Annotated in this window: 48 protein-coding genes, 6 pseudogenes and 1 other annotated feature (1 of these 55 running past the window's edge); of the genes and pseudogenes, 39 read left to right on the top strand and 15 right to left on the bottom strand. The window is 60.5% G+C overall.

What is annotated here, in order from left to right; translation table 11 throughout:
* The 3 genes in view from GGQ64_RS25245 to GGQ64_RS25235 are tightly spaced (at most 44 nt apart) and all read left to right on the top strand, a layout consistent with a single transcriptional unit that may run on beyond the window.
* Positions 1–385: the 3' portion of an SDR family NAD(P)-dependent oxidoreductase gene (locus GGQ64_RS25245; protein ID WP_183808080.1), read on the top strand. Its footprint begins 380 nt before the window's first position; the window shows 385 of its 765 coding nt (coding positions 381–765); its start codon lies off the left edge, out of view; its stop codon occupies positions 383–385.
* Between the two features lie 38 nt (positions 386–423).
* Complete coding sequence (locus GGQ64_RS25240; RefSeq protein WP_210300439.1) at positions 424–1,089, top strand: helix-turn-helix domain-containing protein; 666 nt, start codon at positions 424–426, stop codon at positions 1,087–1,089.
* 44 nt (positions 1,090–1,133) lie between these two features.
* Positions 1,134–1,874, top strand: coding sequence for an SDR family NAD(P)-dependent oxidoreductase (locus GGQ64_RS25235; protein WP_210300438.1), 741 nt, complete (start codon positions 1,134–1,136; stop codon positions 1,872–1,874).
* Positions 1,875–1,964: 90 nt separating this feature from the next.
* Here the strand turns inward: GGQ64_RS25235 and GGQ64_RS25230 are convergent, their stop codons facing one another.
* Together GGQ64_RS25230 and GGQ64_RS25225 are read right to left on the bottom strand one after the other, a co-directional pair.
* Positions 1,965–2,936 carry a ribokinase gene (locus tag GGQ64_RS25230; protein WP_183808077.1) on the bottom strand — a complete coding sequence of 324 codons (972 nt, stop codon included), beginning with the start codon at positions 2,934–2,936 and terminating at the stop codon, positions 1,965–1,967.
* A gap of 59 nt (positions 2,937–2,995) precedes the next feature.
* Positions 2,996–3,826, bottom strand: coding sequence for a DeoR family transcriptional regulator (locus GGQ64_RS25225; protein ID WP_183808076.1), 831 nt, complete (start codon positions 3,824–3,826; stop codon positions 2,996–2,998).
* A gap of 42 nt (positions 3,827–3,868) precedes the next feature.
* Here GGQ64_RS25225 and GGQ64_RS25220 point away from each other — a divergent pair, with 42 nt between their 5' ends.
* The 5 genes from GGQ64_RS25220 to GGQ64_RS25200 are packed head-to-tail and all read left to right on the top strand — an operon-like array spanning position 3,869 to position 9,553.
* Complete coding sequence (locus GGQ64_RS25220) at positions 3,869–4,756, top strand: sugar phosphate isomerase family (protein WP_183808075.1); 888 nt, start codon at positions 3,869–3,871, stop codon at positions 4,754–4,756.
* Positions 4,757–4,763: 7 nt separating this feature from the next.
* Positions 4,764–6,263, top strand: coding sequence for a sugar ABC transporter ATP-binding protein (locus tag GGQ64_RS25215; protein WP_183808074.1), 1,500 nt, complete (start codon positions 4,764–4,766; stop codon positions 6,261–6,263).
* Positions 6,263–7,237 carry an ABC transporter permease gene (locus GGQ64_RS25210; protein ID WP_183808073.1) on the top strand — a complete coding sequence of 325 codons (975 nt, stop codon included), beginning with the start codon at positions 6,263–6,265 and terminating at the stop codon, positions 7,235–7,237. Before GGQ64_RS25215 ends, GGQ64_RS25210 begins: the two co-directional genes overlap by 1 nt.
* 29 nt (positions 7,238–7,266) lie before the next feature.
* A complete protein-coding gene (locus GGQ64_RS25205) occupies positions 7,267–8,238 on the top strand; it encodes a sugar ABC transporter substrate-binding protein (RefSeq protein ID WP_183808072.1) in 972 nt (323 codons plus the stop codon).
* Entirely contained in the window at positions 8,189–9,553 is a 1,365-nt protein-coding gene (locus GGQ64_RS25200; protein ID WP_183808071.1) for a M20/M25/M40 family metallo-hydrolase, read from the top strand. Before GGQ64_RS25205 ends, GGQ64_RS25200 begins: the two co-directional genes overlap by 50 nt.
* Before the next feature lie 1,021 nt (positions 9,554–10,574).
* Here the strand turns inward: GGQ64_RS25200 and GGQ64_RS25195 are convergent.
* Positions 10,575–11,345: an IclR family transcriptional regulator gene (locus GGQ64_RS25195; RefSeq protein ID WP_183808070.1), complete on the bottom strand. Its 771-nt coding sequence runs from the start codon at positions 11,343–11,345 to the stop codon at positions 10,575–10,577.
* Between the two features lie 150 nt (positions 11,346–11,495).
* Between GGQ64_RS25195 and GGQ64_RS25190 the strand changes: the two genes are divergently transcribed.
* From GGQ64_RS25190 to GGQ64_RS25155, 8 genes are all read left to right on the top strand, one after another.
* Positions 11,496–12,521 (top strand): sugar ABC transporter substrate-binding protein, encoded by a 1,026-nt coding sequence (locus GGQ64_RS25190; protein WP_210300437.1) that lies wholly within the window; start codon positions 11,496–11,498, stop codon positions 12,519–12,521.
* A gap of 72 nt (positions 12,522–12,593) precedes the next feature.
* A complete protein-coding gene (locus GGQ64_RS25185; RefSeq protein WP_183808169.1) occupies positions 12,594–15,068 on the top strand; it encodes an ATP-binding cassette domain-containing protein in 2,475 nt (824 codons plus the stop codon).
* Positions 15,065–16,039 (top strand): ABC transporter permease, encoded by a 975-nt coding sequence (locus tag GGQ64_RS25180; RefSeq protein ID WP_183808069.1) that lies wholly within the window; start codon positions 15,065–15,067, stop codon positions 16,037–16,039. The genes GGQ64_RS25185 and GGQ64_RS25180 overlap by 4 nt, the downstream gene beginning before the upstream one ends.
* On the top strand, positions 16,026–17,249 hold the full coding sequence (argE, locus tag GGQ64_RS25175; protein WP_183808068.1) for an acetylornithine deacetylase: 1,224 nt from the start codon (positions 16,026–16,028) through the stop codon (positions 17,247–17,249). Before GGQ64_RS25180 ends, argE begins: the two co-directional genes overlap by 14 nt.
* A 1-nt stretch (position 17,250) precedes the next feature.
* The gene (locus GGQ64_RS25170) at positions 17,251–18,000 is read left to right on the top strand and encodes an MBL fold metallo-hydrolase (RefSeq protein ID WP_183808067.1); all 750 of its coding nucleotides are present in this window, start codon (positions 17,251–17,253) and stop codon (positions 17,998–18,000) included.
* A gap of 43 nt (positions 18,001–18,043) precedes the next feature.
* Complete coding sequence (locus GGQ64_RS25165; RefSeq protein ID WP_183808066.1) at positions 18,044–18,760, top strand: SDR family oxidoreductase; 717 nt, start codon at positions 18,044–18,046, stop codon at positions 18,758–18,760.
* 46 nt (positions 18,761–18,806) lie between these two features.
* Positions 18,807–20,375, top strand: a complete 1,569-nt coding sequence (locus GGQ64_RS25160) for a GMC family oxidoreductase (RefSeq protein WP_246422928.1) — start codon at positions 18,807–18,809, stop codon at positions 20,373–20,375.
* Between the two features lie 9 nt (positions 20,376–20,384).
* Positions 20,385–21,458 (top strand): threonine aldolase family protein, encoded by a 1,074-nt coding sequence (locus GGQ64_RS25155; RefSeq protein WP_183808065.1) that lies wholly within the window; start codon positions 20,385–20,387, stop codon positions 21,456–21,458.
* 6 nt (positions 21,459–21,464) lie between these two features.
* Here the strand turns inward: GGQ64_RS25155 and GGQ64_RS25150 are convergent, their stop codons facing one another.
* Positions 21,465–22,664 (bottom strand): ATP-binding protein, encoded by a 1,200-nt coding sequence (locus GGQ64_RS25150; RefSeq protein WP_183808167.1) that lies wholly within the window; start codon positions 22,662–22,664, stop codon positions 21,465–21,467.
* A gap of 213 nt (positions 22,665–22,877) precedes the next feature.
* On the opposite strand from GGQ64_RS25150, the gene GGQ64_RS28395 reads away from it, so the two are divergent.
* The 7 genes and pseudogenes from GGQ64_RS28395 to GGQ64_RS25115 all read left to right on the top strand — a co-directional run bounded on the left by GGQ64_RS28395 (position 22,878) and on the right by GGQ64_RS25115 (position 28,779).
* Positions 22,878–23,120, top strand: a complete 243-nt coding sequence (locus GGQ64_RS28395) for a WGR domain-containing protein (RefSeq protein ID WP_425488545.1) — start codon at positions 22,878–22,880, stop codon at positions 23,118–23,120.
* A gap of 132 nt (positions 23,121–23,252) precedes the next feature.
* Positions 23,253–23,468, top strand: a pseudogene (locus tag GGQ64_RS25140) (helix-turn-helix domain-containing protein); the annotation flags it as partial.
* Positions 23,469–23,727: 259 nt separating this feature from the next.
* Positions 23,728–24,898, top strand: a pseudogene (locus tag GGQ64_RS25135) (IS3 family transposase).
* Positions 23,952–24,068, top strand: a sequence feature (AL1L pseudoknot). It overlaps the preceding pseudogene by 117 nt.
* A 212-nt stretch (positions 24,899–25,110) precedes the next feature.
* On the top strand, positions 25,111–25,467 hold the full coding sequence (locus GGQ64_RS25130) for a hypothetical protein (protein ID WP_210300455.1): 357 nt from the start codon (positions 25,111–25,113) through the stop codon (positions 25,465–25,467).
* A 189-nt stretch (positions 25,468–25,656) separates the two neighbouring features.
* Entirely contained in the window at positions 25,657–25,899 is a 243-nt protein-coding gene (locus GGQ64_RS25125; protein ID WP_183808063.1) for a type II toxin-antitoxin system ParD family antitoxin, read from the top strand.
* Positions 25,896–26,189 (top strand): type II toxin-antitoxin system RelE/ParE family toxin, encoded by a 294-nt coding sequence (locus tag GGQ64_RS25120; protein ID WP_183808062.1) that lies wholly within the window; start codon positions 25,896–25,898, stop codon positions 26,187–26,189. Before GGQ64_RS25125 ends, GGQ64_RS25120 begins: the two co-directional genes overlap by 4 nt.
* Before the next feature lie 778 nt (positions 26,190–26,967).
* Complete coding sequence (locus tag GGQ64_RS25115; protein ID WP_183808061.1) at positions 26,968–28,779, top strand: hypothetical protein; 1,812 nt, start codon at positions 26,968–26,970, stop codon at positions 28,777–28,779.
* Positions 28,780–29,107: 328 nt separating this feature from the next.
* Here GGQ64_RS25115 and GGQ64_RS25110 read toward each other — a convergent pair whose 3' ends face one another.
* From GGQ64_RS25110 to GGQ64_RS25095, 4 genes are all read right to left on the bottom strand, one after another.
* Complete coding sequence (locus GGQ64_RS25110) at positions 29,108–30,064, bottom strand: DUF2950 family protein (protein ID WP_183808060.1); 957 nt, start codon at positions 30,062–30,064, stop codon at positions 29,108–29,110.
* Between the two features lie 25 nt (positions 30,065–30,089).
* Entirely contained in the window at positions 30,090–31,457 is a 1,368-nt protein-coding gene (locus GGQ64_RS25105; protein WP_183808059.1) for a DUF3300 domain-containing protein, read from the bottom strand.
* A 71-nt stretch (positions 31,458–31,528) separates the two neighbouring features.
* Positions 31,529–32,515 carry an HAD family hydrolase gene (locus GGQ64_RS25100; RefSeq protein WP_183808058.1) on the bottom strand — a complete coding sequence of 329 codons (987 nt, stop codon included), beginning with the start codon at positions 32,513–32,515 and terminating at the stop codon, positions 31,529–31,531.
* A gap of 33 nt (positions 32,516–32,548) precedes the next feature.
* Complete coding sequence (locus GGQ64_RS25095; protein WP_183808057.1) at positions 32,549–32,800, bottom strand: hypothetical protein; 252 nt, start codon at positions 32,798–32,800, stop codon at positions 32,549–32,551.
* 286 nt (positions 32,801–33,086) lie between these two features.
* Here GGQ64_RS25095 and GGQ64_RS25090 point away from each other — a divergent pair, with 286 nt between their 5' ends.
* The 6 genes from GGQ64_RS25090 to GGQ64_RS25065 are packed head-to-tail and all read left to right on the top strand — an operon-like array spanning position 33,087 to position 39,530.
* A complete protein-coding gene (locus GGQ64_RS25090) occupies positions 33,087–34,058 on the top strand; it encodes an AAA family ATPase (protein ID WP_183808056.1) in 972 nt (323 codons plus the stop codon).
* Positions 34,059–34,074: 16 nt separating this feature from the next.
* Positions 34,075–35,070, top strand: coding sequence for a DUF58 domain-containing protein (locus GGQ64_RS25085; protein WP_183808055.1), 996 nt, complete (start codon positions 34,075–34,077; stop codon positions 35,068–35,070).
* Positions 35,071–35,601 carry a DUF4381 domain-containing protein gene (locus GGQ64_RS25080; protein WP_183808054.1) on the top strand — a complete coding sequence of 177 codons (531 nt, stop codon included), beginning with the start codon at positions 35,071–35,073 and terminating at the stop codon, positions 35,599–35,601.
* A complete protein-coding gene (locus GGQ64_RS25075; protein WP_183808053.1) occupies positions 35,588–36,592 on the top strand; it encodes a vWA domain-containing protein in 1,005 nt (334 codons plus the stop codon). Before GGQ64_RS25080 ends, GGQ64_RS25075 begins: the two co-directional genes overlap by 14 nt.
* Positions 36,589–38,157, top strand: coding sequence for a VWA domain-containing protein (locus tag GGQ64_RS25070; protein WP_183808052.1), 1,569 nt, complete (start codon positions 36,589–36,591; stop codon positions 38,155–38,157). The genes GGQ64_RS25075 and GGQ64_RS25070 overlap by 4 nt, the downstream gene beginning before the upstream one ends.
* Positions 38,073–39,530: a BatD family protein gene (locus GGQ64_RS25065; protein WP_343059574.1), complete on the top strand. Its 1,458-nt coding sequence runs from the start codon at positions 38,073–38,075 to the stop codon at positions 39,528–39,530. Before GGQ64_RS25070 ends, GGQ64_RS25065 begins: the two co-directional genes overlap by 85 nt.
* A 180-nt stretch (positions 39,531–39,710) precedes the next feature.
* Here the strand turns inward: GGQ64_RS25065 and GGQ64_RS25060 are convergent, their stop codons facing one another.
* Entirely contained in the window at positions 39,711–41,366 is a 1,656-nt protein-coding gene (locus GGQ64_RS25060) for an arylsulfatase (RefSeq protein WP_183808051.1), read from the bottom strand.
* Positions 41,367–41,812: 446 nt separating this feature from the next.
* Here GGQ64_RS25060 and GGQ64_RS25055 point away from each other — a divergent pair, with 446 nt between their 5' ends.
* From GGQ64_RS25055 to GGQ64_RS25040, 4 genes are all read left to right on the top strand, one after another.
* Positions 41,813–43,060: a hypothetical protein gene (locus GGQ64_RS25055; RefSeq protein ID WP_246422926.1), complete on the top strand. Its 1,248-nt coding sequence runs from the start codon at positions 41,813–41,815 to the stop codon at positions 43,058–43,060.
* Between the two features lie 165 nt (positions 43,061–43,225).
* The gene (locus tag GGQ64_RS25050) at positions 43,226–46,240 is read left to right on the top strand and encodes an autotransporter family protein (RefSeq protein WP_183808050.1); all 3,015 of its coding nucleotides are present in this window, start codon (positions 43,226–43,228) and stop codon (positions 46,238–46,240) included.
* A gap of 77 nt (positions 46,241–46,317) precedes the next feature.
* Entirely contained in the window at positions 46,318–48,021 is a 1,704-nt protein-coding gene (locus tag GGQ64_RS25045; RefSeq protein WP_183808049.1) for a YyaL domain-containing protein, read from the top strand.
* A gap of 96 nt (positions 48,022–48,117) precedes the next feature.
* Positions 48,118–49,806 carry an ATP-binding protein gene (locus GGQ64_RS25040; RefSeq protein WP_484549460.1) on the top strand — a complete coding sequence of 563 codons (1,689 nt, stop codon included), beginning with the start codon at positions 48,118–48,120 and terminating at the stop codon, positions 49,804–49,806.
* Between the two features lie 73 nt (positions 49,807–49,879).
* Here GGQ64_RS25040 and GGQ64_RS25035 read toward each other — a convergent pair whose 3' ends face one another.
* The 4 genes from GGQ64_RS25035 to GGQ64_RS28390 are packed head-to-tail and all read right to left on the bottom strand — an operon-like array spanning position 49,880 to position 52,340.
* Positions 49,880–51,055: a tyrosine-type recombinase/integrase gene (locus GGQ64_RS25035; RefSeq protein ID WP_343059573.1), complete on the bottom strand. Its 1,176-nt coding sequence runs from the start codon at positions 51,053–51,055 to the stop codon at positions 49,880–49,882.
* Between the two features lies 1 nt (position 51,056).
* The gene (locus tag GGQ64_RS25030) at positions 51,057–51,479 is read right to left on the bottom strand and encodes a type II toxin-antitoxin system VapC family toxin (protein WP_183808047.1); all 423 of its coding nucleotides are present in this window, start codon (positions 51,477–51,479) and stop codon (positions 51,057–51,059) included.
* On the bottom strand, positions 51,476–51,727 hold the full coding sequence (locus GGQ64_RS25025) for a FitA-like ribbon-helix-helix domain-containing protein (protein ID WP_183808046.1): 252 nt from the start codon (positions 51,725–51,727) through the stop codon (positions 51,476–51,478). The genes GGQ64_RS25030 and GGQ64_RS25025 overlap by 4 nt, the downstream gene beginning before the upstream one ends.
* Positions 51,618–52,340: a transposase gene (locus tag GGQ64_RS28390; RefSeq protein ID WP_425488541.1), complete on the bottom strand. Its 723-nt coding sequence runs from the start codon at positions 52,338–52,340 to the stop codon at positions 51,618–51,620. Before GGQ64_RS28390 ends, GGQ64_RS25025 begins: the two co-directional genes overlap by 110 nt.
* Between GGQ64_RS28390 and GGQ64_RS25010 the strand changes: the two genes are divergently transcribed.
* The 3 genes from GGQ64_RS25010 (at position 52,263) to GGQ64_RS25000 (ending at position 54,441) form a co-directional block, all read left to right on the top strand.
* Positions 52,263–52,577 carry a DDE-type integrase/transposase/recombinase gene (locus GGQ64_RS25010; protein ID WP_343059572.1) on the top strand — a complete coding sequence of 105 codons (315 nt, stop codon included), beginning with the start codon at positions 52,263–52,265 and terminating at the stop codon, positions 52,575–52,577. The two genes, GGQ64_RS28390 and GGQ64_RS25010, sit on opposite strands and share 78 nt — an antisense overlap.
* 179 nt (positions 52,578–52,756) lie before the next feature.
* Complete coding sequence (locus tag GGQ64_RS25005; protein ID WP_183808045.1) at positions 52,757–53,347, top strand: hypothetical protein; 591 nt, start codon at positions 52,757–52,759, stop codon at positions 53,345–53,347.
* An 89-nt stretch (positions 53,348–53,436) separates the two neighbouring features.
* Positions 53,437–54,441 (top strand): MvdC/MvdD family ATP grasp protein, encoded by a 1,005-nt coding sequence (locus tag GGQ64_RS25000; RefSeq protein ID WP_183808044.1) that lies wholly within the window; start codon positions 53,437–53,439, stop codon positions 54,439–54,441.
* Here the strand turns inward: GGQ64_RS25000 and GGQ64_RS24995 are convergent.
* A complete protein-coding gene (locus GGQ64_RS24995) occupies positions 54,438–54,899 on the bottom strand; it encodes a hypothetical protein (RefSeq protein WP_183808043.1) in 462 nt (153 codons plus the stop codon). The genes GGQ64_RS25000 and GGQ64_RS24995 overlap by 4 nt on opposite strands.
* Positions 54,900–54,997: 98 nt before the next feature.
* Between GGQ64_RS24995 and GGQ64_RS28385 the strand changes: the two are divergent.
* The 3 pseudogenes from GGQ64_RS28385 to GGQ64_RS24975 all read left to right on the top strand — a co-directional run.
* Positions 54,998–55,309, top strand: a pseudogene (locus GGQ64_RS28385) (hypothetical protein); the annotation flags it as partial.
* Positions 55,306–56,591 (top strand): annotated as a pseudogene (tnpC, locus tag GGQ64_RS24980) (IS66 family transposase); the annotation flags it as partial. The pseudogenes GGQ64_RS28385 and tnpC, both read left to right, overlap by 4 nt.
* A 14-nt stretch (positions 56,592–56,605) precedes the next feature.
* Positions 56,606–57,016 (top strand): annotated as a pseudogene (locus tag GGQ64_RS24975) (ATP-binding protein); the annotation flags it as partial.
* A 116-nt stretch (positions 57,017–57,132) separates the two neighbouring features.
* Here GGQ64_RS24975 and GGQ64_RS24970 read toward each other — a convergent pair.
* A pseudogene (locus GGQ64_RS24970) lies at positions 57,133–57,671 on the bottom strand (epoxide hydrolase); the annotation flags it as partial.

Below are 57,671 nucleotides of genomic sequence, written 5' to 3'. Positions count from 1 at the left end.
TCTCCTGCAAAACCCTGCCTCCGGCTTTGTCGCGGTCAGTTCGGACTCCGGCGTGCGTGGTTCACGCGGTTATGCCGCCTACAGCGCATCCAAGCATGGTGTGGTCGGCCTGATCCGTTGCATGGCACTCGATCATGGCCCTGAAGGCCTGCGCAGCAACGTTGTCTGCCCGAGCTTCGTCGACACGCCGATGGCCGACGGTCTCCTGAAGGAAGGCGGCGGCTACGATCGGGCCTTCTACGAGCGCCGCGTACCGCTCGGCCGTTTCGCCCGGCCGGACGAAGTGGCCGATGCCATCGGCCACCTGCTGTCGCCGCAGGCGAGTTATGCCAACGGCATGGTCTATATGCTGGATGGCGGGACGACGGCGGGAACGTTTGGCTGAGATGGCCCAGCAGATGGGGACAAAGGCTCCGGCGGCGATTGCAATCCAAGGCTGACGTTGACTTCGATGAAGTATTTGATCAATTCGATCATTCAAATGAATTTGTCAGGTTGTGCTCGATGTCCAATTCTGTTTTCGAAGTCCCGACGCCCGATCATGTAGGGAAGACGCTGCGTGAGCTTAGGCGTTCTCGGCGCATCACCATCCAACAACTTGCCGAGGGGCTGAACCGTTCAACGGGCTATGTCAGCCAGCTCGAACGCGGTCTCTCGCAGCCGACACTGAAGGACCTGTATGCGGCCTGTACGATCTTCGGCGTGCCGATGAGCTGGTTCGTCGATCTGGAAGAGAAGCAGCCGGAAGCCGAGCGCGAAAAGGATATTGTCGTTCGCAGCGGCCAACGCCGCTTCATGCTGCATCGGGGTGCGCGAACAGAACTCCTGACGCCGCAACTCGATTCCGATGTCGAATTCATGATGTCGACCTTCGAGCCCGGCCTGGAAACGGAACCCAAGAACGTGCCGACGTCAGGCGCCGAATACGGCTACATCCTCAAGGGGCGTCTGGAACTCTGGGTGGATGAAGAAAAGTTCGAGCTCGTCGAGGGTGACAGCTACCGCTTCAATCGCTCGTCGACCTATCGCTCCCACAATCCCTCGAAGACCGAACCGACCATCATCATCTGGGTCGGCGTTTACAAGTAGATCACGACAGACGGGCACGCATGGCATCTTCCCTTATCGATCCCATGGCGTTTTCGGGCAAGGTCGCCTTCGTTTCAGGCGCCGCTTCGGGTATCGGCGCTGCGACCGCCCGCAGACTAGCCGATCTCGGTGCAAAGCTCGTTCTCGCGGATCGGGATAAGAGACGTCTGGACGCCTTCGCCAAGACGTTCGCATCGGAGACCGTACTGGCGGTCGAAGTCGACGTCACGGTGATTGCCAGCGTGGAAGAGGCAATCAGGCGTGGTGTCGACAATTTCGGCGGCCTTGATCTCGCGGTCAATTCCGCCGGCATCGACCTGCCGCGCTGCGAGACGGCGTCTTATCCGTCTGAGCAATGGGACAGAATCATTGCGGTCAACCTGACCGGCGTGTTCAACGCGGTGCGGCATCAGGTTCCGGCCATGCTGGTGAGGGGCGGCGGTTCCATCGTCAATGTCTCTTCCATCATGGGGTTTCGCGGCTTTGCCGGCCAGCCGGCCTATACCGCGGCCAAACACGGTGTCATCGGCCTCACAAAGGCGGCGGCCCTCGACCATGCCAAGCAAGGCATCCGCATCAACGCCGTTGCGCCGGGTTTCATCGACACGCCAATGCTCGGCCATCTGAGCGACGAAAAGCGCAATGCCGCAGCCGCACTACACCCGATGCAGCGGGTTGGTCAGGCGGATGAGATTGCCGATGTCATTCTCTTCCTGCTCTCGGATACCGCGTCCTTCGTCACCGGCGCATGCTTCGATGCCGATGGCGGGTACCTCGCGAAATGATAATCCTGTCCCGAAAGATGGGGTCGGCGGTTCATCTCTCTTCAAGAGCTTCAAGCCTATGCGCATCACTCCTTCACCATGAAGCGCCATTCACAAGTCGGAGATTGGAGGAAGTCTAATCGTCTCTCCGACATGAGCTAGGAAATCGTGCACATTGTTCAACGATGGGTAAGATGCCCACGGTGCGCCGGCGGCGCTTACTGAAATGGCGGCCACGGCGGCGGCGAATCGCAGCGCTTGGCTGATGTCTAGGCCGCGGCAGAGCGCCAGTGCGCAAGACGCCGCGAAGGCGTCGCCCGCACCGATTGTGTTCTTCGCGTTCACCTTGAAAGCAGAAACCTCGATGAGCGCGTTTTCCCACCAGGCGACGGCCCCGCGCGAACCGCAGGTGATGATCGTGTTGGTAACGTCCCAGCGCGCGCAGATTTCGCGTGCGGCTGCCCTGTAGTCCGATATCTCCTCCACCCCGAGCAATTCCGCAGCTTCGGTCTCATTCGGGATGATGATGTCGAGTCCTTCTAGCTCATCCTTATTCAGGGCGACCATCGGCCCTGGCGTGAGCATGCTTCTGGCGCCGTGCTTTCTGGCCAGACGTGCCGCCTCGAGCGCTCCATCCTTAGGACCTTCGAACTGCAGCAGGCAGAACATGTGCCGGCCGAAGGCCGCCTCGTTACTCTTTGCGGCGTCGGCCGTGAGCATTAGGTTGGCGCCGGGGTCGGTTATAATGATGGACATTCCCGTGCGGTCGATGGCGGCAAGGGAAACTCCGGTCGGCAGGTCCGGCGAGCGCAGAACGCGCGAGACGTCACATCCTTCCGCCGAAAGCAGGGCCAAGCCTTCCTCGCCGCCCCGGTCTGTACCGATGGCGCTGACGAGGGAGGTCCTTCCGGTGAGCCTTGCCGCGCACATCGCTTGGTTCGAGCCCTTGCCGCCGTCGTCAAGGACCATGGGATGATATCCCGTTCCGGCGACCGTCTCCCCCGGCCGGGGTATGCGCTCGCAATGGATATAGGAGCCGTAGACGTGGCTACCGAAGACAAGGATTTCGCGTTGGTCAGGCATGGTCGCTCTCCGAAAACCAAAGCGGGATACCCCATTGTTAATGTTGAATCAACACAAGATCAGCATTCCGTGATCTCGATGCCGTCGAAAAGACGCCTGTACTCCGTGCTCAATCTGGCATCCGTCACGATCAGCCCGACTTGGTACGGTTCGGTGATCTGCACCAGGCCCTTGCGGTCGAACTTCGAGCTGTCGATCGCGATGATCGGTGTCTCGGCACGGGATATCACGAGGCGGCTGAAATCGGCTTCCGCCACGGTATTGGCGGTCAGGCCATCCTCAAGGTCGACGCCGACCACCGAGGAGATCGAATATTTCACCCGGAAACGCCGGACGAAGTCGGCGGCCGACTGGTCGAGCGCGGCGCCGTCGTCCGGGGTCAGCCGGCCGCCAGCCATATAGACGGCGTTGTCGGAGCGGAATGCCAGGCTCCGCGCGACATCGAGGGAATTGGTTATTATCGTCAGCCCGCGGCGGGCGGTCAGCGCCTGGGCTACATAGGTCGTAGTGGTGCCTGTCTCGATGATGAGGCTATCGCCGTCGACGACCCGTTCGGCAATCGCCGCGGCGATGCGCCGCTTACCTTCGCTATTGTGCTTCATCCGGTCGCGGAAGCTCGTGTTCAGCACAGTATTGGGAAGCGTCACGGCGCCATGCACTTTGGTAACCAGGCCTTTGGCCTGCAGCTCCTTGATGTCGCGGCGGATCGTCTCGCCGGTAACGCCGAGCGTGGCGGCAAGCGCAGCCACTTCCAGGGAGCCGCCCTTCGATACCGCATCCAGGATAACGGCCTGTCTCTGTGTCTTGTCGTGCATGCTTTTCCCCGATCGTCCCAATCGATAACCAAAAATTTGGGTTGTGGCAACAAACCGGCTTGCGTTGCTTTCCACACTGTGGTTTGTTGAATCAAATAGATTTATATTGGAAACAAAATGAACACTGCAGACCACACCCGCACAGCTCTCACCTGGGAGCAGATGATGCAGATGGCTCCCGCCGATCTGGCGAAGCACGGCCGTATCCCACTAACTATCTACGATCGGCCAGGCGACATGTTCGAGCGGCTGGCGCGTGAAATCGCCGACCTCATAAAGACGAAGAATGCCGTCGGAGAGCCGACCGTGCTCATCCTGCCGGTCGGGCCGAAGAAGCACTATCCGCGGCTGGTCGAGATCTGCAATGCAGAGCGCATTTCCTGGAAGAACGTCACTTGCTTCAACATGGACGAATGGATGGATTGGCAATGCCGGTTGCTGCCGCTCGATCATCCCTGGTCGTTCAAGGGATATATGCACCGCAACCTCTATGAGAAGCTGGATCCGGACCTGAGGCCGCTCGAAAGCAATCTCTTCTTCCCGGACCCGGAGAACATGCGGTTCTATTCCGGCTGGATCGCCGAAAGGGGCGGGGCGGATCTCTGCTATGGCGGTTTCGGGTATTCGGGGCACATCGCCAACAACGAGCCGCCCTTCTCGCGGTGGTGGCACGTCGGCCTCGACGACATGCGCAACTCCACAACGCGCATCCTGCCGCTGAACGACGAGACGCTCATCGCCTTCTCGCACCGTTCGGCCGGCGGCGACACCAAGATGATCCCTCCGATGGCCGTGACGATCGGAATGAAGGATATCCTCTCTTCTAAGCGGCTGCTTCTCATCAGCGACAGCGGCGCTTGGAAGCAGCACACGCTACGAGTGTTGCTGATGCATGAGCCGACGGTCGACTATCCGTGCACGCTCGCGCAGGAACACCCTAATTGTGAGGTCTGGGTCGATCGGGCGACCGCCGAGCCACCTTCGCGCATCATGAACGACTCGTGAGGCGGCGATGGGCGTCGAGAATCTCCTGTTCCCCCTGAAGATTGAGGGCGTCGCCAAGAGCTTCGGCGCCGTGAAGGCCCTTCGCGACGTTTCGTTCGAGATCGCCGCCGGAACATGCGTCGCCCTTCTCGGTGAGAACGGCGCCGGCAAGAGCACGCTGATGCGCGTCCTCGCCGGCGCGATTCAACCCGATCGCGGCAGGCTGCTTGCCAACGGCAAAGCGCTGAACATCCGCAATGCCAAGCAATCGCGGTCGCTCGGCATCCATCTTTGTCACCAGGAACTGCAGGTCGTTCCGCGCATGACGGTGCGCGAGAATCTGGAACTTGGCGGAGAGCGGACGGTCCTGGGCTTCCTCAAACCCGATCCGGCGATGGAGCATATCGTCCGCGAACTCGAATCGATGGGTTTTTCGGCCGGAATGGATATCCCGATCGGCGACCTGTCCATCGCAGAACGCCAGCTCGTGCTGATCGCCAAGGGTCTCTCCACCCACACCAAGCTCATCATCCTTGATGAGCCGACAGCTGCGCTGGCGCCGAACGAGGTGGAGAAGGTCATGCGGCTCGTGCGCCGTCTCGTCTCGACGGGGCGCTCCGTGATCTACATTTCCCATCGCCTCGACGAGGTGAGCCAGGTCGCGGACCGCGTGCTCGTCCTCCGCGACGGCGAAATTATCGGCGAGCTTCCGCCCGACGCCTCGGAGCAGAAGGTCGTCGAGATGATGGTGGGCCGTGAGATCTCGAATCTCTATCCGGAGCACGCGGACGTTCGCGGCGAGGTGCTCCTCAAGGTCGACGGCATCTCGACGAAGTCAGTGGCCGATGTTTCCCTGGAAGTCCATGCGGGCGAGATCGTCGGCGTCGGGGGCCTTGTCGGCGCTGGTCAGCAATCGCTGGCGGCGGCGATCTACGGTCGGCAAGCCATCAACGCCGGTTCAATCTCGATCGGCGACAAGGTGTTCCGCGAACATGGAATCGAGAGCGCCGTGGCGGCCGGAATCGGCTATGTGGGAGAGGACCGGCGCCGCGAAGGGCTCGCGATCAACCAGTCGATCGGCGATAATATCACGCTTGCCGGGCTGCGGACCGGTCACAGTTTCGGGTTCCTCCACAAGCGGGCCCTCGATAGGGCCGCCGCCCGGCTCGTCAGCGAGCTGCGCGTGAAATGCGCATCAATCGATCAATCGGTCGGCGAGCTTTCCGGCGGCAACCAGCAGAAGGTCGTGCTCGCCAGAGCCCTCATCACCAATCCCCGCATCCTCATTCTGCTGGAACCCACAAGGGGCGTCGATGTCGGGGCGCGCGCCGACATCTATGCACTCTTGAAATCCCTCACCAACGCCGGCCTCGGCATCCTCCTCGTCACCAGCGACCTCGCAGAACTGATGGGGCTGAGCGACCGTATCCTGATGCTCTACCGGGGGCGGGTTGCGGGCGATGTCGCAAGATCGGCGGCCACACCAGAAATGCTCGGCGCGATGGCGACCGGCCAAGGACGACACTGATGAGCATGACCCTTTCCAACGCGCAGACGAATCGCATGACCGTATTCCGCTTCCTGAGAAGCTACGGCCAGATTGCCGTTCTGGTTATCCTCGCGCTCATTCTCAGCCTCTTCACCCCGCGCATGTTCACTGAGGTCAATCTCATGAACCTTGCGCGACAGACGAGTATCATCGCACTGGTCGCGGCGGGACAGACGCTCATCATCCTCACCGGCGCCATCGACCTGTCGGTCGGCGCGGTGCTCGCCTTGTGCGCAGTTATCTTCGCCGGCCTTCTGCAGAGTGGATACGATCTGCCGGTGGCGCTCGCAGGCGCGCTTTTCGTCGGTGCGCTTGCGGGTCTCGTCAACGGGGTGATGGTCGCCCGTTTCCGGCTCGCCTCTTTTGTCGTGACGCTTGCCACGCTTTCGGTCGCCAAGGGCCTGACGTTGCTTTACACCGGCGCGAGCCCCATCGCGATCACGTCCGAGATCGCGCTCGTTTTCGGCCAAGCACGCTGGTTCGGCATTCCCGCGCCGATCTGGCTCGCAATCGGCGTCTACGCCCTGCTGTGGTTCGTCATGCGGGCGACGATCTTTGGCCGATATGTCTACGCCATCGGCGGCAACGAGGAGGCGGCGATCCTCGCTGCCGTTCCGGTGACCCGCTACAAGATATACGTTTTCCTTCTTGCGGGTGTCCTAACGGGCTTTGCCGGCGTAGTGCTTGCCTCACGGCTCGGATCGGCCGTGCCCACGGCGGGCGACGGGATGGAACTCGTTGCGATCACCGCGGTGGTGCTCGGGGGCACCAGCCTGCTCGGCGGAGAGGGGCGCATCTGGGCGACCATCGTCGGTGCCGCGCTTTTGAACCTTATCTCGAACGCTCTCAACCTCCTCAACGTCAATTCCTATTACCAGGCGGTCGCGACCGGCTGCATCGTGGCGATCGCAGTCCTGGCTGACCGGTATCTCAGATCATCAACCAGGAAGTAATGTCACTTCAAACAACAAAGGGGAACACAATGACAAAACGTCTCAAGATACTCGCTTTCGGCCTTTTCACGGCTTTGGCCTCCACGGCGCTTGCTGAGGACGGCAAGAAGATCGGCTTCATCTATCCGACGCTGAACAATCCGTTCTTCGTCGACCAGTCCAAGGGAGCCGACAAGGCGGCAGCCGAGTTCGGCGGCACCATGGTTCACCTTAGCGGCGACAACCAGGTCGCCAAGCAAGTCCAGCAGATGGAAGACCTTATCGCCCAGAAGGTCGATGCGATCATCATCCAGGCCGTCGATACCGGAGGCGTCGTCGCCGCCGTCAAGGAGGCGAACGCCGCGGGCATCCCGGTCTTCACGACCGGCGAACGGATCACCGGGGCGGACGTCAAGACGGCCGTCTTCTTCGACAATATCGAATCCGGTGAACTTGGCGGCAAGTGGATCTCCGACAGTGTCGACGGCGGCAACGTGCTCGAACTGATCGGTATCCTGGGAACGGAAACCGCACGGCAGAAGTCGGAAGGCTTCAAGAAGGGTCTGCTGGCCGGCAAAAACGGCGACAAGTTCGAGATCGTCGCCTCCCAGCCTGCCGACTACGACCGCACGAAAGCCCTTCAGGTCACGGAAAATGTTCTCCAGGCCAATGATATCGCGGTGATCTATGCGGCAAATGACGAAATGGCCCTCGGTGCGGCCCGTGCCGTTGAAGAGGCCGGACTGACCGGCAAGGTGAGTATCGTCGGCAATGACGGGACCACGGATGCAATCGAGGCGGTGAAGGCGGGCAGCATGGCTGCGACCATTGCGACGCCCGGATACCTCCAGGGCTTCATTGCTGTGGAGACAGCTCTCAAGCATCTTGCCGGCGTCGCTGTCCCGGCCGTGATCCCGGAAAAGAGCACGCCGATCACCAAGGAGAACGCGGAACAGGCAGATTCCGTTCTGCATGGCACGGCACCCGAGCAGCGTTATTGGGAAAGCCTGTACGGAAAGTAACAACCAGTGCGGGCGGTCACTCTGCCCGCCATCCCCCACGAGGACCGTCATGGACGCGAAACAAGCCAGAGAACTCGTCAAATCCGAATGGGACACGCTCGTCGGTCTCACCGTCGATCTAGTGAGGGCGCCGACGGAAAACCGCATCCCGCATGGCGATGAAGCGAGGGGGCAGAAGGTTCTTGCGGATTTCTTCGCGGGCTGCGCCGTGGAGATCGACACGTTCCGGCCCGACCAGGTTCCCGGGATTACCGACCACCCCGACTGGTGGCAAGGGCGAAACTATACCGACCGGCCAAATCTCGTCGTGACGCGGCGGGCCACGTCGCCGGGCGGTCGTTCCCTGGTCTTCAACGGTCACATGGATACGGTCACTCGCGCGCCGCTTCCCTGGCAGAGCGGCGATCCCTTCTCCGGCACGGTGCGGGACGGAAAGCTTTTCGGCCGGGGCAGCTATGACATGAAGGCCGGCCTTGCCGCATGCGCCATGGTGATCAAGATCATCGCCGAGAAGGGGATCGAGACTGGCGGTGACATTCTCCTGCAAAGCGTCGTCGACGAGGAGAATGCCGGCGCGAACGGAACGCTGGCCGCCATATTGAAGGGCCATGTCGGCGCGCTCGCGATCATACCGGAGCCGACGAACCTTAAGATCTGCCCGCAAACGCGCGGCGGGCAGGTCTTCGAGCTGATCGCCGAAGGGACGGGCGGTGTTGCCTATGGCGGCGAGACTATTCGCAACCCGATTTCGACACTGAGTGAAGCGATCGTCCTTCTCGGGCGGTATGAGGCAGACATCAACACGCGGCCGCATCCGGGATTGTTCGCAACCGAGCGGCACCCCCGGGATCTCGTATTCTCGAAGCTGATGGCCGGTGACACCCCTGGCGGCAACATCGGCATTCCGGTGGAAGCGCGCGGCGAGTTCTTTATCCAGACCCTGCCGGGCATGACCGAAGCTGAGCTCCATGGAGAATTGCGGGCCGCGCTCGCACCGGTGCTGTCGAATGCAACCGCGCCGCTGCGTCTCGAACCGACGAGCCGTTATCTTTCTGGTGCCGACACGTCCTCAGAAAATGCTGGCGTCGTTGCGTTGCTTGAAGCGTTGGAGGCGGTGACTGGTGAAAGGCAACGCGCGGCGGGCGCCACGTTCGGAGGAGACGGCTATCTGTTCAACAAGTGGACCTCGACACCCAGTGTCCATCTCGGCCCCCAGGGCGGCAATGCTCATGGTCCGGACGAATTCGTCGAGCTCGAATCGCTGGAAGCCCTGACGGCGACCCTGCTTCTCCACGCCGCCAATTGGTCTTCCTGACGCCAGCCTGGCGGTGGCGCACGGCAAGTCGGCGCTCGCTTCTCGTCTTGGTAACCAGACCGCGAAAATCGAATTGTCCGGGGTTTCCGCCCAGACCAGAGCTCAGCACGCGGGCCGAACAGACTTAACCGCTAACGGTCCGAAGCAGCCGACGCATTTCCCTCCGGCCGGGCAGATGAAGGGATGGATCATCCAGCAACTTGCCCCCCGTCTTTGCTGTTCCTGTCCTTCGGGATATTCGGCCCGTGGTTCGGGTCTCAGGCGGGGTGCGAAGACTGGCAAGTGATCCGCCCCCCATTGAAGGAAGATGCCAAGCCGCTTAACGCAACGACCGAGCATGGCGATTTCTCGCCGACCCGGCTTCTGCATTCTTATTAGAGCACGATAAATAAAGACGGCTTTCCGGGAGTTTCGAAACTGCCCTCGCGCCGAAAACTGGAGCATCAATGACCGGGGAGCCGAGGCTCCGCAAGAAGATATCTGGTCTACAACCCCCAAGTTCATGGCGGACCATCTTGTGGCGACCGTGGTGATGGAAGCCTGCGGAAGCGCGCACTATTGGGCTCGGGAGATTGCCAGACATGTGAGATAAAGCTGCTCGCACCGCAGTATGTTTGGCCCTTGTGAAGCACCAAAAGAACGATGCTGCGGATGCCGAAGCGATCGTTTTCGCCGCATAGCGACCTGCGATGTGCTGCATCAGCCTGAAGGCAGAGGAACAGCAAGCGCAAGCGCTTCTGTTCCGCGAAAGAGAGCGACTTATGCGCTAGCGTACGGAGCTGGTGAACGCGCTGCGTTCAATCCGCTAGCAGTTCGGGCATCCGACTCCGCAGGGCATCGGACAGCGTGGCTATCGCTGGGTCCGTGCCAGCGGCCGGGCGGTCCGCGATACCGACGACGAACCTGCAAACATCATCGTTGGGCGACATCACAGAAAAATGCACGTTGCTAGTTTCCGAGGGCAGTTGGCCGGGAGCTTCGCTGCGACTTTCTGCCGTTTTAGACGTGTCTCGACCAAGTCTTACGATCTAAACAGGGTTTTGTGTATCTGTCTGCATGTATGCTTCATCAAAGCCAGTATGGCACTGTGATCCTGCGGCTCCGTGACATGGTCGATGACTGTTACGATGATGGAAGCTAAAGCGTTTCCGTTCTGATCAAGGATCGGGCAGCAGACGTCTGTGATGCCTATCCAGTCCGTGCTTTTTCTAAGAAGGTGGCCGTCGGTGCGTATGGCATCGAGTGCCCGCTCGAGATGCTCGCGTTCGATTAGCTGGCCTCTTTCCTTGTCGCAGTCAACTAGAATTTGACGAAGACGACGTTCGGGCTGGAACGCCATGATCACCCGTCCGGTTGTCGCATCGGAGGCAAGCCGACCGTATCCAGTATTGAGATTGAAGGTGATTTCCGGGTTGGATGAACTGTGGCCAAGGGTCACCGTCCTTCCTTTGTATATAGTGACGATGTGGGCGGTCTGCCGGACCTCGGCTGCTAGCTTCTCCATTTCAGGCATGGCTACGGCCATCAGCGACCTGGACTGAGGGGTTCTGAGCCCAAGCCCAAACAGCTTGTTCGTGAGCGCAAGCTCATCGGTGTCGCCGTCCCGCTCTATGTATCCACGCGAAATCAAAACGTGGATCATGCGGAATATCTCGTTTTTGCTGCGGCCAAGACGATCCGCTAGGTCGCGGAGGGAGATCGGCCCCGACATCTCTGCGAGGTCTTCCAGGATATCCAGCCCCTTTTCCAAAGCTGGGGCCGAGTACGTTTTGTCACTCTCAATATCGGTCATGACGAGTTCCTTATCCAATCACAGCTTTAGTTTCATATACGAATTGCGCTTTACATATGAAGCTTAATGTGGTGCTCTTTTGAAAATTCCATCGAAGGCGGCGACGGTGGATAAAAACATAGGAGCCGCTCCGAACCAGAGGGATTGGTCATGAAATTTTTCCAGGCAATGCGTGGTGTCACCTTGGCGGTGGCCGGCTTCTTGGCAACAACGGCACAGGCGCAGGAACATGTCATCGGAATTGTAGCAATCGACCTGCAAAGCTCATTCTTCGTCCGTATGAAGGAAGCGGGCGATGTGGCGGCAAAAGATTATGGAATCACGACTTCGTGGCAGAGCGCGGAGGGAAGCCTCGAAAAGCAGGTTTCGCTCATCGAAAACCTGATCAGCCAGAAGGCAAGCGCAATCCTTGTCGACCCCCTCGACAAGAACGCTCTTATCCCGGTGCTTAAAAAGGCGCAAGAAGCGGGCATAAGCGTCATTACCATGGGCAACAAGGTCGAGGCGGGCGGAAACTACTCGACGCTTTATCCGGACGAGTCCGATGCCGCTCAGACGGCGCGGGCGCTGGCACGCTCGATCGGCGGAGAGGGCGAGGTCGCCGCTTTGATTGGCGCCCGGGGCAACTACGTCTCGGACACCCGCGAAAGAGGTTTCACGGAAACCATCGCCAAGGAATTCCCGAATGTGAAGATCGTGGCCATCCAGCCGGCGGGCTGGGACCCGTCCAAGGGCGCGGACGTCGCGCAGACCTGGGTGTCCACCTATCCGGATCTCAAAGGTATCTGGAGCATGTCCGACACGCAGCTCCTCGGGGCTTCCTCCATCGCCCAGTCCGCAGGGCGCTCGCTCAAGTACGCGGGTTTTGACGGCGACGCCGAAATGGAAGGTCTCTTCGGAGATGGGTCGATGGTCATCGACGTTCTGACGGGCGCATATCGCGTCGGCTACTGGAACATCGCCGTTGCCGCCAGGCTTGCGAAGGGCGAAAAGCTGCCGAACGATCTCTATATGCCGACCTATCTCATTATGACCGACGCGATCGCGCAGACCGTCAATGCGTCGGGCGACAAGATCGAGTATGTCACGCCTGAAAAGGCCCAGGAGCTGGCGCAAGACTATTCGAACGAGTTCGGGCCGTCGAAAGCCGCGTCCGAAATGAGCGTCGGTCAGTAAGCCGGGAGAGCGGCGGTGACCCCTATCGTGTCCGGACAACCTGGCCGTCTCAGGGCGGCCATCTTGGAAGAGATGCGTGACGAGCTTTTGCTCGTCATGCTGATCGCCGTCGCCGTGGCCTGTTTTTCCTTCGCACGCCCGACCTTCTTCAGCGTATCGAACCTTCTGAGCATAGGTCAGCAGAGTTCGATCGTCGCGATCGTGGCGCTAGGGATGACCGGCGTCATCGTTGCGCGGGGTATCGACATCTCGGTTGGCGGGACCATGGCTGCGACGGGGATCATCGCAGCAATCGTGCTGCAGGCAACAGGTTCGGGTGTCCTGGCGATCCTCGCTGCCATCGGCAGCGGGGCGGCTTTCGGCGGGCTGAATGCCCTGCTTGTGGCCGGCCTTGGTATCAGCCCGTTCATCGCAACGCTGGGCACGATGGCATTGACGAAGGGCGCCGCGCTCAGTCTCTCCGGTGCGGCCAGCATTCCGGTATCGGATCCGTTCATGCTGTGGCTGGGGCAGGGAAGTCTCGCCGGAGTACCCGCGGGCTTCCTGTTGGCGGTGGCACTGTGCGGCGTATGGCTCTGCTTCTTGCGCTATACCTCCCATGGACGTTCGTTTTTCGCTGTCGGAGGAAATCCGGTTGCCGCTCGCGCTTCCCTCATCTCCGTTGTCGGCATTCGGTCACTGACCTACGTTTTGGCGGGAATGTCCGCGGGCACGGCAACCGTGATCGCGATCGGCCGTTTGGGGTCGGCACAACCGCTGGCCGGAAACGGACTCGAATTCGCGGCCATCACCGCCGCCGTTGTCGGAGGAGCAAGTCTCTCAGGCGGGAAAGGCTCTCCGTTTGGAACGCTCCTCGGAGCCATCGCTGTCGGCACGATAACCGCAGGGCTTGCATTTCTCCAGTTCTCCCAGCAGATCGTCTACATGGTCTCCGGTGGCCTGATCCTTGTCGCCGTGCTTTTGCGGGGGGATCTTTCGTGGTCGGCGCTCGTCAGGACAGCCTCTCCGGGTGCTGTTTCGCTCACGTCACGCGGCGACGAGACGTGCCTCTTGGACGTGGCCGGCCTCACCAAGCAATTCTCCGGTATAAAAGTCTTGAACGACGTTTCCTTCCGCCTCCGGGGTGGAGAGGTCGTTGCGTTGCTCGGCGAAAACGGTGCCGGAAAATCGACGCTCGTGAAGTGCATATCGGGCGTATACGTTCCGGATGGCGGACGGGTACAATTCGGTGCGCTTCCGAAAGAGGCATTTGCCGAGGATGGCGCCGACATCGCGGTGATCCACCAGCATTTCAGTCTGGTTCCTGACCTGACGATCGCCGAAAGTCTCAGTCTTGGCAACGAACCGCAGAGCTTCGGGCTGTTGAAGCGGTCTAGCATGCGCTCGAAAGCCAAAGCCGCACTGTCGGAGGTCGGCCTCACCCGCGACGTGGACGTGCCGGTAAGGTTGTTGACGGTCGGCGAACGCCAGATGCTTGAAGTCGCCAAGGCTTTGCTGTCTTCCGCCCGGCTTATCGTCATGGATGAACCCACCAGCGCGCTCAGCAACCGGGAGCGCGACCGATTGTACACGATCGTTCGCAAACTGGCCGGCGAAGGGCGCTGCGTCCTCTACATTTCGCATAAGATGGAAGAGGTGCGCGAACTTGCCGGACGAGCCATTGTCCTAAGAGATGGGCGGATGGTCGGCGACGTCCCCATGCAGGAAGCCGATGACCGCGCTCTCGTCCACATGATGGTCGGACGTTCGCTGGAGAACGTGTTTCCATGGGTCGAGGCGCCTCTCGGACCTGTCGCAATCGAAGTCAAAGGTCTGCGTACATCCGGGTTGGTTGCCGACGTGTCGTTTTCCGTTCGGCGGGGCGAGGTGGTCGGCCTGGCGGGATTGATGGGGAGCGGCCGCACCGACATCCTTCGATGCATTGCCGGGCTAGACCCATATGCGAGTGGTGAGATCCGCCTACACGGAGACCGGATGTCGACCGGTGCGCAGGGCTTCGCGTCGAGCAAAGGCGTGGCATTCGTACCGGAAGACCGCAGGCTCGAAGGGCTGGTTGGCGGAATGAATGTGAGGGATAACCTCGCTTTGGTATGGATGCGTCGTGGCAGCAAGTTCGGGCTCGTTTCCCTTGCCACACTTCGACGCAACGCGGCGGCATTGATCCGTCAGCTCGATATTCGTCCCCCCGATCCCGGGAAGCCCGCAGGCACCCTTTCGGGCGGAAACCAACAGAAGGTGGTTATCGGAAAGTGGCTCGCCGTAAATCCGTCCATCATTCTCCTCGACGAGCCGACCAGCGGCGTCGACGTTGGCGCGAAGTCGGAAATCCATTCGGTCATCGGCAAGCTCAAGTCCGAAGGTGCTGCCATCCTGCTGGTGTCGAGCGAACTACCGGAACTGCTGGGCGTGTCCGATCGCGTCGTCGTGGTCAGCGGCGGGCGTAGCGTCGGCGAAATGCCGCGCGGAACGAGCGAAGAGGCGGTGATGGAACTGGCGTTCTCGACAACCCCGAAATCGTCATCAAACCGATCGGAGGTTTGCCGATGAACAGACTTCGAGCGCTCTCTGCGAACATCGCGCCGATCAGCCTGCTGGTGCTGGTCTTCATCGGGTGTGCATTGATCGACGGCCGAATTCTCGCGCCGGCAAATCTCATGATCATCCTGACCCAGAGTGTCCCCATCCTCATTCTGGCGCTCGGGGCGTTCATCGTGCTGCTCACCGGCGGGATCGATCTCTCGGCCGGTGTCTCGGTCACCCTCGGCAGTATCGTGATCGCAAGCATGCTGACCACGGGTGCGAACCTCTTTCCCGCACTTGCCGCGGGACTCGTCTGTGTCGTGGTCATCGGCATCGCCAATGGCACCCTCGTGACGCTCTTTCGCGTTCCCGCCTTCATCACCACCTTGGCGACCATGTCCTGCATTCAGGGTATCAGCCTTCTACTGGCGACACGGGGAGTGTACGTCATCAATGAACCCGCCTTGAAATGGCTCGGTACCGGACGCGTGGAAGGCATTCCGGTTTCCATACTGGTCGCAATTATCGTCATCTGCGCGGCCTATGTACTGATGCATCACACCCGTGTCGGTCTGCGCACTTATGCCACAGGTTCAGATCCGACGGCGACAGCGCTTGCGAACATCTCGACGTCGCGCGTTCTGATGCTGGCCTACGTAATTGCAGCCTGCTTCACGTTTCTGGCGGCTGTCATGCTGATTGCCAGAACGCCCATCGTGACACCGAACCTGGGCGGTCAGTCTCTGCTGCTCGATGCGATCGCCGCATGCGTGCTGGGCGGTGTCAGTATTTTCGGTGGTCGCGGAACGGTCCTCGGCGTCGTCGCAGGAAGCCTGATCGTCAGCCTCTTCGCAAACGCGCTTCGCGTGATCGGTGTCGATCCATCAAGTATCGATCTTATGAAAGGCGCGCTCGTAATCAGCGCTCTGGTCTGCGACGTCGGCATTGCGCGGCTTCGTGGTGGTGTACTCAAGGAAGAATCGCATGACTATCGCTAACGCGACAGCGTCATCGGCAAGCGACATGTCGCCGCTCGTCGAAACCGCTATCGAGATCCTTGCAGACTTGGTGTCGTTCGATACTGTCAGTTCCAAATCCAATGTCGATGCGATCGCTTTCATCGAAGCCTATTTCAAGCGTCTCGGTGCGACGACAGTGAGAATTCCTGCGAAAGGCCAGGAGAAAGAGAATCTCTGGGTCACCATCGGTCCTGGGCGGCAAGGAGGACTTGTCCTGTCCGGACATATCGATGTCGTGCCGGTCGATGGTCAAGAATGGACGCGCCCTCCCTTCAAGTTGACCCGGGAGGGCGAGCGTCTGTACGGCCGTGGAACCACCGACATGAAGGGGTTTCTTGCCTGCGTCATGGCGGTGTGCGGGCACATTCACGCGGCTCAACTGTCTGTTCCCGTTCACGTCGCGGTAACGTTCGACGAAGAGGTCGGCCATATCGGCGCGTTCGAGCTGGCGGCGTTTCTGAAAGGTCAGGGCATAGAGCCTGCTGCCTTTATCGTCGGCGAGCCGACGCGGCACCTGGTGGTCGATCGGCATAAGGGATCAGTCGGCTTCACGACCGAAATAGTCGGGCGGGAGGCGCATTCATCCCAGGTGCATCTCGGCATCAATGCGATCGACATCGCCGCCGAAGTCGTTTCGCTCCTGAATGAGCTCCACATTGTCCAGCGCGATGTCCTGGCGGATGACGCCTATCCATACCCCTATCCTTCTATCAACGTGGGAACCATCCGCGGCGGGCACGTCCGCAACATCGTTGCCCCCGGGTGCACGCTGGAATGGGAAATGCGGCCTATCTTGCCGAAGCAATTGTCCGCGATGCGACGGGAGTTTGACGAGCGTGTAGCAAAGATCATTTCCCGGCGATCGAAGAAAGGTATGGATGCACCCGAAATCAGGACGCGCTGCCTATGGGACGCGCCGCCTCTGCTTTCGGATCCCGCCTCACAAGCAACCTCGATAGCGTTGCAGGCGACGGGACACAACCAGACGTCCGGCGTGTCGTATGGAACAGAAGCGGGTGTCTATCAACAAGCAGGTTTTCCCACCGTCGTTTGCGGCCCCGGTGACATAGCCCAGGCCCACACTGCCGACGAGTGGATTTCCGTCAAGGAACTTGAGACCTGCCTGCTGTTCCTTGAGCGCCTCATCGCCAAGGCGGGCAACCCTCTTTTCGACGTCAATGGAGGATAAGATGCGGATCGCTCCAGCCACCTATCTTGTTGCTTCAGGCGCGCAGGGTTGCTCGCTCACACATGATCTCGACTGTAATTGCTGGCTCTTCGATTCAGGCGAAGGGCTCGTGCTCTTCGACACCGGGGCAGGGCTCGACACCGACGGCATTTTCTCCGTCATGACGGAGAACGGCCTGACGCCCGATGACCTCCAGTTCGTCTTTTTGACCCATGCTCACGGTGACCATTCCGCCGGGGCCCGCGAGCTACAGCGGAGAACCGGATGCAAGGTGCTTTGCAGTCGATTGACGAGTAGCCTGCTGGATGAAGGCGAGCCAGCGTTCAGCCTCGATGTCGCCCGGGCAGCAGGGGTCTATCCCGACGATTTTGTCTACACGCGACCTTCCGTCGACGCGCTGATCGCCGACGGCGAGACACTTGCGATCGGAGACCTGTCGATCGAGGCGATCGCAACTCCCGGGCACAGCCTCGATCACCACTCCTATCTGGTGCGACGGAACGACACGGCCGCACTGGTGACGGGAGACGCGATCTTCCATTCCGGCCGTATCATCTACCAGGGCACGTACGATTTCGACATTCGCGTGTCCGCCGAGAGCATCCGTCGTCTCGGCAACTGCGATTTCGAGATCCTGCTGCCCGGCCACGGTTTCTTCGTCCGTCACGGAGGAAGGCGCCACGTCGACGCGGCGATCCTTCATCTCGAAAAACTGATGACACCAAGGCCCATCGAATTCATTGCAATCTAGGAAAGCCGGCTCAATGACAAGATTTCAAGACAAGATCGTCGTCGTGACAGGCGGCGCAAGCGGCATCGGTGCATCCATCGCCGACGCGTTCCGGCGCGAAGGTGCGAAGGTCGCAGTCTTGGACATTCACCTTCCCGAGGTTTCCGTTCGGGGTGAAGACATCTGGTATCGGGAATGCGACATCGCCAGCGAGGCGGCAGTAGAGGGAAGCTTCGACGCGGTTCAGGCTCAACTGGGGCCTGTGGACGTCCTCGTGCACTGCGCGGCCAAACTTGGCGTCAGCGCGCCATTCCACGAGGTGACGGCGGAAGCCTGGAACAGCTACATCGACATCAACCTCACCGGATCTTTTCTCGCCAGCCGTGCGGCCGCCTCCCGTATGGTGGCGAACGGCACACCGGGCCGCATTGTTCTCATCGGATCGGTGAACTCGTTTGCGTCCGAGAGGAACGCCGCACCCTACGCCAGCAGTAAGGGCGGCGTGCGTCTGCTGACACGCTCGGCCGCGATCGACCTGGCACGCTACGGCATCACCGTAAACATGATTGCGCCCGGACCGATCGTTACCCCGCCCCTCGAAGACAAGTTTGCATCTCCGGAGCTGACGCAGATTTTCGACCGCGTGCTACCGGGCGGCAAGCCCGGCAGGCCGGCCGACATTGCCTCGACGGCGCTGTTTCTTGCCCTGCCCGAGAGCGCCTTTATCACCGGGGCCGACATCGTTGTCGATGGCGGCATGCTCGCGCAAATCCTCAACTAAGCGGAACGAGCCCTCTCTTTTCCGGGATTACAATCAGGAGGTTTCCTTGTCGTATGATGTCATAGTGGTAGGGGCAGGTTCTGCCGGCGCAGTCGTTGCCGCGCGCCTGAGCGAAGACCGAAGCCGTCGGGTCCTGCTTCTTGAGGCGGGTCCCGACTACCGGAGCGGTGATCAGCCCACTGAAATGGCCAGCGCCAACGTCTTCAACCTCATATTGCCGGAGCATTTCCAGAAGCAATACATGTACGCCGATCTCATGGCGCGCCGGACGAAAAAGCAGGATCACCGTATCTACTGGCGGGGGAAGGGTCTTGGCGGGTCTAGTGCGGTCAACGCGCAAATCGCCATACGGGGCGTGCTCCATGCGTTCGATCGATGGGCAGATATCGGGTGCACGGGATGGTCTGGCGAGGATGTCCTTCCCTACTTCAACAAGCTCGAGGATGACCCTATCGAAGCGCCTTATCACGGCAAGGGCGGTCCAATCCCGATCTATCGGGCACCGTTCGACCGATGGGGAAATGTCGATATGGCTATGCGTGATAGTGCAATGGCAGTTGGTCACCCGTGGCACGACGACCTGAATGCGCCCAATGCGGACGGTGTCTGCACCTACGCCATCAACAGCCGGGATGGCCGCCGCGTCTCCGTCAACGACGGATACCTGGAGCCGGCCCGCAGCCGTGACAACCTGACGATCGTAGGCAACGTGACCGTCGATCGGATCTTGTTCGAGGACAAACGGGCCGTGGGCGTCAGCGCGTTCGTGTCCGACGAAGCGCGGGAGTTCCATGCCGCTTCGGTCATCCTCTGCGCCGGGGCGATCCATTCGCCGGCGATCCTGCAGCGATCCGGAGTGGGTCCGCAGGCTCTTCTTCGAGAGCACCAAATTCCTGTCGTCGCCGATCTCCCCGTCGGCGAGGGGTTCTTCGACCACCCATACTGCCGCATCGAGCTTGACCTGAAGCCGGAATTTAAGGTGCTGGATACCGACGGACGGCACACCAACTGCTGCGTCAAGATGAGTTCGGGCGTCGCTGGCGGCGTCCCACACGACATTCTCTACAACGCGATGAACCACGGGGGCGTCGGAGTGAGGCCGGACAGCGCCCAGTTCGGAGAGGCGATGGTGAACCTTATCCTGATGGAGGCGAAAAGCCGCGGCACCGTGCGCATTTCGACGCCCCGGCATTGCGATCAACCGGTCATCGATGAAAACATGCTCGATGATCCCATCGACCTCCAGCGAATGCGGCTGGCTTACCGACATCTCGGCAAGATTGCCTCGCAGGGTCCCTTGCAGCGACTGGCAAACAAGATGACCCTGGCAGATACCGATCTCCCGCTGTCATGGCTTGACGACGCCAGCGACCAGCAGGTCGATGATTTGCTCCTCGAACATTGCTCGGATGCGCAGCATGGCCTTGGTGGCTGCTGCATGGGCCCGGACGGTGACGAGAAGGCTGTCGTTGACCTCCAGGCGCGCGTGAGGGGTGTGGAAGGCCTTCGTGTTGTCGACGGCTCGATCATGCCGCTCGACTGCCAGGCCAATACGAACCTGTCGATCATCATGGTCGGCGAAAAGATCGCCGACGACATTCGGCGCTGGAGGTAGATCGCGCTGATGGATATAAGCAAGCTCAACGAGAGCGATCGCAACTTTGCCAGCGACAACGTTGCTGGCGTCTCTCCGGAAATCATGAAGGCACTGGTCGAATGCAATGACGGCAATGCCTCATCCTACGGCTTTGATGCTATCACTGAACGTTTGACGTCAAGGCTTTGCGAGGTTTTCGAGACGGACCTTATCGCGTTTCCTGTCGCGACAGGTACTGCCGCAAACGCCTTGGCGCTTTCGGTCCTGACCGCTCCTTACAGAAGCACCATTTGCGCCGAGGATGCACATATCAACACCGATGAATGCGGGGCTCCGGAATTTTTTACTGGCGGGGCCAAGCTGCTCGGGTTGCATTCGCCAGGCGGGAAGCTTGCCCCTGAGGCGGTCGATTCGATCTTCAACAAGACGCGGACGGAGGGTTTTCAGACCGCTCAACCCGTGACCGTCAGTCTCTCCCAGTCGACGGAGTGGGGGCTGACGTATTCCGTCGAGGAGGTCCGCGCCCTGGCTGCCGTGGCCGAGCGTTACAGCGCGTCAGTGCACATGGACGGCGCGAGGTTTGCCAACGCTTTGGTTCATGCGAAAGCCCGCCCTGCGGACATGACCTGGAGGGCAGGGGTCGATGCACTCTCCTTGGGCGCTACGAAGAATGGCGCCCTTGCCGCGGAGGTACTGATCCTCTTCGACGCCTCCCACCGCGATGCTGCTTCGGCGCAACGAAAGCGCTCTGGGCATCTTTGGTCTAAGAGCCGCTATCTGAGTGCGCAGCTTCTCGCATATCTTGAGGACGGTCTCTGGCTTCGCAATGCGTCGCATGCGAATTCGATGGCCAGGCGGCTTGCTGGGGGATTGACCGGCGTGCCTGATATAGAGCTCGCCCAACCAGTCCAGGCAAATGAGGTGTTTGTCTGGATGCCGTCGGAGGTTGCTGAACGTCTCGCTGCTTCGGGATTCCGTTTCGCTAAATGGACAAGAGGAGCAAAAACCCATCGACGGATTTTCCGATTCGTCACGTCATTCGCTACGCAGTCGAATGCTGTTGATGACCTGGTCCACTGGGCTGCCAGAATAGTTCCATAAATTAGGTTACGCTGCAAAGGGTGATTTCAGAATTTCGCGGACTTCTTTGACCGCCGATAGCAGCGTGCGTACCTTGGCCCCGCCCTTCGCCGGATAATCATCCGCACCTGCGCCAACAACAATTCTGTTTTCGATTTCAAGATCGTCACAGGCGACAAAGAACCCGCGCTCGGCTTGCGGAGCGCTGGCGCGCTTGACCTCGATCGCCACCGTTGGCTTGCCAGCCTGTTCGAACACCAAGTCGATCTCTGCACCGTCGGCGGTTCTGTAGAACAAAGGAGCCACATCAGGCCCAGCCGCGTCGATAAGCGTCTCTATCACAAACCCCTCCCAGCTTGGCCCGACAACGGGGTGTCCCAACAATTGATTGAGCGTGCCGATTTCCAGGAGGGCGTGCACAAGCCCACTGTCACGGACGTAAATCTTGGGGGACTTCACGAGGCGCTTGCCGAGATTGCCGCTCCATGGCTGGAGGCGCCGAACCAGCATGAGATCAACAAGAAGATCAATATACCGGCCAATCATGGGGGCCGACACACCCAGGCCCTGGGCGAGCCGAGCGCTGTTAAGTGTGTTTCCTTGTCCGTTGGCCAACATCGTCCAAAGACGACCGATCGTTGCGGCCGGCATGCGCGGAGCAAACATGGGGACATCGCGCTCAAGGTAGCTTCGGACAAAAGCCTGCCGCCAGAGGTAACTTTCCTCGTCCGTTACCGCGGTCAGGCTATCGGGAAAGCCGCCGCGCAGCCACAGCCGGTCGATATCAATAGAAGCCGCTACAGCCTCTTCCGCACCGATCGGTGGCATCTCGAGATAGATAATTCGCCCTGCCAGCGTTTCCGATACCTGCTGGATCAGGTCCAAAGATGCTGAGCCCAGCAACAGAAATTGCATGGATCTCTCGCCTCCGGCGCGCCGATCGTCAACGATCCCTCGTAATTCGGCGAACAACTCAGGCAGCCGTTGTACCTCGTCCAGCACCGTCAAATGCCCAGCCTGCGCTTGAAGGAATGCTTCTGCATCCTCCAGCTTGCGGCGATCTGCTATCCGTTCCAGATCCAGATAGAGTGTGCCTTTCGCTCGATCCGCAAGCTTGCGGGCAAGCGTGGTCTTGCCGACCTGTCGTGCGCCAATCAGCGCGACGACGGGCGCGCGTGCCAAGGCGCGCTCGAGGGCAGCTTCGATACGAGGCCGCGAAATCATCATGCCGTAAATCATAAATCATATTTTTGATTTGCGGTCAATTGTTGAGTCCGTTCTTCCCGCGCGGGACCGTTCGCCAACACGGGGAGCGTTGGAAGCCGTCGTCACAGCAACAGTTCTCGTTCGGAGTGACCCATCAAAGTCGTGAATCGATGGCAGCTATCCGATTCATGGAACTCATTGGACGTGTCCGACGCATGGATTGATACTCGGCGCATGACAAGCAGCGTAAGAGACATCTATCTGGAACGTGTCGATACAACCGGCAATCTGTCACGGTTCTACGTTGTCGAGATTCAGCAGGATCTTTTCGGTGAGACTCTGATCGTGCGCCGGTGGGGTCGGATCGGTACGCATGGGCGTCAACTTGCGAGCCGTACGCCATCTCTTGTGGAGGCGACAAAGCAATTCGAGCGCTGGTCCAGCGCCAAGGCTCGGCGTGGCTACAGACAGCTGTGACGCCAACACAGGTGCACGACTGTTGGTTTCCGCGCAGAACTGAGCCGGTTAGGCGCATAATTTCCATTGAGAATTGAGCCATGTGAACCTTCCCCCAACGCGGTGAGCGACGGGGGCAACGGAGTGATCCACATGGGACTTTTAAACATCATCCGTCGGATGGCGCTGCGCGAGAAGCTGTCGATCCGCGAGATCAGCCGGCGCACCGGGCTGTCACGCAATACGATCGCGAAGTATTTGAGTGCTGGTACGATCGAGCCGACGTTCACGGTACCGGAACGACCGAGCAAGCTTGATCCGTTCGCCGACAAACTCGCTAGCTGGCTGAAGACCGAGGCCGGGAGGGCGCACAGTACCCATCCGGCGAGGACCGCGGTCTGTATGCTGTGGCACCATCACACTTCGGAAACTCCTTATTGGCAAACTGCCCGCGGCTTCAGTGAGGTGTGCGGATGCGGTGCGAGTTGAGAACGGTGTTCCTTTTACTGGTGGGGATGTGAACCGCCCCGGCTTTGCCGGAGACCCCAACTCGTGAGAAGTAGGGTCTATGACAAGCAAGACGACGAACAAGTTCTCCCCTGAAGTCCGCGCTCGCGCCGTTCGAATTGTGACGGAGCATGAAGGCGAACATCCTTCCCGGTGGGCGGCAATATCTTCCATAGCCGCCAAGATTGGCTGCTCGGCGCATACGCTCAATGAGTGGGTGAAGAAGGCCGAGGTGGACAGCGGCAGGCGGGCAGGTTTGCCGAGTGACGTCGCGGAGAAGATGAAAGCGCTGGAACGGGAGAACCGTGAGTTGCGTCAGGCCAACGAGATTTTGCGCAAAGCCTCTGCATATTTTGCCCAGGCGGAGCTCGACCGCCCACTGAAGCGATGATTTCCTTCATCGATGCACACCGTTCGGTGCTCGGGGTCGAGCCGATCTGCAGACTGCTGCCGATTGCCCCGTCCACCTATTATGAGGTCATCGCCAAGCGCAACGACGTGGACCGTTTGTCGGCCCGCGCCCGACGCGACATTGCCATGAAGGTCGAGATACGCCGGGTATTCAACGAGAACTTCCAGGTCTATGGCGTGCGCAAGGTCTGGCGACAGTTGCTACGGGAGGGTTACGACATCGCCCGCTGCACTGTCGCTCGGCTTATGAAGGCAATGGCACTGCAGGGCATCATTCGCGGCAAACCGATCCGCACGACGATCAGCGACAAGGCCGCCCCATGCCCGCTCGACCGGGTGAACCGACAGTTCTTCGCTCCCGCGCCGAACATGCTGTGGCTTTCGGATTTCACTTATGTGGCGACCTGGCAGGGCTTCGTCTACGTGGCCTTCGTCATCGATGCCTTTGCCCGTCGCATCGTCGGTTGGCGGGCAAGCCGGACTGCCCATGCGGGCTTCGTGCTCGATGCCCTCGACCAGGCGCTTCATGATCGGCGGCCCGTTCATCGCGGCGGGCTGGTTCATCATTCCGACCGCGGTTCGCAATACGTCTCCATTCGCTATTCCGAACGGTTGGCGGAGGCAGGCATCGAGCCGTCTGTCGGAAGCGTTGGCGACAGTTATGACAACGCACTCGCCGAAACGATCAACGGTCTTTACAAGGCCGAGGTGATCCACCGGCGAGGGCATGGCGAAACTTCGAAGCAGTGGAGTTCGCCACGCTCGAATGGGTCGATTGGTTCAACAACCGCCGCCTTCTGGAGCCCATCGGAAACATTCCGCCAGCCGAGGCCGAAGACCGATATTACGCCATGCTGGACGCACCAGCCATGGCCGCGTAACTTAAACCAAACGGTCTCCGGCAAAGCCGGGGCGGTTCACATCCCCACCAGTAAAAGGAACACCGTTCTCAACTTGCACCGCATCCGCACACCTCACTGAAGCCGCGGGCAGTTTGCCAATAAGGAGTTTCCGAAGTGTGATGGTGCCACAGCATACAGACCGCGGTCCTCGCCGGATGGGTACACCCGGCCTTACGCGGACGGGACTACAGATGATGGACTTCCTGCTGGCGATGACGATTGGTCTCCTCGGTTTCCTGTTCATCCACACGATGGACGAGGCCCTGGAGTTCCCGGACCAATCCGCCGCCATCTTCCAGGACTCGGCTATGGCGACTTGCTCGCACACTGCAGGCGGCATGGCAGGCAGGGAAGGACGTCTCAATTCATGGCCGGATCTATGCTTAAAGGACGGTCTGCTCTCCAATCTTGATTGCACGGTGCGCGGCGACCGGTTTCCCCACTTTTTCGATAGCAACCGCCTTGCAGACTACGAACTTCCCGGATGCGGACAGCAGACGCCGGTCGCTTTCGTCCGCAGCGGCATCCGGTCTCGGTCAGTTGCGTGACCGATGTCATCACGCCAAGCGTGGAAAGAGTCGACGGAGGAATTCCACAATCGAGGATACGCCTAAAATCCTTTCTAAGTCATTGAATGTACAGCTGTCGATATGAGCGGGCCTGCATCTCACCAACGCGTTCGAGCCTTTGACAAACTTTGCCAAAATCGGTTATGCTACCTTCAAATGGAGGTTATCATGGCCACGATGAATGTATCTCTTCCAGCCCCGATGAAGGATTGGGTGGAGGCCCAGGCCAGGACCGGGCGATATTCAAATGCTAGCGACTACGTGCGCGACCTGATCCGACGTGATCAGACACGAAACGACAAGATCGCCGCGATGCAAAGCTTCGTCGAGGCCGGGCTCCAAAGTGGTATGGGCATCCGATCAAAGGATGACCTCTTTGCTGAAGCGATGGCTCGTGCCAGCAAGCCATGAGTTTTAAGGTTTCTGTCGAAGCGGAAGAGGACATTATTGCGATCGCCGAGCAAGGTGTCCGTATGTTCGGAGCAGGCCAGGCAAAGCGCTACCACGATGAACTTTTCGCAGTATTTGATCTGATAGCTGTCAACCCGCGCATCGCGCGCGAACGGAATGAGATTGATCCACCCATTAGAATTCATCCCTTCAAAGCGCATCTAATTGTTTATAGGATCGAAGACGATGAGACAATTTTTGTAATACGAATTTGCCACGGGCATGAAGATTGGGCAGGTAGTTCAATTTAGCGCCCCTCAGATGGGGCTGTGGGATTTGTGCGTGTCAGGTTCGAATTGGTTCAAGTGCATGCGCTCACAAATCAGTTTGGCCCCGAGGGACGCCCTGTCAGCAATGACCGCCTTGGGCACTTTGCGCGCCCAATCCGGTCGTCTACGCCACTCGCCGGAGTTCCTGAGGCAGTCGGTCCGCTTGGGTGTCACGTCCGCGGTGCGGCAATTGCGGAAATCGGCTATGCTCGAAGCATGAAACATCTGGCGCCCACACCTGGCCGGCAGGCTCGGGGCAGCGTCCAAATGGCGCGGACATTCGCTTCGGCACGCTATAGTGAGAGCTAGGACTCATAGCGCGTGGGCATGAGGTTTAGTTTGCGGCTCCCATCCAGTTCACCGATATGTTCACCGAGCGCGGTATTCCCTCCGCGGCCCTCGTCAGGCGTGGAGGTCCGGCTGACCTGTCGGCGTTAAGAAGGGCGTCGCTTTTGTCGTCGCGTTATTGTCGTCAACTTTAGCAGCACCCGAAATGGCGTTTACGATAAGTATCGAAACCAAAAGCATTTACTTGGTGCAGAATAAGAATTCAGAGCGCTAGCCGAGGCCGTACGATCCGTGAGCGCAAGTAAGCTTTTGGCGCGAAGCTGCCGCTCCCAACGAACACAGGCGTCGAAACGGCATAATGCACCAGGGACGGCGCTAACGTTGGAACGGAAAATATACCCAGTGCACTTTTTGCACTGGATTTCCCTACGGTTCCGACGTTGAATGCGGCACACGCCCCGCGGAGGTCCGTATGCCAACACGATGGCAGAAAGAATATGCCGAAGCGTCGTCGAGTTCCTGCCCGCCCCTGGCGACGGTGCAGGATGAGCTTCAAAGAATCCTCGACAGTTCTGATTTCAAGGGCACACCCCGTCGCCGAAAGCTGCTGAGATATCTCGTTGAAGAGATGCTTGCGGGCAGGGATCGCGAGCTCAAGGGGTATACAATCGCCACAGTGGTTTTCGGCCGTGACGACGATTTCGACCCCCAGACCGATCCCATCGTGCGTCTTGAAGCGCGTCGGCTGCGGCACGACCTCGACGGTTACTATGCGTCATCCGGACGAGACAATGCGATACGTATCTCCATTCCCAAAGGGCAATATGCACCGACCATCGAATGGTCGGAGAAGGACATCGGGGAGGTTGCGACAACCGTTTCACTGCAGGCCGAGGAAGTCGCTGCCACCGATCCCTCTCCACGGGCACCTTTGAGCTTGCTGGCTCGACCTCGGCGGCTGGCATGGGGCGTAGCACTCGTTCTCGCGCTACTCGTTGTCAGTACCGGCTATGTCTACTGGTCGCGGTCGGGATTGGCCCGTCAGGAAAGTAGTCGCGGTCCGGCACTTGCAGTGATGGCGTTTGCGACGGATGGAAGCGACGCCGAGCATGCCGCGCTTGGAAGCGGGTTCGCCGATCAAATCATGGCGGACCTGAGCCGCTTTTCCGGTTATCGCTTGTACTTGCCGCAGGCAACGACCAGCGGGACGATGACCAGTGATCCTATGGAAATCGGCGATCGCCTCGGCCTGACCTATATTGTGGACGGAAGCGTCCACTTTGATGCGGGGACTGATTCCATTCGGATCTCGGCGCGCCTCGTTGAGGTTGACACGCGTCGGATCATGTGGATCGGCACTTTCGAACGGCCCAGATCAACTCGCTCGCTTTTCGCAATTCGGGACGAAATCGCATCGGCGGTGGCGTCGGCGCTTGGGCAACCCTACGGCGTCATCCGAACGGAAGAGAGCAACCGATTGCGGGATGAAGCCGCGCCGAGCACGTCAAGCTATGAATGCGTTCTGCGCGCCTTCGCCTATCGGCGGTCGTTCACGGCGGCGGGACACAAGGCTGTCATGACCTGCCTCGAGCAGGCCGTCCTCCAAGATCCGAAGTATGCTGACGCCTGGGCGATGCTTGGTTGGCTGCACATGGACGCTGGGCGCTTCGGCTGGGCAGTTGACGGAGACGCCTGGGCGGCCTTCCAGCGTGGGTTGTCAACGGTTGCTCACGCCTTGTCGCTAGACAGTAACAATATCACCGCCCTTAAGGCCCAAGCTTCGATCCACCATTACATGGGCAATTATCCGGAGAGCGAGCGCATCCAGCGGCGGGCGTTGGAACTCAATCCGAACGATCCCGACACGCTGGCTCAACTCGGTTGGCGGCTAGCCGTGCGCGGACGTTTCGAAGAGGGAGTTCCCTACCTCCAGCAGGCGATCGCGAACACGGTCAATCCGCCTGGCTGGTATCGGCACCTTATTGCTATCGATCACTACCTGAAGGGGCGACACGAGGAGATGCTCGAAACCGCCAGGGCCTCAAGCATTGACGGCTCGAGCGTAAGCTGGTCTCTGGTGGCAATTGCCGAAGGTGCCATGGGCCACAAGACAGCCGCAGCGGAGGCCCTCGCAAAGATGGCCGAGATCTCGCCGATGCTCTACAGGGACCCTGCGGCCGCGTACCGCCGACACCAGGCAATTGATCCTATTATTGTCGCCCTTGTGGCAGGTCTTCGCAAAGCAGGATGGACGGAACCCGACGAGATTACGGGCCTTCCGTGAGGCGTTCGCGCCACGTCTGTTCAGGGCACTTAGATCCGGAGCGATGTCACGGGCGTATGACGCAGCGGAAACCGACATGGCACGTGGTCGGGTCAATCTCCTGGGTAAAAGTCCCTCCGGCAATCCATCCATTCCTGGGTTGCTACTGTCGTGCTCCTCAATGAGACGTTTCTGTGGCTGCATGCGTGCTTCCTTGGTGGTGGCGGTCGTGAAGCGCGGAGAAGTTGCTTCACAATCGATGCAACGTCCTACTACGCCTTGCCGCCGCAGCCGAATTTCCGCCGGAGAGCAGAGGCGACGAGCTCCTGCTGAACAGGCATAGTCAGTCTCAGTCGTCGACGATATCCCAATCGTCGTTGGGGTTGAATGTTTCTATCCCTGCCGCAACGTCGCTAGTTCTTTCACCGAGGTCCGCATCGTAGACGATCCCGTGCCGGTCGACGGCAAAGGTCTTGACACCGCTCATTCCATAGTCGACTGGCCATGCCACCAGAGCAAAGCCTGCGATCATGTTGCCGTTGATACGATAGTCATGGGCACCGCCGGCAATTGCGTCCCCCTGACGGGACAGGATGCGATAGTGATAGCCATTGAAGCCGTCACCCGCTTTGGCAGACTGCAACGCATCGCCATCTGCCAAAGCGGGCCCGGCAGGGCTTTCCTCGCCGCCAAACTGATCCGCCGGCCAGTACAACCCGTCCTGCGCGCCGTCCGAGCTGATGAGCTTCTGCGCGTATTCGAGAACGCCGTCGCCGTCGTGGTCCGCAAGGGCATACCGCTCCTGCGCTTCCACATAGGCATGCAGGGTCGCGATCGTCGAAAGCTCGTTCTCGCCGACCCGGCGATTGGCGACCTCTTCCAGGCCGACATAGGTGGCGAAAGCCCATTTGCCGTCCTCACCTTTTGCGATCGGGAACGGAAACGGCCAACGCTCGCCTCCAAGCTCGAGCACCTTTCTGCCGTTGACGTCCTGAACGCCGACGTGCTCCTTCACGCGGGCCTGGATGTCGGCATAGGCGTCCATTACGCCGTCGCTCTGCCTTGTTCTGGCGACGTCGAGCCCGAGGAGAGTGACCAGTTTGTCGAAGTCCCCTCCAGCCACTGTCGACTTGAAGGTTTCGACGGCCTCCTCGGCTGTTGCAAATGTCTGCGGCTCCTCGGAGGCAACGTACGCGTTCAAGGATTCGGTACCGGAATCTGTGACCTGCGCGACCGCGTTCAGTGCCGTGGTGCCGAGCAGGAGAGCGCACAGGGAGGCGGCGATACCGTTGCGAAGTGCTTTCATCGTGAACATCTCCTTTGCACCTTCCTTAGCGATGGCGACCGCCGCCGTGCCTGACGACTTTGTGCCCGCCGCCGCCGCGATGCCCGCCACCCATAGAGTGCCCCCCTCGATTGGACGAGAGGTGGGTCTGATGGCGATTTCCCGGATGGCCGAGCACGGAATGGTTTCCGGTGGCATGTCTTTGGGCATGTGCTCCCGGTTTCGGTTGCCTCGCATGGCGCGTCACGTGCTGGGAAGTGTGCTTCGAACCGATGTGCGTATCGGGAGCGCCCTGTCGGTGGGCGGTCGCAGGCTGCCTCACGTTGCCCGGCCTGATGCTGCTTTCGCGACCACGAATTCGGTCTGCATCGACCTTGCTCTTCCGGATGTCGCCGACCGATACCTTAGGATGAGTGCCAGAAATCGTGTCCCCGTGCCCGCGCCTTACGTTCTTTGCACGCTCGGAAATGTTGTTGTTTCGGTTCGATTTGAAGTCGCTTTTCAACGCATTGTGGTCGATCCTGTTGAGTTGGTTCCGGTCAAACTTGATCTTCGATCGATCGACATTCTTCCAGTCGACGTCGTTGAACTTCAGCTTGTCGCGATCGATGTCGATGTTGTTAAAGCAGCCATCGCAATCGATATCGACGTCGCCTCCGTGCCAGTCGCCTCCCCACACGCCCCAGTCGTCCCAGTCCATCACGGATGCCCATGCGACCCCGGTGACGGCGGCAGCGAAAAAGGGCGCTGTTGGATAATAATAGTTCGGGTAGGGATCGGGGTAATAGGCAAGCGGAGCAGGGGGGTAGCCTGGCTCGTAGAGCATCTGCGGCTCGTACTGTGGAACGTATATCTTCTCCGGGTCCTTGGATTGAATGACGACATTGTCGCCCTCGTTCACGACAGTGATCTTGTCGTCGCTCTTGATGACGTTGCCCGCCACAGCCTTGTCGCGCAGGGTTTGAACGGCAATCAGCACGTCCTTTTGCTGGAAGGACAGCGCACTGCCGAGCGCCTGGGTCCAGTCGAGGTCGTCGCTCATCATCTTGACGACCTGGGGATAGTTCAGCAGCGAGATCACGCTGCCATCCCAGCTATCCCTGGGCTTCAGGTTCTTGTCTGATTTTGATTGCTGAAGGAATCGCTCTGCTTCCACGATCTGGAGGGGAAACAGCGAAGCAGACGAGATCACCGCGACGAGTTCATCAGGATAAAGCGCGATCCGTGCCACGAGCACTTCGAGTTCTTCCTCCGTGAGCAGGTCGGGCGTGCTCTCGCTGCCATCGACGGCAGATTGACTTTGAGAGCTGTCTTGCGCGCTGGCATTGGAAACCAGAAGCGGACTGCCTGTAAGAAGGAGTGTGACGATCAATGAACCGACTGTGCGGCCGACGAGGCTGAAGGCAATGGTCACTGTCAGATGCTCCCGGGGTAAAAATACGAACAGAAACGAGCTGTGAGGCACTGCGAACGCGGCATTTGCGGCTACCGCGGATACACCTTGTTCCAGTCGTTCTTCATGCTGACGATGTTCCAGCCGCGTCTCGGGCCCTCCGTCAGGGCTCGATCGAGCTTCCCAAAGTGTGAGTTGCGGTCGTAGGCGTACTCTCTTTCGGCGTCGTCATGATGAACGATCAGGCCGAAGGTCCGCCCCGGTCCCGACGTCGTCCATTCCAGCATCTGGAAGTCGCCGTCCGAATTCCCGAAGGCAGCGATCGGGCGTCGACCGATGTGACTATAGATTCCTATCGGCTTGCCCGGGCCATCGTCGACGAAATCGACTTCCGGCAGGCGGACGATGGCGGGCTTTCCGCCCTTGTCGTTGTACCGAGACTTGATCGATGACCCGACGACGTTCTCGGCGGGAATTCCGTAGATCCGTTCCGTCCAGGGCCGCATGAACTCGATCCCGCCGCCGGAGACGATGAACACCTTGAATTCGTTTGCCGTGAGATAGGCGATCAGCTCGAGCATCGGTTGAAATACCATCGACGTATACGGCTTTCCGGTCTTCGGGTGCCTGGCGGTGTCGATCCAGTCGCCGGCAATCCCGGTGAACTCGTCGCTGGTCATGCCCGCATGGGTGACGCCGACGAGGTCGACGAGCCCTTTTTCGCCGGAAGCCGCGACCCCTGCGAGATCGCCGGCAAGCACGGATCTGAAGGGTTCGGTCTCCTTCCATTCCGGGTGATCGGGGGCAAGCGCCTTGATGCGGTCCAGCGCGAAGGCAAGCTGGACATACATCGGCTGTTCGCCCCAGAGCGTGCCGTCATTGTCGAAGACCGCCACGCGATCGGCAGGTGCGACATGGTCCGGACCGCCTGCGGTCGTAACAGCCGTCACGAATTCGATGATGTTCCGCTTCGCTGCCCCGTCGTTCCAGGACGGCAGGTCATCCGCCATGGCCACGATGGGAGCGACGAGCAAGATGAGTGCCGCGGTCCAGGCGGCGGCAGGGCGGAGTGTGATCATTTCGGGACCTCCAGGGTGATGAAGCCGGAATGCTCAGGTTTCCGGGTTGCGTCGGATCCGATTGAATGAGTTCTGCAGGGCCTCGGATATCTCGTCTTCGATCTCCGCAAGCAGTCGCTGAAAGTCTTCGGCTTTGATTCCATCGGAGCACCAGTGTTCGAGCGCACGCCGGGCGGCCTCGTAGTCCTCGCAAAGCACCCGGAAATCGGGTGCGTTCGCATAGAGGCGCCGGATTGTGAGTTCATGGGCCGGAAAGTGGCCAATCACCGCGGTCAAGTCCGACATGACGGCAAACCCGGATGGACATACGATCGAGCAATTGTCGCGCGTTGTTCGAAGCACGCTAGGTGCGAACAGGTACGAACATGTTCATAGGGTTGCGCAGTGGTATTCGGCGAGAATTCTGTTGCAGCCCTCGCCGCCCGGTGGTGATCTACCAAGTGTAGAACCCGCGAAGATCTTGTGCCAACCGCTCTTTACCGCATTCTCCGACAGCGGCGATTTGTAGCCGTCTCAGTCTCAGACGCACCTTTGTGCTCCATGCATATGCCAACGGTCGAAGGACTAAACGATGGGAAATCGAGACGACATCCGCGAACTTGCTGCGAGAATGGGACAATCGATCATCGGGCAGGAGGGGTTGATCGAGCGCCTCCTGCTGGGCCTCCTGTCGAATGGCCACCTGCTTGTCGAAGGGCTGCCCGGCCTTGCCAAGACCCGTGCGATCAAGAGCCTCGCCAAGAACCTTGACGCCGATCTCTCTCGCATACAGTTCACCCCTGATCTGCTCCCGTCTGACATCACCGGCTCGGAGATCTATTTCAGCGAAGGCGGGAAGGGCGAGTTCAAGTTCCAGCAGGGTCCCGTCTTCGCCAACCTGATCCTGGCGGACGAGATCAATCGCGCACCGGCCAAGGTCCAGTCGGCGCTGCTGGAGGCGATGGAGGAGCGGCAGGTCACGGTCGGCGGCGAGAGCCATCCGCTGCCGGAACTTTTCCTCGTCATGGCGACCCAGAATCCCATCGAGCAGGAAGGCACCTATCCGTTGCCCGAGGCGCAACTCGACCGCTTCCTCATGCACATCCGCGTCGATTATCCGGATGCGGCCTCGGAGGCCGCAATCATGAAGCTTGTCCGTTCGGAGGAAAAGACGACCCATGGCAAGGCCGCCGCCGCGGAGAAACTCGCCGCCGACGTCGTGCTCGCATCGCGCCGGGAAATTTCCGAAGTCAACGTCTCCAAGGCCATCGAGGACTATATCGTCGCACTCGTGATGGCGACGCGATATCCTGACAAGATCGATGCGGACCTGGCAAAGTGGATCCAGGTCGGCGTCAGTCCGCGCGGCGTGATCGGGTTGGACCGGGTATCGCGCGCTCACGCCTGGATGAACGGCCGGGATTTCGTGACGCCCGACGACGTCCAGGCGACCGTCCACGGCATCTTCCGCCACAGGCTAGTGCTCTCCTACGAGGCGCATGCGGGCGGGGCGACTGCGGATCAGGCGATCGACAGGATCGTCGAGAAGGTGGCCACGGCTTGACAGGGAGGGACTTGCGATGGCGATTTCTCTACCCGCCTTCGGCAGGACGAAAGGGATGGCGCCTCCGGCTACCAAGGGCACGGAAGGTGTCTATGTAACGGTCGACGATCTCGCCGCACTCGAGCCCATCGCCTGCGACCTGACCTTCCTGCGCAAGGCACCGGTTCGCCGGCTGCTCGCCGGCCGGCACGAGTCGCGCATGCGCGGGCGCGGCCTGAGCTTCGAGGAACTGCGCAACTACATGCCTGGCGACGACATCCGCACCATCGACTGGCGCGTTACCGCCCGTACGGGGCAGCCCTTCGTGCGGGTCTATGACGAGGAGAAGGATCGACCCGCGCTGATCGTCGTCGACCAGCGCGTCAACATGTTCTTCGGCAGCCGGCGTTCGATGAAGTCGGTTGCGGCGGCGCAAGTCGCCGCCCTTTGTGCCTGGCGTGTCATGGCGCTGGGCGATCGGGTCGGCGGCCTGGTGTTCAACGACGGGGAGCAGGAAGCCGTGCGCCCGCATCGCAGCCGCGAGGCCGTCATTCGCTTTTCCGATGCGATATCGGTCAAGAACAGGGCGCTCAGCGCGACGTCGGACGCAACGCGGGCGCCGGGACAACTCGACGCCGTCCTCTCGAAGGTTGCCGCAGTCGCCCGGCATGACCATCTGGTGATCGTCGTCAGCGATTTCGACGGGCACGGGCCGGCTACACGCGACCTTCTCTTGAAGATGTCGGTCGCAAACGACGTGATCGCTATCCTCATCTACGACCCTTTCCTGCTCGAGCTTCCACGCCAGGGCGACATGGTGATCAGTGGCGGGGCGCTCCAGGCGGAATTGCAATTCGGCCGCAGCAATGTCCGCGATGCCGTCGACAGCTTCGCCCGCAATCGGGGCCGGGACCTCTTGTCCTGGCAGAAGGAGATGGGGCTGCCGATGTTGCCGGTCTCCGCTGCGGAGGAGGTTGCCCCGCAGTTGCGCACGCTCCTCGGTCAGCTCGCATGGCGGCAGAGGAGGCGCTGAATGGAGCCCACCGCCGCGCCACCGCCGACCGACACCATGCTGGCAGCCACCTTGCGCGAACTGGCAGACATCGCCCTGCCGTCGCCGGTATCGATGATGCCGGCGACATGGGGATGGGCAGCGCTTACCGCACTCATTGCCTTGGCGCTTGCCTTCGCCCTCTGGCACTGGCGTCGGCATCGGGCACAGAACCGCTATCGACGCGAAGCGCTCGCGGAACTCGCGGCGCTGGAGGCAGCCGTGGGACAGGCAGCCGGCCGGGCGGACGCCCTGCAGCGCCTGCCGTCGTTGATCAAGCGTACGGCGCTTGCCGTCTGGCCGCGCGACGCAGTGGCGGCACTGGCCGGACAGGAATGGTCGGACTTTCTCAGGACACACGCCGGCAGGGCCGGGATCGACGACGAGACCTATCGCTTCTTTGCCGAAACCGAGTATCGCCTGCCGGCGGCCGGACCTGCGAATGAAGACATGGCCCGGCGGGCGTTTGCCGGCGCGCGCCGATGGATAGAGGGCCACGATGTACACCCTTGACCATCCCTGGCTGCTGTTGCTTCTGCCACTTCCGTTTCTCGTCTGGTGGCTTCTGCCACCCTACCGCGAGCAGACCCCGGCGGTGCGCATCCCCTTTTTTGAAGACATCACCAAGGCTGCCGGCATCGGCCCGACCGAAGGTTCCGTCGTGCCGCGGGCGAACCTGCTGCAGAAGATCATCGGCCCGATCTGCTGGGTTCTCGTCGTACTGGCGCTGGCAAGGCCGCAATATGTCGAGCCGCCGATCGAGAAGACCGAGCCTCAACGCGACCTGATGCTTGCGCTCGATCTTTCGCAGTCGATGGACACGCGTGACTTCCGCGATCCGGAGGGCAATCTGCAAGCCCGCGTCGATGCCGTGAAGACGGTGGTCGCCGACTTCATAGAGCGCCGGCCGAACGATCGGCTTGGCCTTGTCGCCTTCGGAGACGCGCCTTACCCGCTCGTGCCCTTCACGATGGACCATGGCACCGTGCGCACCATGCTCGCCGACACGTTGCCGGGAATGGCCGGGCCGCGAACAGCGCTGGGCGATGCGATTGGCCTGTCGATCAAGATGTTCGAACAGAGCCAGGCACCGGACAAGGTGTTGATCGTGCTGACGGACGGCAACGATACGGCCAGCAAGATGCCGGCGGACAAGGCCGCGGAGATCGCGAAAGACAATCACGTTCGCATCCATACGGTCGGGATCGGCGATCCGGCCGCGCAGGGGGAAGAGAAGCTTGATGCGGCTGTTCTGGAGAAGATCGCAACCACGACCGGCGGGCGCTACTTCTTCGGCCAGGACCAGAAGTCGCTCGCCGACATCTACGCGCTGCTCGACCAGATCACGCCGGCCAACCAGAAGACCCTGAGCTGGCGGCCACGCATAGAGCTGTTCCACTATCCGCTCGGCGCCGCCGTGCTGCTGGTGCTCGCCTATCACGTCGTGATGTGGCTCCTGTCGATCGGTGCGTCCCACCGCCGGGACAGCGAGGCAGGGGCATGATCACCGAGTTTCACTTCCTGCGGCCGTGGTGGCTTCTGGCAGTAGCGGCAGCGCTCCTTCTGATCTGGCTGCTGGATCGGCAATCCGACATGCGGTCGCGGTGGAAGAACTTCATCGCTCCAAATCTGCTCGATCATCTTCTGGTCGGCCGCGAACGGGTCCGCGGCCTGCGACCCGTCCACCACGTCGCCCTCCTGGTCGCGCTGTCAGGGATTGCCGTTGCAGGGCCGACCTGGGAGCGCGAACGCCCGCCCTTCGTGGAGGATACGGCACCGCTGGCGGTGGTGATCGATCTCGGCCAGACGATGAACGCCACCGACATCACGCCGACCCGGCTCGAGCGCGCAAAGCTGAAAGTCCAGGACATCATGGCGCGGCGGCAGGGCGCGCGCACGGCGCTGTTTGCCTATGCCGGCTCTGCGCATATGGCGCTGCCGCTGACCGACGACGCCGCGCTGGTCGCCACCTATCTCGCCGCCCTTTCGCCTGCGGTGATGCCGGTTCCCGGCAAGGATACCGCCAGCGCCCTGGAAGCCGTCGAGGCAGCACTTGCCGACGAGACGGCCCCCGGCACGATCCTGTTCTTGACAGATGGCGTCGAGCGCGGTGCCTTCCCCGCCTTCAGTGGCTACAAGGGACGCAACGACCTGATGGTCCTTGGCATCGGTACGCCGGAAGGTGGCCCTGTCAAAATCGGAGATGGCGAGTATCTGACCGACCGCACGGGTGCGCGCGTCCTGGCGCAATTCGATGTCGACGCCTTGAAGGAACTTCAATCGTCGTCCCCTGCGCAGGTCGCGACCGTGACGCTCGATGACGGCGACGTCGACTGGATCGTCCGCCGCATCCAGACTTCGTTCGCGCAGAAGTCCGAGGAGGGGCTGACGCGCTGGCGCGATTTCGGCTGGTACCTGACCATCCCTGTGGCCCTCCTCACCGCGCTCACCTTCCGACCTGGGCAGAAGATCCACTGGCTTGGCGCTCTTTTCCTTTTTCTCGTACTCGGAGGCGCGCCACCGGCGCAGGCTGCCGATTTCGCCGATCCCTGGCTGACACCTGATCAGCAGGGGCAGCGGGCCTTCGACCGCGGCGACTTTCAGGCGGCGGGGGAACATTTCATTGACCCGGCCTGGCTGGGTGCTGCGCTCTACCGCGCCGGGCGCTATCAGGACGCGATCGATGCGTTCGCGCGATCGACCACGGCCGAGAGCTACTTCAACCAGGGCAATGCACTGATGCACCTGGACAAGGCGGATGAAGCAATCGCGGCCTATCAGCAGGCGTTGAAGCAGCGCCCGCAATGGGAAGAAGCGAAAGCCAACCTGGCGTTGGCGGAGCGCCGCAAGCAGCAGAAGGACGACGAAGACGAGGAGCAGCAGCAGGAGGCTGCGGATCTCTCGCCGGACAAGATCCAGTTCGACGACAAGGGCAAGCGCGGCAAGGAGGGCAGGGTCGGAGGCGGTGCGCAATCGGCGGAACTGTGGATGCGCAATATCCAGGTCTCGCCTGCCGATCTCCTGGCGCGCAAGTTCGCAATCGAAGCATCCGGAGCGGCAAAACAGTGACCTTTACCCCCTCCTTCTTCGTCCAGCTTCTCGCACTGCTGCTCGGCCTGCTTTGGGGCGCGGCCACCAGCCAGGCTGCCGATCCGCTTGCGCGCGCTGTCCTGCAATCCAAGGGGACGCTGTATGTCGGTCAGGAGGTCCTGGTCGACATTGACGTCCTTGTTCCGAATTATTTCCTCCAGCCGCCCCAGTTCCCGCCGATCGATCTTCCGGGCGCGATCGTGACGCTTCAGGACGGACAGGCCCTGAACCTCAACGAGACGATCGACGGAACCGCGTATTCGGGCATTCGGCGCACCTATGTCGTCACGCCGCAGCGCGCAGGCGATTTCGCCCTGCCGCCGGCTGAAATCCCGTTCGGCTACGCCGCAGTGCCGGGGCAGGTGTCGCAGGGCAGGGTCACAATTCCTCCGCTGCGATTTTCCGTGCAGGCAGCTCCTGGTGTCGAAGGCGGCCCGGGCGTCGTGGCGGCCAAGGTAAGCGTCACGCAGGAACTCGATCAGGACCCCTCGAAGCTAAGCGCGGGCGAAACGCTGGTGCGGACGATTACCGTCCGGGCCGAGGGCATGCGTGCCATGATGATCCCCGAGCCGGACCTTGTGGCGCCCGACGGCGTGCGGATCTACCACCGGGACCCGTCGCTCTCAGATGAAACGGATCGCAACGGTCAGCCGGTCGCAGGTATACGTAAGGATGTGGTGAGCTACCTCTTCGCCGATCCCGGAACCTATGTGCTGCAGGCGATCGAGCTGAACTGGTTCGACCCGGCGACAGAGAAGACGCAATCAGCGAGAACTCCAGAGGTGACTGTGACGGTCGCGCCGGCACTCGCATCGCCGACGCCGATCGCGCCGCCCGCCTCGCCATCGGATGCGCCGCCGTTCGACTGGCTCCGCCTGGGTACCGTCGTCATGGGAGCATTGACCACCGGCCTCGTCCTGGCCCTTCTCGCGCGCGGCCTGTCCCGGCTCGAGGCACGGTGGGCCGAGCGGCGGTCACAGCAGCGACAATCGGAGGAAGCCTATTTCCGGCACGTCGTGGATGCCTGCAACGATGGTTCGGCGGTCGGGATCGGCAAGGCCATCGATGCGTGGTCGCGCAAGGCGGGGATTGCTCCGCTTCAATCCTGGCTCGGGCGCTTCGCCGACGCAGACACACTGACGGCCTACAATGCCCATCTGCAGGCCATCTATGGAGTTCCGACAGGGCGCGAGCCGCTGGCGACCACAAGCGTGCTTTTGTCCGGACTTGGCAAGGCTCGGAATGCGTGGCTAGCCGCTGCCGGCAAGAACGGAAAAGCGCCCGAGTCACCGGCACTGCCGCCCCTCAATCCGGTGGAATATGCCCGGGCGGATGTCGAAACCGTTCAGTAGCGCTTGAATTTTGGAGGGGCGACTGACGACGTTGCCGAAGAAACGCAGGCGCGATCGGTGAGCAGTGGAAACGAAGTGCGGGCGCTCGCCGAACAGAACTGGACAGGACGACTGATCCGCTGCGCATTTGGAAGGGCCTGTGGGAAGGCAGGATTGTCCGCCTTCCCACCACGTGTCTGATTAGCGCGGAGCCAGACCTTCCAGTTCGTTCAGCCGCTGAAGCGCGGCCTGCTGCTGCAGCCAGGCATAGTTGATGCCGCTGGCATTGAGCGTGCTGCCCGTCTGGAACGGATACTCATTGAAGTCCGAGAAGAACTCCTTGATCTTCGCTTGTATCGGCACGAGGAGCCACATGTTTCGCCCCAGGAACTCCATCGCGCCGCCACCTTCTTCCATGCCGCGCTCGTACGGGTCCATGCGCAGGTTGGTAATCAGCGCCCAGCTAGGCGTCTCGCGTGTTGCCGTTGCGATGTTTCCGTGGCTGGCGATGGCGAAGCTCAGTTTCCAGTCATTCCAGCGGATGGCATTAAGGTTGCCGCCCTGGTCGAAGTAGTAGACCGTATCGCGCGGCGGTTCTTCGGCTTCTCCTTTCAGGAGGCTGGTGAGATCATATCCGTCGAGATGAACCTTGAAGTTCTTGTTCCCGGCCTGGAACCCCTGCTTCATCTGCTCCTTGAGGTCGAGAATTCCGGCTGCTGCCGCAAACGTCGGCATCCAGTCCATCAGCGTCACCGGCTCGTTGATCTGCGTGCCGGGTTTCACCACGCCCGGCCACCGCACCATCATCGGGATGCGCATGCCGCCTTCCCATGTCGTGCCCTTCTCGCCATGGAACGGCGTCATCGCACCATCCGGCCACAAGGCGAGCTCCGCGCCATTGTCGGTCGTGTAGAGCACGATCGTGTCCTCAGCGATGCCGAGATCGTCGAGCTGCTGCAGGAGCTGTCCGACGTGCCCGTCATGCTCGACCATCCCGTCGGCATGGATGCCCTTGCCCGTCTTGCCGAGGGAGTCCGGCTTGAGATGCGTGAAGACGTGCATGCGCGTCGCATTGAACCAGACGAAGAAAGGCTTGTCGGCCTCATGCTGCCGGCCGATGAAATCCTTGGCTGCGGCCAGGAACTCCTCGTCGACAGTTTCCATGCGCTTGGTGTTCAGCGCGCCGGTGTCCTCGATCTTGCCGTCGGCGCTTGACTTGATGACGCCGCGCGGACCGAAGTTCTTCCGAAACTCCGGATCCTTCGGATAGAAGTAGCCTTCGGGCTCTTCCTCCGCGTTCAGATGGTAGAGGTTTCCGAAGAATTCGTCGAAGCCGTGATTGGTCGGCAGATGCTCGTCGCGGTCGCCAAGGTGGTTCTTGCCGAACTGGCCCGTCGCGTAGCCCTTGGATTTCATGACGTCGGCGATGGTGGGCATCCAGTCCTGGATGCCATGCGGGTCGCCCGGCATGCCGATCGTCAGCAACCCTGTGCGGAACGGCTCCTGCCCAAGGATGAACGACGCGCGACCCGCCGTGCAGCTCTGCTGGCCGTATGAATCCGTGAAGATCGCGCCTTCGGCTGCGATCCGGTCTATGTTCGGCGTGCGGTATCCCATCAGCCCCATCGTATAGGCGCTGATCTGCGGCACGCCGATGTCGTCGCCGAAAATGACGAGAACGTTCGGGGGCTTCGTGCCGTTGGCGGCCGGCTGTTCCTGAGCCCGGGCCGTGCCCGGGGCACCTGATGCAATGGCTGCCGAGGCAGCCGCGAGCACTGTGCCGCCCAGCAGCAGATCGCGGCGATTGATGTTCAGCGGACTGTCGGCCTTGGATGTTTCGGCATCTGGAAAGCTCATTTTCTGCTCCTCGATCAGCTTGAATGCGTGGAAAGCATGGGACTATGCGAGCTTGTCGTGAACCGGCCATCGGCCGGTTCCATCAGCGCAGGAACTTCATAATTTGACGAAGCATAGCGGGCATCGTCGATCGATGGCCCAAACAGGAAATGGGATAGGAACTGATCTCGACAAGTCTCCCTCGTGGTGCTCGCAAGAAATCTTGCGTTCCGTTCTGACAGTGCGGTCGCTGCCTGGGATTGTCGCGGTGTTACTCCCGCCACTCCTGCACTCACAGATGGGGTCGCCTCCCGCGGCTGTGCGACCGATACATACTTGCTCAATCACCTAAAACCGACAGGTGCGAACAGGTACGAACATGTTCTCCCGGGCGAACGACTTGCGCATTTCCGTCAGCAAGATAGGCTTTCTATGCGTCGGCGTTTCGCCCCAAGATCTGCTTCCCCATGGGAGTGACCGAAGCGATGAATGAAGCTCACTCCGAGCCCTCCTCTCACCTGGGACCAAAAGATCCCCGGACGGCCTCCAACGCGACGGAGCTTGGCGAGTTTCTTGCCTCGCATGGCGGTCCGTTCTTCGAATTGCAGGAACAACTCAAGTTGCTGCGCCAAAGTGCGCTGCGTGCGCCCGCGCGTGCTGCGCTGTTCGTGGCGCTGGCATGGGGCGTGCCGTTCCTGCTGGGCCTTCCGCGCAGCTTTTCGCTGGACCACGGCCGCGGTGCCTATCTGGCCGATCTTGGTGTGTGGGCGAAGTTCTTCATCGGAATCGGCGCTTTTGTTCTCGCCGAGCAGCAAGTGGAACGAGGGTTACAGGCGAAATTGTCGCAGATGGTCCGCGCACCGATCATTGCGCCGGCGTCCATTCCAGAAGCTGCGGCAATCGTTTCGGCGGCGCTTCGGAAGCGCGATTCGCGCGTAGCAGAACTCGTATGCTTGCTACTGGCGATATTTGCGTCCTGTCTCTCCTATCTCAACTTCCACACGGTCGGTACCTCTTCCTGGGCGGTTGAACACCTCCCGGCAGGCAACAGGATCTCGGCGGCAGGATGGTGGTCGATATGCTTCAGCCTGCCGCTGTTCGTCTTCCTCTTCTTGCGCGGGATCTGGCGGCATTTCGTATGGGCGCAATTGTTGCGTGGGCTTGCAAGGCTGGACTTGCGCCTGGTCGCTACCCATCCTGACGGCAAGGGCGGGCTGGCCTTTCTTGCGCAATACCCCAATGCATATGTTTTCTTTGTTTTCGGGATGAGCTGTGCCGTGGCCGCAGCGGTTGCCAAGAACTTTCTTCACGAAGGCTTGACGATGACCACCTTCACCATGGTGATGAGCGGTTGGCTGGCGATCGTCATCAGCTTCTTCGCCTATCCGCTGTCCGCGTTTACGCCTCCGCTTTCCCGTCTCAGGGAAGGAGGGCTGGCGCTGCTTGGCGCACAGGCGACCCAATACTGCAGAGCGGCAGAACGGAAGGCAATCGGGCGAAACGTATTTTCAGACCCCACACCCGAACCTGACAGTGAGATGTCGGATCCGGCGAAGCATTATGAGGCGTCGCGAAAGCTGTCGGTCGTCCTGGTCAGCCGATCAGCAGTGGTTCCAGTTGCCGCGGGTGCTCTTATCCCATTCGCCGTCGCAGGAGCGACGAAGCTACCCTACAAGGAGGTCGTATCCGTCCTGAAGAAGCTCCTCCTTCTTTGATTTGCGCGAGAAACGCACGGGCGGGAGCCAATTGGGGACACTGCTTCGGCGCTGGCGATCCCAGCGGGATCAAGCGTTAACCTTCCACTCTGTTAGCGTTTGGAACATCGAACGAAATCACCATCGATAGCATCTCGAAGGAACGCAAGGATCGGGGAGAGAACCATGTCGAACAGCGGGTCCGGTAAAAGGAACACGTTCCAGCGACGCCATCGCCGGCCGCCCTCCATCGCACGCCGGAAATTGACCCATCCGCTGCGCAAGGCCGCCCTCGCGAGTATCTTCTTTCTTCCCGATGCCGGCATTGCGCTCGCGGACTGCAATCCGGCGGCTCCTTCTTCGGGAGACACGGTCGTCTGCGACGGAAACCCAGCCGGATACACCACCAACGGTCTCGATGAACTCTATGTTGATATCCTCGCAGGCACGAACTTCAACGGACCGTTCAGTGCTTCGAACACAGGCCTGCTTAACGTCACCAGCGCCGGCAATCTGAACAGTGTGACGCTCGACGACAACGATGTTGTGATTTTCGAAAATTCCGGCAACATGAACAATGGGCTCGTCATCACCGGAGATGGGAACTACTCCGTCGTGAACAATGCCGGTTCTGCGATCAACTCACCGTTCAGTTTTACCGGTGACAGTGATAACAGCATCACCAACAGCGGAACGCTGAACAACGGTGTAACGATCGACGGCGACGGCACGACGGGGATCGTCAACAATTCGGGCGCATTCATCAACAATGGGGTGTTCGTCATCGGCGCAAGCGAGACGGACATAACCAACTACGGCACCATTCAGAGCACGGTCGCACTTGGAAGCGGCGATGATACGATCATCAACTACGATCCGGGCTCCATCAATGGAAGCGTCGACCAGGGGAGCGGCAACGATCTCTTCCGCATGGAAGGTGGCCGCGTCAGCGCCAGTGTTCAGCAGGCCGCCGGCCGCGACACCTTTCGGCTGACCGGTGGTGAGGTCACCGGCAACCTGGAAGCGGGCACCGGGCGGGATACGATGGTGTGGACCGGCGGTTTGATCGGCGGCATCGATATGGGCGACAACCGCGACCGCGCGCTGTTCCGGGGCCTTGACGACGCCGAGCTCAAGACAATCCGCGTTGACGGCGGACTGAACAGGGACACCCTGACATGGGAAGATACCCAAGGCGCCGGTCCCCAGAGGCTTGTGAATTGGGAGCTCATTGCCCTTACGGAGAGTTCGTCCCTGCAGATGACGGAACACCTTACGCTCGGAGACAGCGGGACGGCCACCGGAACGTTGACCATCGACGAGACGAGCACGCTCTTCGGCGGCGGGCGTCAAACGTCGGTCCTTCCCTTCGGATCTGCCCTCGTGAGCGTCGAGAACAGCGGCGTGATCGATCTGGCGTCCGGCTCCAACTCGACGACCGATAGCCTGACGATACAAGGCGACTACCTTGGCGATTCCGGGCAGTTGCTCCTCCAATCGGTGCTGGGCGATGACACTTCGCCGGCAGACAAGCTCGTCGTCTCTGGCGGTGAAGCGTCCGGTGTGACCCGAGTGGGTGTTGAGAATGTTGGCGGAGAGGGCGCGCGAACCCAGGAAGATGGCATCCTCGTCGTGGAAGCGACCAATGGCGGCACCACCGCGCCAAGATCCTTTCGCCTGCTCCACCGGGTCACCGCCGGGGCCTACGAGTACTTGTTGTTCAGAGGCGGCGAAGAGGATGAGACGGCCGAAAATTGGTACCTGCGCAATCATCTCCGCGATGACGCGGATGGAGATGGGGACGGCGACGGTGATGGCGATGGCGACGGCGATGGGGATGGCGACGGAGACGGCGACGGGGACGGCGATGGCGATGGAGACGGCGACGGCGACGGTGATGGGGATGGTGACGGGGACGGGGACGGCGATGGAGACGGCGATGGAGACGGCGACGGGGATGGAGACGGAGATGGCGACGGCGATGGGGATGGCGACGGAGACGGCGACGGGGACGGCGATGGCGATGGAGACGGCGACGGTGATGGGGATGGTGACGGGGACGGGGACGGCGATGGAGACGGCGACGGCGACGGGGATGGAGACGGAGATGGAGACGGGGACGGAGATGGAGACGGCGACGGCGATGGGGATGGTGACGGGGACGGCGATGGAGATGGCGACGGGGATGGAGACGGTGATGGGGACGGCGACGGAGACGGAGACGGTGGCGGCGGGAGTGGGTTCATACCGTCCTACCGGCCGGAAGTTCCAATTTTCACCGTTCTCCCCAGCGTATCGCGCGGTCTGCTCCGCTCGACGCTCGGGACGTTCCACGAACGTCACGGCGAGCAGAACTGGTTCGACAGCGAGAATCCGAAGCACCTCGTTTGGACGCGGATGTTCGGAGAAAGCTACAGTCAGGATCTGGAAGGAATTCTGAACCCCAGTTTCGACGGGACGACCTGGGGTATCCAGGCCGGCGCGCCTGTCTACAAGGTCGAGCATGCCAATGGCCAGGACGATACATTGGGCCTCTTCCTGGGCTATAGTCGTGCCAGCGGCGAGATCGAAGGATTTGCACTCGGTCGCTTCGACATAACCGTCGGCACACTGGATATCGATGCCTACAGCATTGGCGGCTACTGGACCCACACGTGGCCCGGCGGAGGCTATGTCGACGCGGTTCTCATGCATTCCTGGCTGGACGCGGAAACGAGTTCAATCGGCCGATACACCTCCAATGTCGACGGAACTGCGCTCACGGCTTCGCTCGAGGCTGGGACGAAATTTGACGTTCATGAGAATTGGTCCATCGAGCCGCAAGCGCAGTTGATTTGGCAGCATCAGGACTTCGACACAGTCCATGATCCCGGCGGTCGCATCACCATTGACGATGAAAATGCCTGGACGGGGCGCATCGGTGCACGGCTCGTCGGCAGCTACGATGTGAACGGCGCGAAGGTCAATCCATTCCTTCTCGCCAACCTCTGGCACGAATTTGGCGCCGACAGCACAGTCGCATTCAACGCCACTGGCTTCACCTCGACGCGAGAGGCAACCACGTTGGAGCTTGGCACCGGGCTTACAGCGGATTTCGACCAGAACACACGCATCTACGCAAACGTGTCATACAACATGGACGTTTCGGGAAATGACTTCCATGGCATCGAGGGGAATGTGGGCCTGCGTATCAGGTGGTGACGTAGCTGCCCGGTCGCGCGCCGCTTGTGAAGCTGTGAGACGTGGCGCAGGGGGTGTGCGGTCGCGGAACCTGGAGGATGACCAAACTGCAAGTTCCGACAGAGAGAGTGCTCGCGAACCTTCGCCAGGCGGCCGCCGCTCTCGAGGGGGAAGCCATCGACGGCACTTCATCGCACTTTCGGCGCAAGCCCAAGCTCGTCCTGATCGTGTCTGTTTCGGATGCCCAAACCCGGGCGATCTGCGCCACGGGCGTCGGAAACACGCTGGACACCGCCTGGCGCGCGGCCATCGCACACCTCAGGAAGCGAATGCCCGATGAAAATCGCTGGCAATGGATCAAGATCGACGTCGTACACTCCATTCGTTTCGCCACGCCGCCGGAGGTCCTTGCCGAGTTGTCCGGCCGACGGCGAAACTACTTCCGCCACGGCATCGCGTTCGACCCGAATTTCAATACCGCTCTCCTTGAACAGGAATTGAACGGTATCGCGGCCTGGGTCTGTGATGCCGGCCGTCCGCTCGGACTGAACTTTGAACGGATAAACCGGTACCTGCAGACGTCACGCAAACAGCCGCCGCTTTCCAGCGGCGTGCAGCAACAGCCCGCATGGTACCTGTTCGATACGAAGAGCCTGTTTAGCGATCGGACGGGCGAGGTCCGCATCCTTGCCGATTGCGGCTTCGGCCAGGGACTCCGGGCCGCACCGATGGTCGCCGACGAGATCGAAAACCTCATCGACAATGCCGGCTTGTACCTCACCAGACAGATGCGGGATGACGGTTCCTTCGTCTACGGCTACTTCCCCGCATATGACGCGGTCATTCCCACCTACAACATCCTTCGCCATTGCGGGACACTCTATGCGATGCTCGAGGCGTGGGAGGCAACCGGAAACGGCGAGATCGGACGTCACGTGCCGCGGGGTATCGACCATGTGCTGCGCACCGCGATGCGACGGGATGGCGACCGGCTCTTCGTCGTGGATCACGCGAACCACGGCGAAATCAAGCTCGGTGCGCAGGCGGTTCTGGTCCTCACGATTGCCAAATTCACGTCGCTGACGCGCGATGCGCGTTATCTGCCCGTTGCCCGCGCCTTGGCCAATGGCATCGTCGAGCGATTCCTTGATCCAGCGAGCGGCGCGTTCGTGCATGTTCTTCAGGGCGAGGCTCTCGCGGTCAAGGATCGCTTCCGCATCGTCTTCTATGACGGAGAGGCGGTATTGGCGCTCCTTCGTCTTCACGAGATCGACAGAGATCCGCTTTGGCTGACGTCGGCGATCAAGGCGTTCGAGCATTTCATTCGCACGGATCACTGGAAGCATCACGATCATTGGCTCGCCTACTGCGCCAATGAGATCACGCGCTATCATCCGGAACAACGATATTTCGAGTTCGGGTTGAAGAACGGCTTCGGCAACCTGCCATTCATTCGAGAACGAGAAACGGCATATCCGACCTTTCTGGAGCTGTTGATGGCGACGCTGCTGCTCGTCGACACGATGAAGACCACCGGCAATCCGCTCCCGCCGCCATATGATGTCCGGGCATTGGTCGAGGCGATCGATCACCGTGCCGAACATCAGCGGTTGGGCTGCTTCTATCCGGAGATGGCCATGTACTTCAAAGCGCCGCAAAGAATCGCTGGAAGTTTCTTCAGCCGGCACCATGCCTTCCGGGTCCGCATCGACGACGTCGAGCATTTTATTTCGGGCTATTGCCTGTACCTGCACAATGTCGTGCGCATAAGGCAAAGAATGTCCAGGCAATGTGAAAGATGATGCCCGTCGGGCGAGCAGAGAAACCGGCCGCGGCGACCATCACCGGCGCCGCCACGCCAGAAGACCCTTCAAGCAACACTTGACTGGAGCTTTGGGCTGCTCACCGAACTGGAGCGTACCGCCCTTCGGCGGATGGCGATCTTCGTCGGCGACTTCACGCTCGATGCCGCTCTGGAGGTGATCTCCAGCCCGACGCTCGAACAGCATGACGTATTCGGCGCAATCGACAGTCTCGTTGCGAAATCGTTGCTGGCAACGCGACCCATCGGCGCGATGATGCGCTACCGGTTACTGGATACGACCCGCGCCTATGCGCTTCAATGCCAGACCGAGGAGGATCGGGCGGGGCTGGCAGCGCGCCACGCGACCTACTATCGGCGCTGGCTTGAGCAGTTCGGGCCCGACTGGCCGACACTGTCGACCGGGCCGGAACGTCTGCCGTACTTCGTCAGCATCAACAATGTTCGCGCGGCGCTGGAATGGTGCTTTGGAGACGGTGGCGATGTTGGAATCGGCATCGGACTTGCCGCTGCCGCGGTGCCTGTTTTCCAGGTGATGTCGCTCTTTCCCGAATGCCAGCGCTGGTCGGAACGCGCTCTTTCCGCTCTGGACAATACCTCCCGCGACAGCATTGAGGAGATGCACCTCCAAGCGGGTCTCGGCATCTCCCGGATGTATTTGCACGGCGGGCGCGACGGCTCGCAAGCCGCACTCAGCCGCAGTCTCGAGATCGCCGAGCAGCGCGGCGATGCACTCGACCAGCTAAGGGTCCTGGGGCCGTTGAACATGTTCAATTTGCGCACCGGGGACTTCAACGCCGCCCTTCACTATGCAAGGCGTTGTTCGGAAATCGCCATGACCATGGAGGATTCCGCCACTGTCGAACTGGGACATTTCTTTCTGGGCAATTCGCTGCATTTCACGGGGGACCTGGAAAATGCGCGCATTGAACTGGAGGAGGCGGCGAGGGGCGAACCGCGGGCGCAGCGGACGCCGGCGAGCTATGTCGGCTTCGAGGGAAGGTACTTGGCCGGGGGGATTCTCGCGAGGAACCTATGGCTGCAGGGCATTCCGGGGCAAGCCGACGTTCGTGCGCGCAAGGCGATTGGTGAAGCGGCCGAATTGGACCATTCCTTGACGCTATGCATCGCCTTGCTCGGGGGCATCGCCGTCTTCCTGTGGTGCGACGATCTGGACAGTGCCGAGCAGCACATCGAATGGCTGATCTCGCGTGCGGGACTTCACTTTCTTTCACCTTACGTTTCCGTCGCCCGAGGCTTCGAAGGGGAAGTGGCGATCCGCCGCGGCGACGCAAAGGCCGGGGTGGAGATGGTGCGGCGTTCCCTGGAAAAACTGCATGCTGCGACCTACGAGGTGTTCACGACGATGTTGGAGATCTCGCTCATCAAGGGACTGGCTGCCACCGCGCAGTTCGAAGAAGGTGTGACAAGGATCGACAGGACGATCGAGCTCGTCAAGAAAAACGGCGACTTCTGCTACATGCCGGAGCTACTGCGTATAAGGGCGAAGCTCCTTCTGTCGCTCTCGCATTCCCTAACGGATGATGCCGAGGCATGCTTTACGAGGTCGATTGAGTTAAGTCGAAGTATGCGCGCGCGCGCATGGGAGTTGCGAACGGTCACGGATCTCGCCCAACTCTGGGCCAGAGGGGGGCGTTCGCGTGATGCGCAAGCAATGTTACGGTCGGTGTTTGAGCAATTCGACGAAGGACAGGATACGGGAGATGTGAAGACTGCTGGGCACGTGTTGGCGACACTGTATTGAAAGTAATGTCATGATGCGCCGCAGTTTACTGAACCTGTCACGCCAGCGCTGGTAGCGGCATGACCAGCCTTCTTCAGGCAATCAACCGCGCCGCCCGGCGGCGCTTGCGGTCGGGATTGTTGTAGTAGGCGGCCGCTTGGGTCAGCGATCTATGCTGCGATTGCTGCACCGCCTCCGGCAGGGGTATGCCGCGATTGGCGGCTTCGGTGAGGTAGCCGGAGCGCAGGCCGTGGGCGGAGAATTTTTGCGGATCAAGCCCCGCTTTGGCGCAGCGTGATTTCAGGATCAGGTTGATCGATTGCGGCGTCAGTGGACGGCGGTCGACATTGCCCCACTGATCGATGCGGCGGAACACCGCCCCACTGTCGATGCGTGCTTCGTGCAGCCAGCGTTTCAGTGCCTCGACCGGCCGGCCGATCATCAGCAACCGCGCGTCGTCGTCCGGACCTGTCATCTTGGTGCGACCAAGGCGGATCGCCAGGCAGGGCAGGGGAGGGGAGGCCGGGTCGTCTGGCTCCGCGCGGACCGCCTCCTCCTCGATCAGATCCTCGACGCGCAGGTTGGCGACCTCCGAGCGCCGTCGGCCGCCGGAGGCAAAGGCGGTCAGGAGAATGGCGCGGTCGCGGATGTCGACAAGCCGGTCGCCGGTGCAGGTGGACAGCAACTGGGCGAGCACGTCGGCGGTGACCGCGCTCGTGCTCTTGCGTTGCCGTGGTCGCCCGCTGGCGCGGACGGCGAGCCGCAGTGCGCTCTTCAGCGATGGGGTGGAGAAGGCACCGGCAAGGCCGCGCCAGCGCGTCAGGATCGACCAGGAGGTCAGTCGTCGCCGCACCGTTGCCGGCGCATGCGGCCCGGCGACGCGCAGCAGTCCCTGGCTTCGCAAACCCATCTCGACTTCCGCCGGCATCCCGTGCGCCGGATCGTCTTCGCGCCGGCCGGAATCCCAGAGATGGTGGGCGACGAATTTTAGCAGCAGCGCCTCGGGGGCGGGCCAGGGGAGGGGAGTGCCGGTGGCCAATGCACACCAGGCCTCGAGATAGGCGAGGTCGGAGGCGAGCGCGCGCAAGGTGTTCGCCCCCATGCCTTCCTTGGCCAGGTGCTTCAGGGTGGCGACGTCATCATCAGTCAGGATTGCAGCGAGCTGGTCGCGGCGGTCGAACGGCAGGATGGCGTCGAGCGCGTCCAGTTCCTCGGCACGGCAAAGGACTGCGTCAGTTGGTCTGTCCGGTGGCGTGCGGTGCCCAGCCACCTCAGAGGATCTCCCATGGGTTGATGATGCTGAGGCCGACATCCTCGAAGTCGGTAACGTTTCGTGTCGCCAGCACTGCTCCGCGAGAAAGCGCGATGGCGGCGATCTGCGCATCGAACTGGCTGATGGGGCGGCCAATTCTGCGCCTGTCCGTAGCAATCGAGGCGTAGATGTCGGCCGCGTCGCGGTCGAACGGCAGGACACGACCGGCGAGGTCCTGCGCAAAGATCGGCAGGACGGCCGCCTCGAGCTCGCGTCTGCGCCGGCCATCGGGAAGTAAACGCAGTCCGTAGAGGATTTCGGCCTCGGTGACGGCGGTCGTGAAGATCGCGACGGACGGCTGTTCTGCGAGCCAATCGACCACGGAAGGCTCCGGGGCCGGCAGCAGCAGCTCAGAGATGACGTTGGTGTCAAGAACGATCATGCGGCGGAAAAATCCGGGGCGTCACGGATCGGCTCGCGTGCCGGAATTTCCAGCTCGATGCCGCCGAGCGGCTGCAGGCGGGCGCGAATGGCGCCGGCGAGATTGCCGGGTGTCGGTTCCTGCTGGGCCAAGACCGTTTTAAGGATGTCGCGAGCCTCGTCCTCCATCGACCGGCCATGCGTCGCGGCACGGATGCGCAGCCTCTGCTTCAGCCGATCGTCGATGTTGCGAATCGTCATGCTGGCCATGGTACGTCTCCGGCAATTCAGTCATCAATGATTGCAACATAAGCAATGATGTAACTGATCTCAAGGGAACACGTTTCTGTGCGCGAAAACCAGACGGACATGGCCCGTTCCGAACGCCCCAATGCACCGCCTTACCCACTTCCGCCGCCAAAGCGGTCACTATCGATACTTGCCCGCTGAGATCATTGCCCACGCGGTATGGCTTTACTATCGGTTTGCTCTCAGCCTGCGTGACGTCGAAGATCCGCTTGCCGAGCGTGGCATAGATGTCTCGTTTCAGACCGTCTCGGAGTGGGATTGCTTCGCCATATCCGCCGCCGCGGTCGCGCGCGACGGTCGATATCGATGGGTGTGCAGCGAGCCAGGCGCGAGAGGTTTCCAGAGTTCGGTCAGGCAGCAGGATGACCGGTCGCCTGCGCTCCAAGTCACACACGATCGTTCCATAGGTCTGCCCACGCCTGAAGGCAAAGTCATCAATGCCTATTATGGCAGAGAGCTCATTGTTTTGTTCGGTGGCGCGTCGACGAAGGGCCGGGTGCCGAAGCGCATCGTCACCGACAAGCTTCGTTCCTACGGCGCGGCACGGCGTCAGATCATGCCGACCGTCGAGCATCGATCACACAAAGGGCTGAACAATCGCGCCGAAAATTCACATTTGCCACTGCGAAAACGGGAGCGGCTGGTGCAACGGTTTCGCTCGCCAGGCGCATTGCAACGCTTCACGAGCGTCTTTTCGGCGGTCCGAAATCTCTTCGTGCCGCCTCGTTCAAAACGCTCAGCTATTCCCGTCCATTTGCATCGCCTCAGGGCGATCGCGCATTGGAAGGCTGTGACCGGGACAACTGCCTGAGCCACGCGTCATGTCGAAAGCGCGGATCAAGAATTTAACCTGACATCACCAGCTGAAAGCCTAAGTTCGGTCCGGGAAGCATGCTTGATAATTATCACCTTTAGCTGTAGCTTATAAAGGTGAATATCCATACAGGTGCAAGCACTAGATGTCGTGTACGAATTCTTTTGGAGGCGGACATGAGCGCTATTTCGCATGGAAGTTCGCATTCTTCAGAAAAATCACCTGCGCAAACAATGACATTGTATGGGCTCCCTCTGCCAGACCCCTCAGGGAGTTCTTCTGACGGAATTATTGGAATTGTCTATTGTGGCTTCAAACTGGAAGGCAATGAGGTAAGAATTCCGACTGAGCGCGTGTTTTACTTGCGTTCAGATCAATTCGTCTCGTCAGGAGTGGCCAGCGGATTTGCTGTCGCGGGAGAAGCCGTCCAGGCATATGAGATTCCATTTAAGGCGGATATACGCGAGTCTGAGACCAAGAAACTCCTGATTGCTTCCGAGGTCATCAGCACGACTGGAGGCACATTCGCTGGAATGACAGCCGTGTCGCCTGTTCATACACCGATGGATCTCTCAGAACTTGAGGGCCTTTCTCGGGAGGACCTGCTTTCCCGCGTCCGTTCACTGATGGCTGCGGATCAAGGCGCATCTCCAATGCCGAGGCGATGCGAATCCTATGTCCAGTCCTACAAGACGACCTGGTATGGTGTTGGTCATCGTGAGGATGCAGCAGGTGCCGATTGTAAGAACACGGCACTCTGGGAATAGTCACCAGATCTGATGCCTGTTTTGTCCTCGAATGCTTGACCTCACGGATTGCTTCAACTGGAGCAATCCGTTCTCCAAAGTTTACGGTCATGATCCTCATTGTAAGCGACAGAAAAGACATCCAAGCGTACTACGTCATGGTGGAGCTAGACACGTTGGGCATCGCCCACAGTCTCTTCAACGTCGCCGACTTTCCCACAAAGTCGAGTGTCTCTCAGGTATTGGGAAACACATCCGACCACTGCAGCATCACAGTTGACGGTGGATCGATAATTCGAGCTTCGGACGTGACAGCTGTGTGGTATCGGAAACCTGATCCCCCAAAGATGAGACAGGACATCGATCCAGACGAACGTGAATTCACCTTCCATGAGATCCATTCGGGGGTTCAGGGACTTTACGATGCTCTCGGGCATGCACGCTGGATGAACCCTATCGAGCAAGTCCGCATTTCGTCAAACAAACTGAAGCAGTTGAGGTTAGCTGCGCGTCTTGGGATGCAAATTCCGAGAACGATTTTCACTAATGACGAGCGTGAAGCGCGGAAGTTTGTCGATTCAATTGATTGCAAGGTTGTCTACAAACCCATTGGCGGTCGCTACCTGGGTACACGTTCAGGACCGTGGGAAGAGCTCATTGTTACCCGCGAGATCTACACAACGCTACTGGATGAATCTACGATCGATGCTGGCCTCCAGCGGCTTTCAATGTGCCCCGCCCTCCTTCAGCAACATATTGAGAAGGCATTGGACATTCGGGTCACGGTCGTCGGAGACAAGGCATTTTCGGCCGAAATTCACTCGCAGACAACTCCTGAAACCACTATTGACTGGCGGAGAGGAAAGGATCCATCGGCCCTTGAACATAAGGCGCACGAACTGCCACCCCACGTTGAGAGGCAGTGTCTCGATCTCGTCAAATCATTGGCACTGACATTTGGCGCGATCGACCTCGTCAAGGGCAAGGACGGCCGATACTATTTCTTAGAGATTAACCCCAATGGCCAGTACGGTTGGGTAGAAGACCTAACGGGCCTCGCCATTAACAAGGCGATTGCAGGACACCTCGCGAACTCGGGAGGTAGACGCTCCTAGTGCCGTGAGACTGCCTGTGAAGGAATTCCCTCAACCTTCTCTGGCCAGCGTGGGATCTCATTGAGCATCGCCATCGAAAACACCATAGTTAGTTCGGCATGCTGCTCGTCCGACAGTCCTTCCATCAATTGGCCTGTCAATCGTCCACCTCCGGCATAGACCTGTCGTAGATCTTCCAAACGTTGTTTCGCATAGTCGCGCCCCAAGGTGCGGAGCTCGTCTTTGACTATCTCGAGGTACTCCAAGGGTACGGGATAACTGATGTCATCGTACTCTAAGATCGCAACTGCAGGCTTGGCGGTATTGGGACTTAGTTTCTGGCGATCAAATGGTGACCAGAATTGTCGCCAGTGCTTCTCTCGCCCATTCAACGGCTTCCTGGCGTGATGCACATGGACTTGCGACTGGCGTACCGCAAGCCCACGGTGAGTGCCGCCTTGTTCGGTGATAGCGAACATCGGAAGTCCTAGTGCAAACACTAGGAGTAGTCCTATGACGAAGCAGCCGATTGAAGTGATCACATCTATCGAGCGCCGGCGACGCTGGTCTCGAGCCGGGCGCGGTGCTTTCCGAGATTGCCCGTGCGGCCGGTATCCATGTCGGCCAGCTCGTCCGTTGGCGCAAGGAACTGTGCCAGATCGAGGAGCCGAGAACGGAGACTACGAACACCTTGGTGCCTGTGATTGTGTCGGAAGCCGCGCCGGCATCCCAGCCCGCTCCCTCGGAAGCGCCGGTCCCGTCATCTTCCCGCCGGAGGTGTAGCGACGTGACGATTGAGCTGGGCCGTGGTCGGCGTGTCCGGGTGGACAGCGACGTCGACACGGAGGCGCTGGGTCGCATTCTTGATTGTGTGCTGGGACGGCGATGATACCGGTTCCTGTTGGCGTGAAGGTCTGGCTGTCGACGGGCCATACCGATATGCGCAAAGGCTTCCCTGGCCTTTCGCTGATGGTACAGGAGACGCTGAAGCGCGATCCGATGTGCGGACACCTGTTTGTGTTCCGCGGTCGCGGTGGTGGCCTGATCAAGGTCATCTGGCATGACGGCCAGAAAGCCTGCCTGTTCACGAAGAAGCTGGCTGAAGCGGCGACCGCCAAGGCGGAAGCTGCCAGCGCAAAGGCGCTCGTATCGCATTCCGAAGCACTGATCGCGCGGCTGAAGCTGGAGATAGAGAAGGTCCGCCGTGAGCTTTACGGCAGCCGCTCCGAGCGCAAGGCGCGGCTCCTCGAGCAGATGGAGCTGCAACTCGAGGAACTTGAAGCCAACGCTGGCGAAGATGAGCTGGCGGCGGAGATGGCTGCCAAAGCCTCGGTCGTCAGGGCCTTCGAGCGCAAACGCCGTCACGCAAGTCCTTTCCTGAACACTTGCCGCGCGAGCGGGTCGTCATCTCCGCCTCGACGAGCTGCCCTTGCTGCGGTTCCACCAAGCTGTCGAAGCTGGGGGAAGACATCACCGAGACACTCGAGGTGATCCCGCGTCAGTGGAAGGTGATCCAGACAGTGCGGGAGAAGTTCACCTGTCGCGGATGTGAGAGAATTACCCAACCGCCAGCACCTTTCCATGTGACGCCGCGTGGCTTTGCCGGGCCGAACCTGCTGGCCATGATCCTGTTCGAGAAGTTCGCCCAGCATCAACCGCTCAATCGCCAGAGCGAACGCTATGCCCGAGAGGGGATCGATCTCAGCCTATCGACGCTAGCCGATCAGGTTGGCGCTTGTGCCGCTGCGCTCAAGCCCATCCATTCGCTGATCGAAGCACATGTCCTGGCTGCCGAGCGGCTGCATGGCGATGACACTACCGTGCCGATCCTGGCGAAGGGAAAGGCCGATACAGGGCGCATATGGACCTATGTCAAGGATGACCGGCCGTTCGGCGGGCAGTCACCACCTGCTGCTCTGTTTTATGCCTCACGAGACCGGCGGCAGGAGCATCCCGAGCGCCACCTGAAGACCTTCACCGGCATTCTGCAGGCGGATGCCTATGGCGGTTACAATCCGCTGTTCAAGGTTGATCGCAATCCCGCTCCTCTGACGCAGGCGCTATGCTGGTTGCACGCGAGACGCAAGTTCTTCGTGCTCGCCGACATCGCCGCGAGTGCCAATCGGGGAAGGAACGTCGCGCCGATCTCGCCGATGGCGCTGGAATTCATCGCCGGTTAACCTGACATCACCGCCGAAAGATCCGCTTCTTCTCGACCATCGAATTGGTCAACGCTCTCGAGCAGGAGAAGGCCAAAGGAAAGGCAGGCCAGATCGCCGAGACGCTGGTTCGCCTCGATCTGCTGATACTCGATCAGCTCGGATACCTTCCGTTCAGTGCTTCAGGCGGAGCGCTGCTCTTCCACCTGCTGAGCAAGCTTTATGAGCGCACCAGCGTCATCATCACCACCAACCTCAGCTTCAGCGAATGGGCCACGGTCTTCGGTGACGCCACGATGACGACCGCTCTCCTCGACCGCCTGACCCACCGTTGCCATATCCTGGAAACCGGGAACGACAGCTTCCGCTTCAAGGCCAGCTCGGCCGCGGCAGCACAGAAGAGAGGAGAAAAGGCCAATCCCTTGACCAAACCCTGATCAGAAAACCATACTCAGAGGTGGCTCACTTCTCGGTGGAAAAACCGGCTCAGTTCCGCGTGGAAACCAACAGGCGTGCAGTAGCACTCTTCGACTCGTGCGCCGGCATCGGCGCGTCAGGATCGACGAAGGGACCGGAAAGCGGCGCGCACTTCGGCGGTAAATACCTCGGGTGCTTCCCAGGCGGCAAAGTGTCCGCCCCTGTCCGCGCGGTTATAGTAGACGAGGTTGCGATAGGTCCGTTCAGCCCAATTCCTCGGCGGTCTGTAAACCTCACCCGGGAAAATTGTCACCGCTGCGGGGATCGTGATGCCGGTCGAATTGCTCTTGGGGGCATTGACATTTTCCCAGTAGATCCGGCCGCTCGAGGTTCCGGTGTTCGTAAGCCAGTAGAGTGTGATGTTGTCGAGTATCTCGTCGCGGCTCAGTGCAAGCTCCGGCTCTCCGCGGGTGAACACCCAGTCAGCGATCTTGTCATAGAACCACGCTGCCAAACCTGCGGGGGAGTCGGCAAGACCGTATCCAATGGTTTGCGGACGCGTTCCCATGATTGCCGCAAACCCGAAGCCCTTGTTCAGATACTCCCTGGCCTCGTCAAACACCGCCCTTTCCTCGGCGGTCAGGTTTGACGGGGCCGGATCTCCGTCTTTCAACG

Origin of the sequence: Mycoplana azooxidifex, from assembly GCF_014196765.1 — a bacterium.
Lineage (GTDB): Bacteria > Pseudomonadota > Alphaproteobacteria > Rhizobiales > Rhizobiaceae > Mycoplana > Mycoplana azooxidifex.
This window is presented reverse-complemented; position numbering and strand designations above follow the sequence as displayed.

Excerpts from the sequence above, each read along its gene's own strand:
- GGQ64_RS25045 (WP_183808049.1), top strand. The coding sequence starts at position 46,318 with ATGACCAAACTGCAAGTTCCGACAGAGAGAGTGCTCGCGAACCTTCGC.
- GGQ64_RS25005 (WP_183808045.1), top strand. The coding sequence starts at position 52,757 with ATGAGCGCTATTTCGCATGGAAGTTCGCATTCTTCAGAAAAATCACCT.
- GGQ64_RS25150 (WP_183808167.1), bottom strand. The coding sequence starts at position 22,664 with ATGATGATTTCGCGGCCTCGTATCGAAGCTGCCCTCGAGCGCGCCTTG.
- GGQ64_RS25125 (WP_183808063.1), top strand. The coding sequence starts at position 25,657 with ATGGCCACGATGAATGTATCTCTTCCAGCCCCGATGAAGGATTGGGTG.
- GGQ64_RS25120 (WP_183808062.1), top strand. The coding sequence starts at position 25,896 with ATGAGTTTTAAGGTTTCTGTCGAAGCGGAAGAGGACATTATTGCGATC.
- GGQ64_RS25215 (WP_183808074.1), top strand. The coding sequence starts at position 4,764 with ATGGGCGTCGAGAATCTCCTGTTCCCCCTGAAGATTGAGGGCGTCGCC.
- GGQ64_RS25185 (WP_183808169.1), top strand. The coding sequence starts at position 12,594 with ATGCGTGACGAGCTTTTGCTCGTCATGCTGATCGCCGTCGCCGTGGCC.
- GGQ64_RS24995 (WP_183808043.1), bottom strand. The coding sequence starts at position 54,899 with ATGTTCGCTATCACCGAACAAGGCGGCACTCACCGTGGGCTTGCGGTA.
- GGQ64_RS28390 (WP_425488541.1), bottom strand. The coding sequence starts at position 52,340 with ATGCTCGACGGTCGGCATGATCTGACGCCGTGCCGCGCCGTAGGAACG.
- GGQ64_RS25195 (WP_183808070.1), bottom strand. The coding sequence starts at position 11,345 with ATGACCGATATTGAGAGTGACAAAACGTACTCGGCCCCAGCTTTGGAA.
- GGQ64_RS28395 (WP_425488545.1), top strand. The coding sequence starts at position 22,878 with ATGACAAGCAGCGTAAGAGACATCTATCTGGAACGTGTCGATACAACC.
- GGQ64_RS25075 (WP_183808053.1), top strand. The coding sequence starts at position 35,588 with ATGTACACCCTTGACCATCCCTGGCTGCTGTTGCTTCTGCCACTTCCG.
- GGQ64_RS25210 (WP_183808073.1), top strand. The coding sequence starts at position 6,263 with ATGAGCATGACCCTTTCCAACGCGCAGACGAATCGCATGACCGTATTC.
- GGQ64_RS25115 (WP_183808061.1), top strand. The coding sequence starts at position 26,968 with ATGCCAACACGATGGCAGAAAGAATATGCCGAAGCGTCGTCGAGTTCC.
- GGQ64_RS25190 (WP_210300437.1), top strand. The coding sequence starts at position 11,496 with ATGAAATTTTTCCAGGCAATGCGTGGTGTCACCTTGGCGGTGGCCGGC.
- GGQ64_RS25170 (WP_183808067.1), top strand. The coding sequence starts at position 17,251 with ATGCGGATCGCTCCAGCCACCTATCTTGTTGCTTCAGGCGCGCAGGGT.
- GGQ64_RS25085 (WP_183808055.1), top strand. The coding sequence starts at position 34,075 with ATGGCGATTTCTCTACCCGCCTTCGGCAGGACGAAAGGGATGGCGCCT.
- GGQ64_RS25200 (WP_183808071.1), top strand. The coding sequence starts at position 8,189 with ATGGCACGGCACCCGAGCAGCGTTATTGGGAAAGCCTGTACGGAAAGT.
- argE (WP_183808068.1), top strand. The coding sequence starts at position 16,026 with ATGACTATCGCTAACGCGACAGCGTCATCGGCAAGCGACATGTCGCCG.
- GGQ64_RS25155 (WP_183808065.1), top strand. The coding sequence starts at position 20,385 with ATGGATATAAGCAAGCTCAACGAGAGCGATCGCAACTTTGCCAGCGAC.
- GGQ64_RS25055 (WP_246422926.1), top strand. The coding sequence starts at position 41,813 with ATGGGAGTGACCGAAGCGATGAATGAAGCTCACTCCGAGCCCTCCTCT.
- GGQ64_RS25230 (WP_183808077.1), bottom strand. The coding sequence starts at position 2,936 with ATGCCTGACCAACGCGAAATCCTTGTCTTCGGTAGCCACGTCTACGGC.
- GGQ64_RS25100 (WP_183808058.1), bottom strand. The coding sequence starts at position 32,515 with ATGATCACACTCCGCCCTGCCGCCGCCTGGACCGCGGCACTCATCTTG.
- GGQ64_RS25025 (WP_183808046.1), bottom strand. The coding sequence starts at position 51,727 with ATGGCCAGCATGACGATTCGCAACATCGACGATCGGCTGAAGCAGAGG.
- GGQ64_RS25220 (WP_183808075.1), top strand. The coding sequence starts at position 3,869 with ATGAACACTGCAGACCACACCCGCACAGCTCTCACCTGGGAGCAGATG.
- GGQ64_RS25205 (WP_183808072.1), top strand. The coding sequence starts at position 7,267 with ATGACAAAACGTCTCAAGATACTCGCTTTCGGCCTTTTCACGGCTTTG.
- GGQ64_RS25050 (WP_183808050.1), top strand. The coding sequence starts at position 43,226 with ATGTCGAACAGCGGGTCCGGTAAAAGGAACACGTTCCAGCGACGCCAT.
- GGQ64_RS25130 (WP_210300455.1), top strand. The coding sequence starts at position 25,111 with ATGATGGACTTCCTGCTGGCGATGACGATTGGTCTCCTCGGTTTCCTG.
- GGQ64_RS25090 (WP_183808056.1), top strand. The coding sequence starts at position 33,087 with ATGGGAAATCGAGACGACATCCGCGAACTTGCTGCGAGAATGGGACAA.
- GGQ64_RS25080 (WP_183808054.1), top strand. The coding sequence starts at position 35,071 with ATGGAGCCCACCGCCGCGCCACCGCCGACCGACACCATGCTGGCAGCC.
- GGQ64_RS25070 (WP_183808052.1), top strand. The coding sequence starts at position 36,589 with ATGATCACCGAGTTTCACTTCCTGCGGCCGTGGTGGCTTCTGGCAGTA.
- GGQ64_RS25110 (WP_183808060.1), bottom strand. The coding sequence starts at position 30,064 with ATGAAAGCACTTCGCAACGGTATCGCCGCCTCCCTGTGCGCTCTCCTG.
- GGQ64_RS25180 (WP_183808069.1), top strand. The coding sequence starts at position 15,065 with ATGAACAGACTTCGAGCGCTCTCTGCGAACATCGCGCCGATCAGCCTG.
- GGQ64_RS25030 (WP_183808047.1), bottom strand. The coding sequence starts at position 51,479 with ATGATCGTTCTTGACACCAACGTCATCTCTGAGCTGCTGCTGCCGGCC.
- GGQ64_RS25095 (WP_183808057.1), bottom strand. The coding sequence starts at position 32,800 with ATGTCGGACTTGACCGCGGTGATTGGCCACTTTCCGGCCCATGAACTC.
- GGQ64_RS25060 (WP_183808051.1), bottom strand. The coding sequence starts at position 41,366 with ATGAGCTTTCCAGATGCCGAAACATCCAAGGCCGACAGTCCGCTGAAC.
- GGQ64_RS25000 (WP_183808044.1), top strand. The coding sequence starts at position 53,437 with ATGATCCTCATTGTAAGCGACAGAAAAGACATCCAAGCGTACTACGTC.
- GGQ64_RS25235 (WP_210300438.1), top strand. The coding sequence starts at position 1,134 with ATGGCGTTTTCGGGCAAGGTCGCCTTCGTTTCAGGCGCCGCTTCGGGT.